The sequence below is a fragment of the Streptomyces sp. NPDC045026 genome (assembly GCF_056432625.1).
Genome location: NZ_JBWKIS010000014.1, coordinates 109,623 through 165,855 on the forward strand (window position 1 = coordinate 109,623; position 56,233 = coordinate 165,855).

Consider the following 56,233-nt stretch of genomic DNA (forward strand, 5'->3'; position numbering starts at 1 on the left):
GTTTTGCTCTCGAGGGGTTAAGGCCTCGTTCTACCTCTTCCGTCGCTTATTCGACGCGTGCCCTGTGGCACTCCTGAGGTGAAGGAAACGCCCATGTCCCTGTCCCAGTCTGTGATCACTCTGCAGATGGTCTTGATGGTTCTGGCCCTCGCGGTGACCAGTGCCGTGGCGGTCCATCGACGGCCGTCTTTGCAGGCACCCCTAACCGTGGCGTTCGGTGCCGTGACCGTGGTCGCGGCCGTGCTCGGAACGCTTGTGGCCGCCTCCCGCTGACGCGCTCCTTCTGCTCGTCGCTGTGGCCGGGTGGTGGGCCGGCGGATGACTCCTCCGGCCCACCTGGAGGCCTCGACCTGCCGGCGCTGAACGCAGGCCCCGGTCCACGCGACCGGGGCCTTTTCGCTGCCGCCTCCGGGGCACACAGCGGGCACACACTCCTCCCATTCCGGGCAGGGCCGCAGGTTGGTGTGCTGTGGGGCCCGAGCACCCCAGAGGACGTGATGACGACGACAGCCGTACGGCAGTCCCTCGCGGACAGGCTCCGCGACCAGGACGTCATGGACGAACGAATCAAGGTCCATCCGCGCCCTCGAGCCTCGCCGCGACGCGTCGGTGCCCTCCGCAGGATCGCTGCAGTCCGTCTTCGGTACGGCGGTTTGGACGAACTGCGCGACGAGGTGATGCTCGTGGTCTCCGAGCTCGCCACCAACGCCCTGCAGCACACCAGCACGGCGGAGGTCCGGGTACAGATCGCCCTCCAGGACGGCTTCCTGCGCATCACCGTCATTGACGGGATGCCGGGGTCCGCAGTCCTCCAGCGCGTCGCCAAAACCGCCGAGCGGGGACGCGGTCTATGCCTGGTCGCGGCCGTGGCATCGGAGTGCGGAGATAACTGGGGGACGAGCGCGGCCGGCGCCGAGACCTGGTGCCGCCTCGCCGTGTCCGGGAAAGGGCCATGATGATGGCCGCCGCCGTCGAACCCGGTTCGGCGCATACCGTGCCGCTCAACGGAATCGGCGCGCACGGTGTGTACGTCGTTGAGCAGCCCGACGCGCCGCTCCCGTACGGCCACCCGCATCTCCCAACGTTCCTGGCCTCGCAGATGGTCCGCCGACTCGAGCCCTTCCGGGGCGTGGGCCGTGGCCGGGGCGAGGTCGTCCCGGAGCTGGCTACCGGAGGCAAGCGGATCATCGTCCGCCTGCCCCTGGTCCCCGCCGAGAACCCCAAGAGAGAAGGAAGCTCCGCGTGTTCATCGACATCCCGAGCAAACTCGAAGCCGCTCTCATCGACCGTTCTCTCCCGCCCTGGGAACTGGACGGCTCGTTCCTGGCACAGTCCACCATCGCGCGGTACCGGACCGAGCTGACAACCACCCCGCGGTTCGAGGAAACCGCTGCGATCCTGCGCCACGCGCTGACCCGGGAGGACGGCGGATACGCCGTGCTGCGCCTGGGAAACCTCGCCAAGGCACTGGGGGCCGACGACCGGTTCCGGCGGCTGGCGACGGCCTTCGCGGCCGAAGTGGCGCTCCCCTTCTCACCCTTCCCTCGGTGGCCCCTATGGAAGGACATCGGGGTCAAGGTCGACAAGGACCCCGGGCGCTCCAGCGGCATCGGGTACAACGCGTTCCACATGGACCTGGTGAACGCGACCCGGCCCCCGGACTACACCACGCTTTTGTGTGTCCGCGCCGACCCGCTCGGCGGCGGCCCCAGCATCCTCTCCGACGCCCACGCCGCGGTGGCCCGGCTGTCGGAGAACAGCCGCGCCCTCCTGACCGAGACGGCCTACCACTATGGGACCTTCTTCGACCTGTTCGGCGTGGGCGAGGAGCACAAGCCGTTCCCGATCCTGGACGGCTCCGACCCGGGTGAGGGGTTCGTCCGGTTCACCGCCAAGATGCTGGAGCGGTCCCAGCTCGGCCAGGCGCACGCCGACGCCGCCAGGGAACTCGCCCAGGAGCTCGTCCGGGGCCAGGTCTCCTTCATGCTCCAGCCCGGGGACTACCTCATCGTGAACCAGCGCCGCTTCCTGCACGGTCGGGAGGCGCTCCACAGCTGTCAGGAGACCGTCCCGGTCTCCGACCGGCGGCTGCTCCTTCAGCTCTTCCTGCGCGCGGGGGCCGGCGACGGCTCGGCCGCGTAGTCGGCCGACGGCACCGGTGGCCTACCAAGTCCCGCCCCCGAGGGAAGCCCTTGAGCATCGCGCACGGTCACGGGGCGGGGCCCGGTCGGGCACCCCCGGAAACGGTCGCGCACACGGCTCCCCAGGCCGGTGCGCGGGGCTAGATGCGAGAGTTGCGCAGCGACTGCCACACAGCGCCGGCCAGCGCCCGCGTTGCCCGCGGGACCGACAGATGCTCGTGCTCGCGGTACAGGGTCCAGTTGTATTGCACGAGCGACAGCTTGTTGGAGGACAGCGATCCCGCCTGGTGGGCCCTGTACACCGCAAGCGGTTCAGCCAGGCCCCGGGCGTCAGCGCCGTCCCGCATGATGCTCAGCCAGAGGGCGTAGTCCTGGCGCTTGCGCATCTCCGGCATCAGCCTCGTGCCCAGGACCTTGCGGTCGTACATGGCGGTGAGAGCACCGATGTGGTCCTGGACCAGCATCGCGCGGTAGTCCACGTGCTCCCGTGCACGGATCACCCGCCCGTTCGGGACCCAGTCGGTGCTTTCGCCGTCGTAGTCGGCGTCCATCTTGAAGTACGAGGTGAACGTCAAAGGCGCAGTGGCCTCCGCAGCGTAGGCGAGCTGCTTCTCAGTCTTCTCCGGAAGCCACATGTCGTCGCTGTCGAGGAAGGCCACGTAGTCCCCGCGGGCCCGCTCGATCGCCCGGTTGCGGGCCCGGCCCGCACCGCCCTGCTCGGGCGCCGACTCCGGCAGGACGCGCTTGTCCTGCGCGGCGAACTCGCGGAGCAGGTCCATGGAGCCATCGGAGGACTGGTCATCGGTGACCAGCAGCTCCAGGTCGCTGTGGGTCTGCGTGAGCACCGATCGGACGGCTGCGCCGAGGGTGGCTGCCGAGTTGTACACGGGCATCACGACAGACACCAGGGGCACAGCGCTTCTCCTTGCCAGACCAGGAACGACGGTCCATTCAAGCACCGCAATCGAGTAGGAGCTGACATGCAGATAGTTGTCGCTGGTCAGGGCTACGTAGGGCTTCCCCTGGCCGTACGCGCCGCCGAGGTGGGCCACCATGTGGTCGGCTACGACGTAGACCCGCACCGCGTCCAGCAGCTCGCAGCCGGCCAGTCCTACGTGCCGGATGTGAACTCCTCTCGGCTGCGCACAGTGCTGGACTCCGGGGCCTACTCCGCGACCGCCGACGCTCCCGCGCTGGCCGGCTTCGACATCGCGGTGATCACCGTGCCGACCCCGCTGCGGGACGGCGTGCCCGACCTGACCTACATCGAGTCCTGCGCCCGGACCCTGGGCGAGCACCTTCGCCCCGGCGCGACCGTTGTACTGGAGTCCACGAGCTATCCCGGCACCACCGAGGAGCTGCTGCTGCCGATCCTGGAAGAGGTGTCGGGCCTCAAGGGCGGGGTGGACTTCCTGGCCGGATTCAGTCCCGAGCGGATCGGAAACAAGCGGTGGTCGTTCGACAGGACGCCGAAATTGGTGTCCGGAATCGACGCCAAATCACTCGATGTGATCAGGGGTTTCTACGACGGCATCTTTCAGACCACGGTGCCGGTGTCCGGGACGAAGGTCGCCGAGCTGGCCAAGCTGATCGAGAACACCTTCCGGTTCGTCAACATCTCCATGGTCAACGAGATGGCGATGCTGGCCGCTACCCTCGGCGTGAACATCTGGGAGGCGATCGACGCCGCCGCGACCAAGCCCTTCGGATTCACGCGGTTCACCCCGGGGCCGGGAGTCGGCGGGCACTGCCTGCCCGTCGACCCGATGTTCCTCTCGTGGAAGGCCCAGCAGGAGCTTGGCGTCCCTTTCCGGTTCGCGGAACTCGCCGCCGACGTGAACCGGCAGATGCCCGACTACGTCGTCCGGCGTCTCGTGGAAGCACTCGACAAGCGCGGCCTGCCCGTCAGCGGATCTCGGATCCTGTTGCTCGGCCTGACCTACAAGTACAACGCCACCGACCTTCGCAATTCACCTTCGGCACGTGTCGCCGAACTTCTCATCGGCCTCGGCGCCGAAGTCCGCGGCGCCGACCCCAACATCCCGGACGGCGACGACACCAAGCTGAACGTGCCCCGGGTCGATGCGAGTCCGGAGGAGGTCGCGGCTGCTGATGCCGTGGTGCTCCTCATAGACCACCCCCGATTCGACCTCCCGATGATCGAGAAGCACGCGCCCTACGTTCTCGACTGCCGAAATCGCATGTCCGGAGCGAACGTCGAGGTTCTGTAGCTCCTCGAACTCCCCCCGGCCCGCTTCCGATCCTCCACCCCAGGAGTTCTCTTGCGCGACGAATGGGAGCACGCCCACACGGACTACACCGTGCCCGCGCAGCGCCGCAGTCCTGCCTCGCTGGCCGAAAACGAGAGTGACTGGCGCCTCTACCTGGAACGCTCAACCCCCAACGGCTGGCTGATACAGAACAACGCGATGACCGTAGCGCTCGTCAGCGGACAGCCGATGTACCTGCTGCACACCACCAAGGACATCGACGCCATCCGCACCAGCGGGGAGCTGCACGTCTCCACCGGATGCCTGGTCGGAGCCCTGTACTGCTCGCCTCTCGCCTGTCAGCGCGAGGGACTGCGCCCACACAACCTCGGCGCCTACCTGATCCGGACGAAACCCTCCACCACGCCCATGATCTTCGAGGTCACCCCGGATGCGCCGATCCCGCCCAAGGGCATCGACTACCTGCATCTCGGTGCCATCCACCTGCGTACCTACGAGCGCTACCAGAGCTTCCTCACCCCGGCCGAGAACAACCGGCTCAACCGCGCCGTGCTCGCCGGCGTGCGCTCCGCGGCCGTGTTCCTCGACGTCGCCCTGCGCAACGCCGCCGGCCATGCCACTCCGGCACCTGAGTTCATCGACCAGTTGTCTGACGCCGTGACCCACGTGCCGTTCCTCGGCTACCTGTACTTCGAGGTTCTGTCCGAGTACCTGATGCTCCACTCCGCTACTTCGGAGACCAAGACCTATTCCCAGGCCGGAGAGCTGAACAACTGGCTCTACAAACGACTCGCCTTCGCCGCCGTCGACGGCATGGACCAGCTGTTCGACCTGGCCCGTTTCGCACCGCGCCATCACTGGCTCGTCCAGCTCATCGAAGGACTAGAACCGGCTCTCGGCCCGGGAGTCGCCGAGTACGTCCGGCGACGGCTGTCCCACCTGTTCGCCCGGACGGCACTGCACCCGTCCCAAGACGCGGCGTCAGTCACCTTCCAGGGCGCTGATCTCAGCACGCTCCGGCACGCCGCGCCGGGACTGATCGGCCAGATGATCTTCCGTGAGATCCGGTACATGCCGCGCTACCAGCAGCTCTACCACTGCTTCGAGAAAGCCAAGGCCCTTGAGGCATGGGACTACTGGAACAACGAGGGCATACCCACACCCTTCAATGGAATCCTCCCCAAGGGCGAGATAGGGATACATCCTGTCTACCCCAGGTCGGCAGTCAGAGCATGGACGGCAGAAGTGGACAGCAAGGGCTACTTACATCCGGCCAAGGAGGTCACGGCCGGCTTCGCGCCGCACCTGGCGTCATGGTGGGCGCCGCCTCGTCAGAGCGGGAGGAACATCACCACCGCTGACTCACGGGTCGAGGTGGCCCGGGGAGCCCGGTCTCCGCTCCCCATCCACCGGTCGTCCAACAAGGGGATCTCCGCATGACCACCAACGTCCTGAACATCGTGACCGGCATCAACCGCATCTCCGTGCCTTCGTCTGGGAGCATGATCCTCGTCAACGATCTCTACGGCGCGATGCCTGACACCCATACGACCTTCCTGGGCAGGGCGCCGGTCGATCAGGCTTGGAAGGCCGCGTTTGATCAGCTGATCACCCTCTCCACGACGAAGCGCCCTCAAGGTCCCGACTTCGACCGCTACGTTGACGAGTTGACGCGTGAGGTCGGTGGGTTCATCGAGAGGATCCAGCCGGACGCCATTCACGCCCAGTACCTCGGGTTTGCCCTCAGCTTGGCCTTCACCCGAACCGCCGGCAACATCCCGATCATCGCCATCGCCCACGGCCCCGACGTGATGATGGCCGAGCGCAGCGCATCAGAACGCGAGGCCATGAATGAAGTTGCTGCCTCCAGCGCCGCGATCGTCGCCCCGACCACCGCCCTCGCCGACCGCATCGACCGTCTCACTGGACGCCGATTCACCGATCGACTCACCGTCATCCCGTGGGGCATCCGTTTGAACGATGCGTGGGTACGCGATCAACCGCCTGCCGGAACCGGACCGCTGTCTCTGGTGCACGCCGGTCGCCTGGACGACAACAAATCCACGATCACCGCAGTCGAAGCCCTCGCGTTAACCGATCAGCCGCACCACTTGACCGTGATCGGCGAAGGAACCCTACGGAAGTATCTGGAACAGCGGGCTATCGCACTCGGGCTGCGGGACCGGATTCAGTTCGAGCCGTTCCTGCCCCGCGCCGAACTGTGGCGCCGCCTACCGAACTTCGACGCCTTCGTCTTCACGACCAGGGGCCTGGAAGCATTCGGGCTCGTCCTCATTGAGGCCCAAGCCCACGGACTCCCGGTTGCCTACTCCGAGCTTCCCGGTGTGAGGGAAATCCTCGGGAGCGCTGGCGTTCCCTACACTCCTGGCGACCCGCGCTCGCTGGCCGTGGCCCTAGACGAGCTGGGCCGGGACTTCCACCGGCGCAAGGCCCTGACCAAGGCGGCTCTCAATAACGCGCGCCGATACGACATCACTACCACCGGCCGCCAGCTACGCGAACTGACGCTCCGAGTTACCTGCTAACCCTGGTTTGCGAGACCGGCCGCGGGACTGGCGAGGTCGTGAGTTCAGGTGTCCCGCATTCCGGCTTCGCCTTCGACCGCGATGGCGGGCTCGGCCTGCGCGGAGCCTCGCCCTCGAGGTCCGCGACCGCGTGGGCGAGACCGCGCGGTGTCGCGCTACACCGGCAGTCCGGCGCCGCGGATCACTGAGTGGGCGGCTGCTCACGCAGATCTACACCCCGCGAATTTGACCCGGCGATCTTGGCCCGTACTCCGTTGGACCTGGACGAGTTGATCGAGCACTGGACCCCCGCCGACCCTGCAAGCACGCATCGATGGTCCCCCAACCCCGGCGAATCTCCGGGAGCGGGCTGTAAGGACGCTTCTGCTACGGCATCCTGATCAACTATGTCGACTCCAGAACCGCTCTCGGCCGACAACAAGACGGGCAAGAGGTCGTTGTGGAAGCGCTACCCCCTCCTAGCTGCCCTCATCCTCGACGACTTCGCGATGCGCCAGCTGTCCGCGGCCCAGGCGGATGACCTCTATGAGCTGATCAGCGAGCGGTAGGGCCGGTCGCTGATCATCACCAGCAACCGGGCGCTCAGCGACTGGTATCCCCTCTACCCCAACCCCGTCGTCGCCGAGTCGCTCCTGGACCGGCTCATCAACACCAGCCACCAGGTGATCATGAACGGGCCCAGCTACCGCCCGAACAAGCGGCCCAGGAACACGACCGACAAGGTGCACTAGGGTCCGCCGTCGCGGCTTCCCTTGCTGGCGTCTCAGCACCACGAGCTGGCTTGTCAGAGGCATCCGCTAGCTTGCTGACCATGGGAAACTCAGGCGGATCATTGAGGACCCGATCCACGGGGGAACTGCACCAGCTCATGCGGGCAGCCGGGTTCACGGGCATTGAAGACACAGAGGCGTTGGCGGAGGGCTGGCAGGTGACGGACTTCGCCGACGCCGGACGGCGCAGCCTCGCGAACCTCGTCCAGAGCACAGGGACACCGGCAGTCATGGTGTCCTTCCTGGACAGCGACGTGGGGTTCGTCGAGGCAGTCACGCCGGACGGCAGCAGCTGGGAGGGCCTGCTCAACCGCGAGACGGCGAAGAGCTACGAGATCCCTCTGGAGCACTTCCCCATCGAACCCGCCATCGCCGGCGCACTCGCCTGGTCGGCCGCCGCCGGACTGACTCCCGACGAGGAAGCCATCCGGCAGACGCTCACCGGGTCGGATCTGTTCGCGGAACAGCTCTCCTCAGCCCTCTTGGTCGCCCTGGGACTACCCGGCGCAACCTAGCCCTCCCAAGCCAGCACCTGGGGCAGGTCGGGGCAGTTGGTCTACTTCTGGGCGGCACGTCGGCCGTGAGTTCAGCGTGACTGAGGTGCCTTCACTGGGAACCCACGGCGTCTTGGGCAGCCAGGCATGAAAGTGCGGTGGGTCCGTTGCCGCTGAATCGGCAGGTCCTTCACCACTGGGTTCACTCGGCGCGCTGTCCGACACGGAGGACGCTCAGGTAACGGCGTGATGCTCGGTCGCCCATCCGCGTGCGGATGCGCTCGGCGATTGCGTCGAGCAGGGGCTCACGGACGTCGCGGTCAAGCCTCCGATACAGCGACAACGAGCGAAGGTGATCGGCAAAGCCGTCCCCGTTGAACCACTGAACGGTCGAGTACCAGCGGACGATCGTTGGGCCGAACAATCCGCCGGGATCGTCGACCAGTCCCCAGCCCTCGTCGGTGGTGCCCACCTCGTCCTCCAGGGGCGGATGACCCCAACCGGGGTTCCCGGGGCAGAACCGCTCGTGGAGATCGGCGGTCTCGGCATACACCTCCGGCTCTCCCGGCCGGCGGACAACGACGTTGCCGAGCAGTGCCATCCAGCCTGCGGGATAGAGCACGTCGTGCGCTCGCTGCCAGCCAATCGACGGATCGACCCAGTGCCACGACGACGCAGCCACGAGAACATCGAAGCGTCGACCGCGGTCGTCCCACTCCTCGAACATCGACGTCTTGACTTCGACGTTGTGGAAGGAGGCGATCCGTTGGCGAGCGAGTGCGGCCATGTCTGCGCCCGGCTCGATGGCGGTCACTGAGCATCCGAGCGCGGCCAGCGAGCGCGTCGCCTGACCGGTACCGCAGCCCACCTCCAGCACCGACGACCGTTCGCCCATGCCGGTGATGGAGCCAAGGTCCGCGAACAACTCGTCGGGGTATCCAGGCCGGACCCGGTCGTAGAGCTCCGGCACCTCGTTGAACACTCGGCCGAGGTCGTGTCGGTTCGGGCGCATCTTCGGATCATCAGTCACGAACGCACAAGCTATGAGGCTCGTCGACGGGGACGCCACTGGTTTAACGGCAGCTCCTCGACAGCAGCCGTGCCGGTCCTTTCTGTCTGCTTCGCCAGCATCGTTCGGTCGGGGATCCCCTTCCGGGCAGCCGTCAAGAGGGCCCGTTCTCCCTTTCGACCGCATCTCGGCGGACTCCCGTCTGGTCGTCAAGCAGGCTCTGGGCGATGGTCGCGTAGTTGCTCGCGGTGGTGTGGGACAGGTTGAAGACCAAGGTGAGATGCAGCGGGTCGGCCCCGACGGTCAGTGCCTCGTGAAGTACCCGGTCGCCGCGGATGCGTTCGAGGTAGACGCCCTGGTGCAGTAGGTGCCGCTTGAGGTATTCAGGGCTGACGGGCCCGGTTCCCAGGGCTGTCTTCGCGTTGATCAGGACGTGCCGGTTGGGGGTCTTTGGCCAGGTGGCCCGGCGCTGGTCGAGCCAGGCCAGCAGGGTCTGGTAAGGCAGTTCGCCGAGCCGTTGGCCGTGTCCGGCGATGGTGATCCTGCGGTTGGGCAGGCCGAGGTCGTCCAGGGTGAGGCTGCGGATAGCTGTGGCGCGTGCGGCGTGGACGGCAGCCAGGGCAACGATCAGCCGTTGCGCCGGGGTGACGGCGATCTGCACAGGGGCTCATGCCGCGAGTGTGATTCTACGTTCTCTCTGGTGTTGCTGTTCGAATTCGGTAGGTGAGAGGTAGTTGAGGGCGCTGTGGCGCCTGCGGGAGTTGTAGTAGGTGAGCCACTGGAAGATCTCCAGCCTCGCCTGACGCATTGTCGAGAAGAGCCTCTCGTGCATCGTTTCCCTCTTGAGTCCCTGCCAGAACGACTCGGCCAGGGCGTTGTCGTAACTCGAGCCGACCCGGCCCATGCTCCTGTGTATCCCGAAACCGTCGCAGACCTGCGCGAACGCGGCCGACGTGTACTGGGCGCCCCTGTCCGCATGGAAGATCACTCCGGCGACGTTTCCGCCGCGGGCAGCCACCGCCATCTTGAGGGCGTCGATGGCCAGTTCGGCTCGCATGTGCGAGGCCATCGAGTAGCCGAGCACCCGGCGTGAACAGATGTCGATCACGCAGGCGAGATACAGCCACGTCCCGCCGACCTGCACGTATGTGATGTCCCCGCACCACTTCTCGTTCAACTTCCCAGCAGAGAAGTCGCGTTGGACGAGATCCGGGGCCGGCGGCGCGAGCCGGTCCGGGATCGTGGTGCGCTTGCGGCGCCGCAGGTGACGTCCCTCGATGCGGTGCCGTCGCATCAGGCGCTCGACGCGCTTGCGGTTGACGGTGTGCCCGAAGCCCCGCAGCTCGGCGTGGACCCGGCGGACCCCGTACGTCCCCTTGTGCCCGGTGTGGACCTCCCGGATCTCCGCGAGCAGCGCGGCGTCGGTATCCTGCCGCTCGGCGCGGGCCTGCGCACCGGCGAGCCACCGGTAGTAGCCCGAGCGTGAGACCTGAAGCACCCGGCATATCCGCTGAACGCCGAACTCGACACGATGCGTGGAGATGAAGTCCCAGCGGCGGGTCTTCACTTCACCTCCCGGGCAAAATACGCGACCGCCCGACGCAGGATCTCCCGCTCGAGTTCCCACTCCTTCTCCGCCTTGCGCAGCCGGCCGTTCTCCGCGCGCAGCCGGGCCAACTCCTCGTCCCGGCTCTCCGCGCTCTGTTCGCCACGGCCGTGATCACGGCCCGCGTGCTCGTCGGCCTGGCGCACCCAGCTCCGCAGCGTCTCGCCGGTAACCCCGACGTCCGCCGCGACCGCCGCATACGTGCGTTTCCCGCCCGCCGCGCGGTACAGCGCGACGGCATCGTTCCTGAACTCCGCCGGATACGGAGACTTACGTCCCACCAGGACACCCTTCCTCGGATCCACAAGATCCATTGTCAGAGTGTCCACACCGCCGGGGTCACCTCATCTGGTGCCATCCCCGCACAGCGCAGCACGGACCACAGCAACGTCCGCAGCGGGGATGACGAGTTCCCAGTAGCGATCAGCGGCTTGCAGGGACAGCAGACGGAACACTTCCTTGTCGACTGCGGCACTTCCTGGGCCGGCGACCGGGCCCGCCCCGTGAACGTGGAGCGGAGCGATCAAGGCGACGTCTTCGCCGGATCTTCCGAGAACTCGAAACGGCCGCCACACCACTGGCGACGCTGCGGCAGGATCCAGAATCAGCGACCCCTGCCGGAAACGGTGGCCGTCACGGACGAACGCGGAGACCTCGCGAGCCTCTCCAGCGTTCAACGCTACGACGTCCGCCTCGGCGTGAGGTCGAACGTCTCCTGTGAGCTGTTCGATGAGGCGACTCGGATGCCGGAGCAGATCTGTGAAGGACTGCGTCCCTGCGGCCCGTCGTGCCTTTCGTTCCACCGTTGCCCCCTGCATCGCGGTCGCATTCAGGGTAGCGGCGAGGCGTGCGGGATTGCCTCCCCAACAACTTTCGGAACAGGCCCTAACCCTTCAGGTCGCCGTGTCCCACCCGGTCAAACATCAGTGGCAGGGAACTACCGGTCGTCAAACTTCAGTGGCACCGGACATGTTCGCCCCCTGGCGGCCGTGGTCGGCCATATGAACGACTCCAGTGCTCCGACACGCCTCGACATGCTGCGCTTCCTGGAGCGCGTGCAGCTCGGAGACCTGGACCGCACTCGCCGATGGATCGCTGCCGAGGAACGCCGCGAGGCAGAACGCCAACGTGGCGCGCAGGCCCAGGCGCCAGCTGTTTTCTTGAGTCCCTTCGTCATGGCAACGGGGAGCGAGCGGCTGATGATCCTGATTGGTGGAGTCGGCCACTTGGCAACCACTTGGCACTACCGCACCTCGAACGGGCCAGTCTGGCGCCGCCTGTCAGGGTGGTCCCCAGGGGCGGTCTGATGTCCGCCGGCTTCCCGCCGCGGGCGCCTTCCGCCTCCTGCGGTCCCCAGGGGCGGTCTGATGTCCGACGCGGTAACTCGATATCGCGTCGGAGTATCGTCGTGCCAGAATCCGGCGCATGTCAGTTCGATACCCGCGCCCTCTGCGCCCCGGCGACCGTGTAGGCACCACTTCTCCCTCGAGCGGAGTCGCGAAGGAGATGCGCGAGCGCCTCGATGTGGCGATTCACGATGTGGAGGCGCGAGGGTACGAGGTCGTCGTCGGCCAATGTATGGACGGTTCTGGCCATGTGAGCGCTCCTGCCGCTGACCGCGCGCGAGCTGATGGCGATGCTGACGGATCCCGACATCAGGGCCGTGGTCCCGCCGTGGGGCGGAGAGACAGCAATCGATCTACTGCCCCTGCTCGACTGGGACCACTTGCGTGAGGCCGAACCAACTTGGCTCGTTGGCTACTCGGACCTGTCGACCATCCTCACGCCGCTCACTCTCCTCACCGGCACGGCGACCGTGCATGGCAACTGCCTTATGGAGACTCCCTACCGAGTGCCCGAAGGCCTCTCCTCGTGGCTCGACATCACCGCCGCGCCACTGGGGCACCGGTTCACCCAGACTCCGCCCGAACGCCACCGAGCTGCGGGCCGGGACGACTTCCGGGCCCATCCGGAGGTACGCGAGTTCACCCTCGACACCCCCGGAAGGTGGACCAGGCTGGACGGCGACGGCGACGTAGAGGTCGAAGGCCGCCTCATCGGAGGCTGCATCGAGACGCTGTGCAATCTTGCGGGAACGCCCTACGGGGACACCACGGCATTCGCCCGCGCGCACGCGCCGGAAGGACTGCTCGTGTATATCGAAGCAGGAGAAGACAATGCCTTCACGATCTGCCGGAACCTGCACGGGATGAGGCTGGCGGGCTTCTTCGACAAGGCCAACTCGGTCATCGTCGGTCGGACCTCCGCGCCCGGCGGCGGCTCCCTCACACAGCATCAGGCCGTGCTGGACGCGCTCGGGGTGCTGGACGTGCCGATCATCGCCGATGTCGAGTGCGGTCACGTCCCGCCGTACCTGCCCATCGTCAACGGAGCGCGCGGCCGGATCGTACACACCTCGACCCGCAGCGAACTCACCCAAACCCTGGACTGACTCGCCCGGGAGATGACCCGGACGTCCCTCACCAGGCATGGCGTGAAGCAAGCAGACATGGCCACTGAAGTGCGAAAAGACGGGAGTTAGTTCGGTCAACACGACACGTCGGCGGCTTCCACATGGCAGGCAAACGATCTCGCGGCGTGGAGCGGGATCAGGCGTTGCGGGCCGTGGCCGAGGGCGTCGACGCCTGCCCGCACTTCCCTATTAAATCTTCGTGTTGCAGCCTGTTGTGTTGCGCGAATCGTGAACGTCCTCGAAGTCGAGAACGAACAGCTCCGCAGCGAGCAGAACCGCACCCGCGTCCCCGTAGTTCCGCTGCCGACTGGCCGCAGATCTTCAGACTGAATAGGCAGGCCGAAGAACAGCAATCAGAGTTACAGGCAGTAACCGATCCCCCGTCATCCTGCGCTGAACTTCGAGGCCCAACACGGAGCACATGCAACACATTCGGACTTGACAGGGAACCCCACTGCCGACCCGACACCGAGCGCGGAATTCTGGAGTAGGCGGAGTAGGCCAGCGGGCGGCCACGGCCTGGCCACCTGGCGGCGTGGAGTATCCCGCGGCTGTCGCGCTCGCCGAGGCCGTTCCGACGCTGCCCAAGGGGCCAGGCTGGTGGTACGAGGTGAAGTTCGACGGTTCTCCAGACCCTTCAAAGGTGTCTCATTCGAGTGAGCCTCGGAGCCTCCCCGGAGCCAGCTGAATGATGATCCGGTTGGTCGGACGGAAGGTTCTTCGGAACACCGGCGTCGATCCTCGCCGGCATCTCACGCGTACGTCTCGGGCAGGGCAACAACGCCAGGCGGGGTGTCGGAGTAGAAACGGCCTCACCGCTACCCCCGCCGACGCCCCAGAACGGATGAGTAGGACGGGACCCCGTCGTTTGCTCGTGACCCAGATTCAAGATGATCGGATGCCTGATCACTGACATGTCGGCCGGCGCGCGTGGGCCGACCGAGGGTGACGCCCGCCAGGACCAAAGCCAGTCCGCACAGTTGCTGAAACGTCAGCACTTCCCCGGCGAGCGCCGTACCGAACAGCACGCCCGTGACGGGGTTGAGGAGCCCGATCAGCCCCACGGTGCCTGCGGGCAGGTGTCGCAGTCCGGTGAACCAGGCGGTGAAGGCCAGCGCGGTGGCTACCAAGGCGACGTAGCAGAAGGCGAGGAGAGTGGGCGTGGAGAGCGTGGGTGGAGTGCCCTCCACAACTACGGCGACCGGCAGCAGGAAGAGACCTCCGGCGGTGAGCTGCCAGGCGGTCGTGGCGATCAGGTCGGCGTCGCCGCTCCACCGCTTAGCCAGGATATGACCGAAGGAGGACACGAGCACGGCCGCCACAGAGACAAGTATTCCCGGCACGCTGGTCGCGACTACCCCCGTGAGCAGCATGAGACATACGCCGGCGAGACCGATCACGGCACCGGCCAGGTGCGCGCTCCGGGGCCGCTCGGCCACCAGAGGCCATGCCATGAACATCATCGTCAGTGGAGACACCGCCATGACGGTCGAGGCGACGCTCGTGGGTAGCAACTGGGAGGAAGCGTAAACAAGGACGAAGAACACGCTCACGTTGACCAGGCCCAGTACGGCGGATCGCCACCACCATGCACCGCGGGGTCGGCGCCTGCAAAAGGCCAGCAGGGCGAGGCCGGCAGGCAGCGCCCGCAGTGCAGCCCCGTACAACGGGCGATCCACCGGCAGGAATTCACGGGTGACGAAGTAGTTGGCCCCCCAGGCCACCGGCGCGACTGCGGTCAGCGCCACCCAACGCGCGTTAGCTTCCATGGAAGACAATATAGCTTCCTGGGAAGCTAACATGGTGGTCATGGAAGACCGGCAACCGATGGACCGCGTAGCCCGTATCCAGGACGAGTGGCGTCGCGAACGCCCCGAGCTCGACGTCACGCCACAAGGAGTGATCGGCCGACTGCACCGCCTGGCAGACCGCCTCAGTGAAGAACTCCGCCTCGTCTACGGCCGCTACGGCCTGAGCGAGGGGGAATTCGACGTCCTGTGCGCCCTGAGGCGCGCGGGCGAGCCGTATGAACGGGCACCGGGCGAGCTCGCCGCGCACACCATGGTCACCACCGGCGCGATGACGAAGAGAATCAATCGCCTGGAGCGCGCCGGACTCGTCACCCGCCGCCGGTCCGACGACGACCAACGGGGCCGGATCGTCGCCCTCACCAGACCCGGGCTGGAACTCATCGACCGCGCGTTCACCGACCACATGCACAACGAGCGGCGTCTGCTGGATCTCCTGGCGCCCGCGGAGGCTTCGGGACTCGAAACACTGCTGATGTCGTGGCTCTCCCGCATGGAGCATCCGCGCCCTGCCGACGGCGACTGACCGACCGCCTCTCCCGACTGCGCCCAGCACTTGGGAACGTGACCGAGCGCTTCGACCGGACGCTTCGGGCGCATCAGTCGGCCGACAACGGCCCAAGAAGGATCACGCCGAGATGATGGATCACCTGTCTCCCGAATCACCGACCGTGGAGCGACTCACGCATTACACGAGGGCCGAGCAGAATGAAATCCTCGGCGACCGCACCGACCCGTTCGGTGTGGCGGACACCGGCTTGGTCTGGCTGCCCAAGTAAGACCACTTCGGCGTCAGAATGGGCGACCGACTTGTCACACATACCGGCCTGCTGCGACTGCCCATAGCGATCGGCCGTATCCGTACCGAGGTCGAGGGCGTCGGCGGCGTAGCCGTTGCCCCCGACGTACGCGGAAACGGGCTCGCACGGCTTGCCCTCGTACCTCTCTACCAACGACTCGGATAGCGAGTACTGGATCAGGATGTCCAAGTTCAGCAACATGAAGGACCCGTGACCACGCCGCTGCGAACCATGTGGACGCCCTTGCATCATGGTGTGCAGTGGCCGACCGGAGCAGTACGTCTGCTCTCGCTTCCCATGTGACGCATGCCCCCAGTGGGCGCCGTCGCATACTCCTCCCACCGGACATGACCCCAAGGCATTCGCAGGTCGGCACCGTGCTCTCGTTGTGATGGGCCTCTTCGCTGACGAATTTGCCCAACTTCACTCGATGGGCGAACTTTGACGCCTTACTCAGGCCATCCACTTCGGGGGCCATGCCTGTCTCATGAGACATACCGACGTCTGGAGAACGACGGCCACCGCACCGTCATGTGGCGAGACGCCGAAACCGTCCGGCTGCAGGCCCGGTCCGGCCGGGCGGTCACCTCGGCATCCACCCCGGGGTCGCGGTGAAGTACGTACAGACCGCGCACCCGGACAAGGCCCTGCCCCGCATCCGCTGACCGGGCGACACCGCCCGGCGCCGCTTACTCAAGGGGAAGGCGTCGCTCACGTCCTCGACGTGGTCCCTGCCGGAGCCGATACTCGCCACCCCCACCACCGATCCCACGCTCCACCCGCGGCACGCGGCCGAACCTGAAAGGCATTGAGCAAGTGCTCCCCGTGCCGGAGAGATCCGGGATCATGAAGCATGCTCCCGGATGACTGGCACCTCACCCAAGACGTTGACGACTTCCTCGCCCGAGCCGGGGACTTCCTGCGCTCGCGCCCCGCCCTGCACAACACGCCGCTGACGGACATCGAGAAACTGCGGATACGCGGGGCGGCCGAACCCGACGCCGCAGCCCCCGTCTTCGGCCGACTGCAGTCAGGAGGTGAAGTCCACGCGGTCTTCTATCTCACTCCGGGCGGCCGCCTGGGCCTCACCCCTCTCTCTGTCGAGCAGACCGACGCCCTCGCCGCTCACCTGGCCGGCCTCGGCCACTCGCCCTCCCACGTCATCGCGGACCGCGAAACTGCCGGCGCTTTCGCCGAGTCATGGCAACGGCACACGGGCGCGGCGCCGGTACCGCCTTTCTGGCGGACGCATCTCTACCGTCTCGGCACGCTCACCCCACCGCAGCCGCGCCCGGAGGGCCGGGGGCGCATCACGGCCGGGCAGGACCGTGAGCAAGTCGTTCACTGGTGCCGTGAGTTCTGTGTCGACGTCGGGGAGCAGCCCTCCATCGACTTGATTGACGCCGGCTCCTGGGACGACTCGCGTTTCGGCGACAGGCATTTCATGTTCTGGGAGACCCCGGACGGCACCCCCGTCGCGATGGCGGCCGCGACCTCGGTGGTCGGCGGCATGGTCCGGGTGGACCCCGTCTACACCCCGGCCCACCTCCGAGGCCGCGGCTACGCGGGCGCCGTGACGGTCGAGGCGAGCCGGGCAGCACTGGCCGCGGGTGCGACTGACGTCGTCCTGTTCACGGACCCGGACAACCCCACCAGCAATGCCCTCTACCAGCGCATCGGGTACGTCCACGTCGCCGACTTCGCCGGGTACAAGTTCTACGACGCACCACAAGCCAGGTGAGGGACATGACCGACACAAACGCACCTGCCACCAGGACCGGCTGACCCAAGTGGTTGCGCGCAAGGTGATCAGCGCCCTGGTCGGTGACGGTCAGTCCTGCTCGCCGTCGTCGTTCTCGCCATCGGTGTGCGATTACGCAGCTGCCGCAGGCCGGCCGGGTGAAGGCGTAGCGGCCGAAGAGGTGGTTCCCGCTCAAGTGTCCGTTCCCGGTGTATCTGCGGTTTCCCGCGGGTCTGCGATGTGAAGTGAGCGAGTCCCGGGCGACCTGCGCAGCAAGCTGCGCCAGCGGGGCCACTGCCCGCGACGTTCGGCCGCGACACAGCGGTGCCCTGTCTACCCAACCGAGTTGTTTGACCTCCGACCCCAGCGAACTCGTCGCCCTATGGTTGGCTGATGCCTGCACACCAAATTGACCGACCGGCCGATCTCGACGTGGTCCGCGAGTCCTATGACCGTGTGGCCGACAACTACGCCGAGATGGTGGCGACGACAGGAATGGGCGATATCCGTCGCCATCCCTGGCTCCAGGCATCGATCGACGCTTTCGCCGACACCGTGAGCGAACTCGGGCCTGTCCTCGACGTTGGCTGCGGGCCCGGAACGGTGACCGCCTACCTCGCCGAACGCGGACTCGACGTGTCCGGAGTCGATCTCTCGCCCGGCATGATCGAAAATGCCCGCCGTCTGTATCCGCACTGCCGCTTCAGCGTCGCCTCCGCCACCGACCTCAGCCTCGAAGAGGCGTCCCTCGGCGGCGTACTCGGGTGGTGGTCACTGTTCAACCTCCCGCGCGGCGTCCTTCCTCAGGTCCTCGCCCTGTTCGCGCGGGCCCTGAAGCCGGGCGGACACTTCATCACTGGAACGCACGTCGGCGACGAGGACGCGGTGCGTACGGAGGCCTACGGAGGTGTGTCCGTCCGCTGGACGACGCACAAATGGCGGCCTGAACAGTTCGTCGGCTTGATCGAGCAGGCCGGACTGTGCCCTGTCGCCGAACTTCGGCTCCCGGCAGATGAGTTCAGCGGGCCGGGTCTGGTCGTCATGGCCGAGCGCCCCGCCTGAGGATTAGGCGCCGGAGGCAGCACAGGGGCTCATGGCCTGGCGCCTACCGCTGGCAGAACAGCGTTGGGTGTTTCTACAGCGTGGGGAACCATGAAGCATGCAACCCGATGAATGGCACCTCACTGGAGACCTCGACGACTTTCTCGGCCGGGCCGGAGACTTCCTGCGCTCACGACCCGGCCTCCACGTCATACAGCTGACCGTGGCCGAAAGGCCCCGGCCCGGCCCAGGCAGCTCGCCGTCCGGCTGCCGGACGGCCGGATCGCGCTTACCCAGACCCTCACGACCGCGCTCGCCGCACAGATCGCCCCGCTGCTCACGGACGCGGGACCGCCCCGCCCCGCCGCGCCCGGACCGCATCCGGCGACACGTACGCCACGCTCCCGCACGGCCTGGTCGTGGAGGTCGCGGCGGGACCACGCGGCACGCGGTGGTCTTGTTCAGCCTTCTGAACACCTGGCTTCCCAGCGATATGCCGCAGGGCCTGTTCCGGGCTTTACTGGAACAGGCCCACGCCTAAGGGCTTGCAGATCATTAACACGTCGTCTTGATCTTGTTGATGGATGTGCCGGCTTGGTCGTGGACCCGAGCCTGCAGGGCCGCGAGGGCGACAGGTGGGGACGTCGCGGGCGGGATGACGATGCCGTGCGACTTGAGCAACCGCCTGTTCTTCAAGATCGTGCGATGCATGGCGGTGCGGCTGCTCGCGAACAGAACTGCGAGGGGTTCCGCGGCCAGGGCGACTCGCAGATGGAGCACGGTGGCCAGGACTTGTTCGGGGAAGGAGAGCCGAGGCGGGCGGCCGCGTCGGGTATCGCCGTCGGGGGCCAACATCTCGGTGAGGTCGTCCAGTTGTTGCCGAGACATGCCGGTCAGCGCGGGATCCGACAGCAGGGCCTGGTCCCACTCCGTCTCGGATGCGTCCGGGGTTCGGGCTGCCGGGACGGCGGGGCGGGGCTGGGGGTGAAGGGCATAGTTCCAGTCGCCGTGGAAGGCGTGTCGGGTCAGCGGCAGAGCGGCCATCTCCGCGTCACCAATGCGGACTCCGGTCGGGTAGGCGTTGGTGTCGAGTGCGGCTTCCACCCGCAGCCCGGTGCGCGTGGTGGTCGCCGCGATGGTCTGCAGGATGACTTCATGGCTGGTCAACGGGCGCCCGCGCCAGCTCATGGTGATGTGGGAGAAGAGCCGGTGCTCAATTTTGTTCCACTTCGATGTGCCGGGCGGCAGGTGACACACGGTGATGGTCAGCCCGGTTTCAGCGGCGAACTGGGCGAGTTCGAGTTTCCAGGCCCGGGTGCGGTGGCCGTTGGAGCCTCCCGCGTCGGCGGTGATCAGCAGTCGTGCCGCCTGCGGGTAGGCAGCCTTGCCCTGGCCGTGCCACCAACGGCGGATCGATTCCACGGCGAACGCGGCGGTGTCGTGATCGATGCCGACGTTGACCCAGCCGGTGTTCGCCGCCAGATCGTAGATCCCGTAGGGGACGGCTTTGCCCAGTTGCGGGTCGGCGAAGTCATGCACGTTCACCGGCACCGGCTCACCCATCGGCTGCCACTGGCGGCCGTTGTTCTTGAACTCGCCGATGAGTTCCTTCTTCTTGGTGTCCACGCTGATCACCGGCTGGCCACTGTCCCGGTGCTCACGGGCCTGTTCGTTGAGATAACGGAACTGGGCATCGCGGTCGGGGTGCTGCGTGCCCTCGATGGTCTTGGCGTTGGCCTGCAGGCTGAAGCCCTCTTCCCGCAGCAGGTCGGCAACAGTGTCGGCGCTGACCTGGTGTCCGGCGCGGGTTAGTTCCCTCGCGAGGGTGCGGGTGGACTTCACTGTCCACCGCAGCGGCGACATCGGGTCACCCCGTACATCCGGCTCAACCAACGCCAACAGCGCCGACCGCAGCCCCGGATTCAGATCCACGACCCGCTTGCGACCCCCGCCCGGACGCCGCACCCGCCCCAAAGGCGCCTCACCCGCCTCAAGTTCGAACACGCCTTTGCGAACCGTCGTCTCGCTGACCGCAGCCGCCTGGGCGACAGCTCGGACACCGCCGTGTCCCAGCCCCCGGGCCTCCGCAGCCATCAACAGCCGTCGCTGCCGCTCGTCCAGATGCGGCAGCAACACCGCGAACTTCACAGCGAGTTGGGTACGAGTCTCATCCGGGATGCGCATACCACGCCAACGAGATTCAGGACGGGAAGCAACACCTTGATTCCCTGCAAGCCCTAAGGGGTGTCCCGTAAATGATCTTCGAGTCGAGTTGGATGCGGGTGTTCGCGGTGAGAACTGTTCCCCTATCCGGCGAGGTTGAGGTTGTGTAGGCGGGCAATGCCGAGCATGGCGTGGTGCACGCCGTCGCCCTTCAACCTGCAGTCGCGGAGGATTTTCCAGGTCTTCATGCGGGCGAAGACGTGCTCGACTCGGGCCCGGACTTGCTTGTGCGAGCGGTTGTGCTGCTTCTTCCAGTCGGGCAGTTCCTCGCCGGCATTGCGGCGATGGGGCATCACGAGTCCAGTGCCGGGATAGCCGCCGTCCGCGATGGTCATCGCGCGGCCGACGGCGGCCTTGGCGCCAGACTCCTCCCACGCCTTGCAGTCGTTGCGGTTGCCCGGCAGGGGCCGCCCAACCGCGACGACCTGGCGGGTGTCGGCGTCGATGACAACCTGGTGGTTGGTGGAGTAGCGGTAATTCTTGGACTGTTCGGCGATGCTGTGATCGCGGGTGGGCACGAGCGTGCCGTCCACGATGAGCACGGCGTCCTTGGTGAAGCGCCGCCTGGGCTGCAGCGCCAGGAGTGGACCGAGCTGGTCGATGATGCGGTCCGCTGCAGACTTCGACACCCCGAACAGCGAAGCGAGCTGGCGCATCGTCAGGTTCGTGCGCCAGTAGACGATGACGAGCATGGCCCGGTCTTCCAGAGGAAGACTCCACGGCCGTCCCTTGCGGACCGCATCCGCATCTTGCCGCCGCAGCAGTGTCACCACCTTCCTGAAAGAGCGTGGGCTCAGCCCGGTGAACGGGGTTATCCAGGACGACTCCGACGCCGTGATCACACCTGCCACACCAACATCATCTCGTTCGTGGCCGGCAGCTACGAGACGCCCTTGGATACGGCTCGGACGAGGCGACAACAGCCATCGCGGGAACGGGCCAGCTGGGGTCGGCCGGGACGGGCCGTGCTCAGCTGCCCGAACCGCCGAGGAGAACCGTGCATTCCGATCGGAGCCAAGATCGCTCGGCTAGCATCTCGGACGCATCGCCGCGGGCGAGGAAGGTTGCCCATGGTTCGTGGCCCTGCCGGCCGAGTTGTTCGATGCGCTCTGCCTCGCGGGACTGGACGGCCTCCAGGGCATCTAGTACGTCTGCCGGCCGTGCCCCGTAGGCGGCGCAAAGGGCGTCGAGGCGGTCCCGAAGGGTGTGCTCACCGGCGATCGAGGCTCTTCGCTGCTGCTCGACGGGGCGCAGCGGCACGGCGTACCAGGCCAGTTGCGCGAGGTCGTCGAGGGCGTGGCCGGGCGCTGCGAAGTCCCAGTCGATGAAACCGGCCAGGCGGTCGCCGTTCCAGATGGAGTTCCATGGACCGAGGTCTCCATGCCTGATGATCATGCCGGGACTCCAGGCGTCCTCCTGGCCCTGCCATCGTGCGTCTGCCGGCGGCTGGAAGTCCCGGACAGCGTCGTGGTACTCGCGTAGCCAGCACCCCAGTTCGCTGATTCCGAGGGTCGACCGCAGAGCCGACGGCCAAGGCGAAAACGCGGGTTCGCCGTGCACCAGCGACAGCACCTCATCGGTGCCGTCAGTGCCAAGGACCCGCGGAGCCCGAGTGAAGCCTGCCGTTTCCAGGTGGGTCAACAAGGCGTGTACCGCGGACGTCCACTCGCCGATGGGCCGGCGGATCGTCTCTCCGATCCGCCGCACCGTGGTCACGCTGCCCTTGTCCGTAGCGCCATCCGCGATCATTGGGTCAGCGTAGCCCTGCCGCCCACATCAGCGTCATGGATACCGGCGCCCACAACAGTCAGCGCGACAGCACCAACCAGACCTTCTGGGTTGCACTCCCCACGGACGCTGCCAGTTACGGGACAGCCTTTGCCTCCGCTGGCAGAGTACGGCAGCTTTCGGTTGGTCTCCTCCGGATCTGGAGGCCGGTCCTGCTAGGGGAAGCGGCGGCTGCTTGGAGTCGAAGTACGCCACTACGGCGAACAGCAAGCTCACATCTTGTTTTGCCACATCACTGTGGCTGTCAGGGGTGAAAAGTCGGAGAGATAACAGTTGGCGTGAACCCATGCTTTCTTGACACCATGTCCACATGGTAGGCGAATCTGAAGAGCTTCGAATTCATCACGCCAACGTGGGCTTTCAGGACCCAGAACGACCTATTCCCCTCAATTCCGGGGAATCGCGCCCTCCTCAATTCTAGGGAAGCCGAGTCCACCGCGACGAGACCTTCCTCGTCCTCGACAAGCTCGAAAGAAGCTGGAGTTACGGTAGCTGTAAAATCCAGTAGAGGATTTTCCCCATCTGCGAAGAGCTGCACGGAGTTGTCGGATACGGGCAGAAACGTCTCAACCGTTACATGGGTCGACTGCGGACCCCCTACCTGCAGGGACGCAACCCACCCCGTATAGACCTCCACCATGCCAGGAGATTCCTCGGGTCCGGTTGTCACCCCGCCGTAGTACATGTAACCCGGGAATTTTACGTCGCTGATCATTGCCTGGGATACCGTCATTTCTCCTGCTCCTCAATGCGGACGAGGCGATGGCCTATGAAATCAGCAGTAGGCACCACGTGAGTCCGGGGGGCGGTGCCATTCGATGTGGCTAGGCGATGCGACGTCAGAGAACTCCGCCGTCGCAGATGTTCGGACGCACCTTACTGGGGCGTCGTCAGGTGTACCCGATTGAGGCGTCAACGATTCAGGGTAGACCAGCAAGTGACAAGTTGACACAGTAACGATCAGCGTCAACAGTTGTTCACTTTCCTGTTTCAGATTACCCCTGACTTCGCTTCCTCGCAGTCCAATGAAATTCCACCTGCGTCTAGACACGAGACCATTAATGGTGGGGGTTCTTGGCGGGATGACGGCTGACGGTGGGTTCGCTACGCCGGAGGTATGAGGTCGTGGTGGCGGCGGGCTGGACGGCGTGGGGGCCGAACCGGGCGCGGGCTGCTTCGTCAAGGACACCCGCGGGGAGAAGTCCGGTCGCGACGCGATCGACGGCAAGCCGCGTCCGCCGTACGTGGAACCGCTCAAGTGCTTCGAGTGCGGCGTCGACGTCCACGTCCGGCACGGCAACGCGGATGACCCGGACTCCAAGTCGTCGCACTACGTCAGGAAACCCGGCAAGGACCACTGCCCGCGCTGCTCGTACGACCTGGAGCGCTGCGGCAAAGAGCTCGTGGACTCCTCCACCAATACGGTCGTGCGCACGGACGGGCAGTGGCGGCTGATCTGCCCGCCCCTCGGACGCCCCGGCACGCGCGGCGCCGGCAAGGGCGCCCCGGGCCCGCCGGCCGACCGCCGCGCCTCCGGATCGGGTACGGCGAAGACCAGTGAGGAGGCGGGGTAGGCGATCGCATCCGCGCGGCGGATCGTGCGGCTCCTGGAGGCCTTCGAACAGGATCCGGACGCCGTCGCCGAGTTCGCCGCCACCCTTCCCGGTGGTCGGCGCAACATCGAATGGCCGGAGTTCTGCCGCGGCCGTGCCGACGTCCACCAGCTTGCCCAGACCCTCATCGACCGCAGCCAGGCAGTAACCGCGATCCCGCACGCCGTGTGGGGGACGGTGTCGGCGGCATCCGCGGTCGACGGCAGGTCCGGCGACCGCAGTTACGTGGTCAAGTACGTCGCCCGTCGCCCGCCGCCCCGTCCTCGTCGCCGGCCGCCGCCTGCCGCTGCAGGTGACCATCCGCAGCAAGAACGCAGACTGGATCGGCGTCACCAGCCGCTCGGGGCTTTCTCTCGGCCACGGCTATTGGAGGCTCTTCCCCGAACCCGAGAAGATCAGAGGCCGGATCGAGCTGCAGTTGTGCGTCAACGAGCCGTGGCAGGTGGCCCGCTGGGACACCGACGGCACCACCCAGACCTTCCCCGCGCCACCGGCGCGCCCCGTCCCGCCGCCCTCGCCTAGGAGTGCGCAGCCCGAACCGTCAACTCTCACAGGAGTAAGCGGAGATAGCCGAGGGGCCGATTCCTCGCCCAGCGATCCGCCGTCGCCGCCCACGAGCCCGGCAGGCGGCGAGCTCTCCGCTCCGCCGCGGTCCACGCCTCAGGCGGAGCCGGCCGACGCAACCGAGGCAGTCCGGCCGAGCGCACCATCGGATCGGGACGAAGCGAGCGTCACCTTGTTGGCCGCTCCGGATCCATGCGTGCCGCCTGTGGCCTTGGTGCCGCCGAAGCCGTCCTCACCTCCGCAGCCCTCGTCTCCACCGCTCCCACCACGTCGCCGCCGGCCGCGGCTGGCCGACTGGCTCGGTCGCCGCAAGAAACGCCGATGAGCCGCACGCACTCGGCTCGCGACGCGTTCCCCGAGACAGAAACCGTCCCGGACAAGAGCATGTGGCAGGGGATCGCCGAACCGCGTGGGCGGGCCCGCCTGGCCCGACATCCGGGAGGAACGCCGCTACGCCATGGGCGACCTGGACGATGACCGGCACCTCCCCGGCTGAGGCCGTCTGGTCGCTTATCGGCCAAAGCGGGTGGGGAACCGGGCAGGGCCCGGGGGATACGGCATGCCGCTCGTGCGACCGTCCCATGCTCTGTCGCGGGGGCCGCAGCGGCCCCGTCACGGAACGGCGAGGAGCAGGTATGGGCGTGAACAGGACCCGGCACCGGGCGTCTGGCTCGGCTACAGGGACAGCGTGCGCGGGCCCGCGCTGGACTGGCGCACCGGCCTCGGTGTGATCCGCATCGTGCACAGCGACGACCGCAGGGCTGCCACTGACGTCGCCTCCGCCATCGCCAGCAGTGGCAACAGGGACGGCGTCGTGACCGTCTGCGCCCTGTACGGGGACATGGGCAGTTCCGGACCGGCCGCTGGTGGCCGCCGAGGGCTACCGACGAAATGGGCCGCCCCAGGTGACGAGACGCAGTCGGTTTGGCGGGCCCCATCGGTGCGGAGTGCGTTCACGTCAGCGACAACGCTCAGGGGCGGGAACGTGGGCACCCCTGCGCGGGAATCCAGCGCGACGCAAGCCACGTACCGGCTGGTCAACGAATTCCGTCGGTTGCCCACATTGGCTGTGCCGGGCAGGTGCGTAGGTGCTGGGCAGTCGACGCGTAGAGGTCAGGAGCGGCAGACTCGAAGGCAACGCAGAGAAGGACGGCAGCACGATGAGCCACCTGCATGAGCCGGAGCGGGTACCGCGCAACGCGGAGGGCATCGCGGCCGCGCTCTCCGGCGAGGGCTGCATGGAGTTCTACCGCGAGTTCCTGGCGGCCGCGCCCGAACAGGCCGAGGGCGTGCTGCGCCGCTGGTGGTTCGTGGCCATGCTCGACACCGACCCGGCGGGGGAACATCTGACCCAGGACGCGCTCGCCGGCCGCCTTCCGTCGGTGAGCGTCGACGAGGTGATGACCCGCTGCCAGGCGTCGGGGCTGCCTGTTGAATGAGCCGCCCGGGAGCCAAAAGGCTGGCCGTGCCTGGTGCCCCAAAGAGGTCACCAAGCGGATGATGGACACGTCGCTGCCCAGTGACACCTTCGGAGCGATCGTCGCGGCCACGGTCGTCATCAACCAGACGCGCGCAGTGCCGGGCGTACCGCATCGTCGCGGTACCCGCAGCAGCACCGGGAAGAACGGCGAGCTCGGACTCGCCGAGTAGTCATCGTCGCCGACGCTGACGAACGCACATCATGCTCACCCGCATCCAGCTGAACTGACGCCTGGACCAGGCTCTCGAGGTCGAGGGCGGCGAGTACCTACATGGCCTGGGTAGATCGAATGAAGCGGTCTGCAAGCGGGCTACACTGCTGCGCGACGGCCGTCGTGGTGTCGGCCCGGTGAACTCCGCCTCTCCCGTGGACGCGGCGGAGTGATGAGCCCCAGGTGCCTGCGCATCAACACCAACATCTTTCCTCGACGGCCATGTGTACCCAACGGCAGAGGCGGGGCCACGGGACCGCTGTGCCGGAACGGAACGCTCGTGGTCCGCAATCACGCTCGCAAGACCGACGCCCGTCGCGCAGTCACAGCTGAGACATCGCACCGTCAGGCGCTGGCCAGTGCCCGGGGCAAGCGGAGAATCCCCACCGGCCTCAGGGGCCTGGACACGCTGCTGCGGGGCGGAGCGCGTCCGGGGCGGCTGACCGTGGTGGCCGCCCGCACAGCGATGGGGAAGTCAAAGCTCGCTCTGGCCATGGCCCGTAACTGCGCCATTCGTGAAGGGAGGCCGGCCCTGATCGCTTCGCTGGAGATGGGACGTCGCGAGCTGTGGGAGCGGCTGATGGCCGCGGAGAGCGGCGTGCCGGGCGAGCTCATCAGCTATCGGAAGTACTCCGACGAACAGTTCCAGCACCTGCGCGCCACGGCCCTGGAGCTGGACCGCCGCCAAGTGCCGCTCGATCTCGGCGGTGACGGGTCCGTGCCCACGGTCGACGACATCACAGCCGAGTGCGAGCGTGCCCACCACCGCTACGGACAACTCGACCTGGTGGTGGTGGACTACCTCGGCCTCATGGACTCGGCGCGACGACTCGACGCCCACCGAGTCGTCGACCGACCTGTTGAGATCGCGGAGATCGTCACGGCCCTGCAGGATGTGGCACGCCGTTTCCGGGCGGCGGTGGTCGTGGTGGAGCAGCTCACCCGGGCGGTCGCGGAGAGGGACGACCACCGGCCGCGGCCGGACGACATGTGTCATGCCGAGCAGCTTCTGGGCCGCGTGGAAGCGGTGATCTTGCTTCACCGAGACGAGTACTACGCCGACCGGGAACATGGCACGGCGTATGACCGCTCGCCCGATCCTCAGCTCTACCCGGAGCACTGGTTCCCCCGCCGTGGGCTGCCCGAACCGGTGGTGCAGCAAGGGGAGCTGCATGTGGCCTTGCACCGCAACGGGCCGACAGGCATCGTGCCGGTCGGCGTGGATCTGAGCCGGTCCCGCTTCTTCGACCTGCCGGCCAAACCCGAGTAGGCACTTCGTGAGGTCTGGCGTCCGCCACAGTGCATCGGGCCGGTGTTCCGGAGGCGGGCCACGACCGAGTCCTGCTCAGGCGCGCTGGTAGAGGAGGGATACGGGGGTGCCGGGTCCGGGGTGGACTTCTAGGTTGCCGGCGGAGTTGATGAGGGCTCGGCGTCCGGGGTAGGCGCGTTCGGCGCAGAGCCGGTCTCGGTCGTCGAAGTCGCCGGTGAAGTAGAGCACGCCGTCGATGAGTTCGCCGTTGTGGGAGCTGGTGGGCCAGCGGGCGAGCAGGGCCTCGACCGTCATGGGTTCATCGGGCGGCGGCAGGTCAGGGCCGGTGATCGTGATTCTCCGTTCAGGCGTGGCAGTCAGGATTGAGGGGGCGTCTCGGGACTGCCGCATCCAATCGCGCGCATAGGACGCACTGCGCGGATTCGTTGGCGTCCGTTGGGGCGGTCCTCGCGCCAATGAACCAGTGAGCAGGGTGTGACGGGACCCGTGGGGAGGGCTTCAAGGCCACGGCCTTCATGCCGCCGCTCGGGTCAGCCAGTCGATCTCGGCGGTGAGTTCTTCGCCCCTGCTGGTCGCACGCGCATCCTGCGTACGCTTCTTGTGGAACTTCGCTGGTTGAGCGGACTTGCTGGTACACGGCTCTTGCTGGCGCGCTCCGCAGTGCCGGCAGTCAGTGATCAGAGTCAGCTGCTCAAGTTCGGCGACGTAGTCGGAGTGCTTCGACTCTCGGTGTGTGGCGCAGGGGAAGGCGCTCTCCGGGGTTCGACATGGGGCGGCGTCACCGGTGCGGTATCCGCAGCGTTCGTCGTCGCGCGGGTCGTGATGCTGGCAGCGGTCGCTGCCCCGGCGCCGTTCGAAGGGGCATCGAAGACCGGCGGAGTTCTTCACCCAGCGGTAGTCGTCGAGTTCCTCGTCGAGTACGGCGATGCAACGGTCGGGGAAGGGATCATCCACGCCGTCGGGCAGCGGCCACTGGTGTTCGCGGCACCGTTGGCCCGGATCGGAAACAGGCTTTCCGCACATGCCCCACGCAGGACTGGAATTGGAGTAGCGATCCCGGCGGGGCGAGGACCAGTAGCACACCGGCTGCAGCACGGCCGCAAACTCATCCTGCAGCTTCCGTGCCCGGGGGCCGGGCACGGACTCGAACAGGGAGAGCGCCTCGTGCAGGGACTGGGCAGAGATGTCGACGCGGCGCGCCGCGCCGTTGCGCTTGCGCGCGATGACCTGTGGCCGCTTCGGCGGCGTGGGAATGGTGGAGCCCATGGACGCGATTTCTACCGCAGAGGGGTGGCATCCACGCGAAGTACGCGCCGATGCCACCGCCGCTGCATAGAACAGCGCCGGAACGCTGTGGCAGCGATCTTACGCGCGCAGGCACGACAGCCTGGTGCAGACGGAGCGTGTTGTCTGCAAGGCCTTCAACTCCGGGTGTGAGCAGGTGATATGCCGGATCACCCTCGTCGGTCCAAGCCGGGCGAAGGGCTCGGCCGTTGCGGTGAAGCGGGACCGGGCGCGGGATCAAGATCCGCAATGATGCGCCCATGCTGCACAGCGAGCTCGCCTCCCACCTGGTCCATCAGGCTGGTCTGGTCGACGACACGGAGCGGCGGGTCCGGGAGGCCGGGCCCGCCGAAAAGCTCACCCGCATCCGTATGGCAGCCATGGCCCGGCACCGCGCCTACTCGGCCTTGGTCGAGGCGTGCGGCGTGTTGCAGGCCTGGCCTTGCGAGGAGCGCGTCGGCACCAATGGCGTGAACGGGGCCATGTCCATCCTGGCCGTCTGCCAAGGCTCGCAGATCCGTGGCTTGCTGCCGCTGCTGACGCACGCCGTCGAGAGTAAGCGCCTCTCGGGCGTCTATCTGGCGGAGGCGACCGACCGGCTGTGTCACGCCGAGCAGCGTCCCCAGCTCTACGGAACGATCGACGACTATCCGGTCGCCGATGCGTCCCGCTTGGACGCGCTGCGTATCAAGGTCGGGCTTCCCCCGGTCAACCCCATGGTCAAGGCGGCGACCGTGCCGCCCCCGGATCCTGCGCCCTCGCTCCAGCAGTTGCCTGACGAACTGGCCGCGCTCAAGGGGGTGCTGACCGACCTGCCGCCGGTGGCGTCGATGCCCCGCGTCGTGCGCCCCACGGTCGGCAGCAACGACTCCTGGGGATGTGCGTACTGCTGCGGTCAGGCTCCTCCCGGCTCCACCGAACTCGATATCCGCGGCAAAGTCTGGCGTATCTGCCAGTTGTGCGAGGCTGTCGACGACACCCCGCAGAACCGTCTGCTGGACGTCCTGCTCACCGTGGGCGGCGTCAGTGAACCGGCCGCTCGGGCCACAGCCGACATGGCGGGCCGCCAGGGGTGGCGCGTTCCTCTGCGATACGAGGGCATCCGAGCTCGTCCCAACCACCGACCGCAGCCCCGCTGGGCCCACATGCCAGCCGAAGCCGTCGCCAAACTCGTCGCCCACGCCGAGCAACTCCGCCGCACCGAGCCGCCGTTGCCCACACCTCCTGCAACGGTTGAACCGGCGGCGCCAGCACCAACGCACGTGCCAAGCCCCTCCACCGGCGACGCACCCTCGCCGCCTGCGACCGCGGTCTGGGATGGGCACACGTGGCGATCACCGCTGCTGCCGAACAAGAAGGCCCGTGAGGTACTGAGCTGGCCCGCCAGCACGCCTCTGACACGGCTCCAAGTCGTCCAGGCCCTCCAGGTTGCAGAAGGAAACCTCGACGGCAACGGCCTGGTGGTCCCCACTGTCGCCGACCTGGCCAAGGTATTCGCCAACCCACCGGTGTGGCTCCAGTCCTTCCACGAGCAGCGCGGGCAGGAACGCGCCGCTAATCATGCGCGCCAGACCCACGCGGCCCCGCCCCCGGCAGGGAGCCCGCCTCCTTATCTCTCCGCCCCCAGGCCACGGTCCGATGTTCCGCCGCCGCGTGACGCACACGGCCCGCGGCTCGCACCGCATCCGGAGATGCTCATCTCGCCCAAGGCCCAGAAGGTCCTCAACCAACCGCCGGCCACCCCGTTGAGGCCCGGGCAGGTCGCCAAGCTCCTGCAGACGGCTGTCACCACGGTGCAGAAGAACGGACTCACCGCGGTGACGGTGGGAGACCTCGTCACGGTGTTCCACGCCCCGCCCGCCTGGCTAATTGCCCTCCACCGCAAATACGCCCTGGAACGAGCCGCTAACCCACTCCACCCGTGAACGACCAGGCGAGGGGCGAGACGCCGGAACAGGGTAGAGGCCGCCGACTGGGCCGTGTTGGCGCGCGGTGCGGATGGAACCCGTCGGACCCAGTCGGCCGACTCCCAATCGATGAAGGACGCTCCCCGCCGCCCGCGCAGCTATTCCAGCGCCTTCCAGTCGGTGGGGGTACCCGACGTGATCCTGCGGACGATGACCTCGGTGAGCATGACCGTTCCTGACGGAGCGGATCACGCCGATCTCCTTCACTCGGACCGCTGAATCACGGCGAACGCCCACAGACGTTGCAGCAGGCCTGGCAGACTCGCGTGTATCCCGGCGTGACGGCGCGTATGGCCTGCACCATGCACGACCAGCCGGCCCGTGGCCCGGTTCCCTCCCGTGAAGAGACCGGGTTTCTTGGGGAGATCCGGCCCGTGTGCATCGGCCGGAGTCTCCTGGTCGAGGCGAGCCCTTCTCGCGCGTTCTGCGCTGGCCTTGAGGGCGGCCATGAGATCGACGGCGGCAGTGGCCGGAGCGGGTTGGGTCGTGGGTCCGGGGGTGCGGCCCTGAGATTTGGCGTCGATGTGATCCCAGCGCCGGGCGGCCGCCCGGCCCTGCCGGCTCGTTGACCGCCTACGATCACTGACCTCGTGGAATCGATCACCCAGTGGGACGCCGGACGTACATGCTCAACCATGTGTCTGTAGGCCGCTGCTGCAATTGGGTGCACATTTTCACCGATGTGCACCAGTACGGATAGGCGGGCGAAGGATCTTCCCTATTGTCGTTGCAGACGGTTGCTGCGGCGAAGGGTGCGTCATGTCGAGATTTCTCGTGCGAGATCTCATGATCACCGTGCTCCCACATCACTTTCTCACGCAGGACGACTGCGGCCAGACCAGTGTGTGCGGCGAGACCGGCGTCTGCGGCGCCACAGGTGCGTGTGGTGACACCGGCGTGTGCGGAGCAACCGGTACATGCGGGGAGACAGGCACCTGTGGCGAAACCGGGACCTGCGGACCGACCGGTTGCGGTGAGACGACGTGCGGCGAAACCGGCGTCTGCGGTGCCACGGGGACATGCGGGGCGACAGGAACGTGCGGTGAGACCGGGGCGTGCGGCGAGACCGGCGTCTGCGGTGCGACGGGTACGTGCGGTCCGACGGGTTGCGGGATGACCGACTCGTGTGGGATGACCGACTCATGTGGCATGACCGACTCATGTGGCATGACCGACTCATGTGGCATGACCGACTCATGTGGCATGACTGACTCCTGTGGCATGACCGACTCCTGCGGGGCCACGGGCTGCGGCATGACTGACTCCTGTGGGATGACTGATTCGTGCGGGATGACCGACTCATGCGGGATGACCGACTCATGTGGCATGACCGACTCGTGCGGCATGACGGACTCCTGCGGGATGACAGACTCCTGCGGGACCACCGGCGACGCGTGGAAGCAGGCGTACGAGATCTACGAGGAAGCGCTGCGTCCGGTCGTGATGGCACGGGCGCAGGTCGCCGCCATCAGGGCGCAGATCCGCCAGCATGAGGAGCCGATGCTGGCCTCGGTCGGCCAACTGCCGGCGCATAACTTCCAGGAGGTGGCGAGCCCGGCCCTCGGCAACGCGGTCGATGCCCGATACCTGGAAGCGCTGCTCTTGGACGCAGCCCGCGAGGTACGTCGCGAGCGCCCCGGATCGGTCGACGCTGGAGAGGAAGGCTAGGGACTTGGTTGCCTCGTCCGATCCAAGTCTTCTCGCTCACCCTATTCGGCTGCACCCGGAATACGCGCTCGTCGCCCTCGAAGCGCTCGGCTCCGATCAACGATCGGTGATCGAACGAGGTGGCGGTGCTGGCACCGCGGCGGTCCTGCTGCCCAGGCACGGTGACGGCCCGACGTACGGGTTGTCCGCAAGGGCACAACGTCTATTGGAGCGTGCCCTAGCCGCGGGGGAGGATCAAGGCAGTGCGGCGCTCGCCAGTGAGACGAAGGATCTTGCCACGTGGGTTCTAGACGGTGTCCTCGAAGTGCGAGTGGGCCATCTGTGGCGGTCCGGCCCACAGGCCGTGGAAAACCTCGCCCTGCCGACGCCTCCGTCGGCTGATAACGCCGCAGGTGCGCTCGGATCCCTGAGCCGGGCTGCACTGGACCACACGGCCTCCTTGCGGCTGCGCACCGTCGGTGACATGGCTCGGCGGCTGTACTGCTACCACCGCTGGCCCGCGAGCCCGTCGTGGTCACGCCGACTGGCCACGACGGCGGCCGTGCGCGCCTGGCTGGACGACCCTGAGACGGCGACCGCGTTGGCCCGCGACTGGGTGAGTGCTCCGCCGCCAACCGACAACGACCGGTGGCGCATCTTTCGCCACCGGAGCACCACAGCGAGGCTCGTGCCCGGCCCCCGATACAAGCTGTATGTGAGTCCTCGACCCGACAACCTGAGGGACGCGTTGGGGGTGGCTCTCGGGGCCTTCACGGAACACGAGGTGCCCGTATTCAAGGTTGCCGACGACCTGTACGGCGTGCTTCGCCCGGACAAACTGGTGGCGTACTTCAGCTCTCGATCCCAACTCGAATCTGTCGTTGACGAGTTGAGAAGGACCGCCGCCAGGCTGCCGGCCCAAGGGGTACCGTTCACCGCAGCTTGCACGCAGGACGGCCTGCTCTCTTGGGCCGTCGACCCTCCCCAGCGCGCCGACGCTCACGGCGGGGCCAGCAGTTGGCGCGGCTGGCTCGTCGGACGCATGGCGCAGGCGATGATCCAGGCCCAGGCAGAAGCGAGTTGGGGGCCAGGCTCAGCGGTTGACTATGTCCTACGGCGGTTGTGGCTGGATGGGGTCGATGCCGCGAGGTGGGCCCCCTTGGACACCGCGGGAGCCGACCGAGCGAGGATCCAGTGACAGCGTCCGTTACGACCCCAACGCTGCGATTTCCCAGCGACATGCAGATCCATCCAGTGGCCAGGCTCAGAGCAGACGTACGGCGCAGCCTCGAATGCGGCCCGGACGACTACGTGGTCACCCGCCCCACGGGCCGGGCTCGTTCCCTGCTCGTCGACCGGGACACAGCCGCGTTCATCACGGAGTTTCGACGTCCGTCCACCCTCGCCGGGGCGGTGTTGCGGCACGCGACTGCGACGGCGATCGATCCCGAACGACTCCTCGACCAGATCACCCCGCTGATCCGCCGACTGGTGAATCTCGGCCTCCTGGTGCCCGGAGACGCCGATACTGCACTGACGTTTCGGCTCGAGCGGGGTGATCGGCTGGGAGGCTGGACTGTCACTGGGCGCATCCAGACCCTGGAGGACAGCGAGGTCTATCGCGGCCTGGACGGTACGGGCCGCGAGGCCGCCATCAAAGTCGCGCGTCGGTCCGGCGACCTTGCGATCGCCGCGGCCCTCTCCCATGAGTCGTCGGTACTGGCCAAGCTCCACGGACTGCCCGTCGCCACCGTGCTGGAGGATGGGACTGATGCAGAGTGGCCCTACCTGGCCGTCGAGTGGGTGTCGGGCGACGACAGTCTCGTCGCCGCGAACAGGGCCCGGGGGGACAGCGCCCAGCTGGTGAAACTATGCATCGCTGTAGCGGACGCATTCGCACAACTGCACGAGCGAGGTGTGGTCCACGGGGACGTACACCCGAAGAACGTCATTGTGAGTACAGGCGGCGGTGTCACCCTGGTCGACTTCGGGCTGGCGCGGATCCTCGCAGAAGGCGCGGGACCTTCGCGCCAGGGCGTGGGGTACTTCTTCGAGCCGGAATACGCACGCGCAGCGCTCGGGACGGCGCCACTGCCGCCTGCCACCCCGGTGGGTGAGACGTACGCGGTCGCGGCCTTGTGCTATCTCCTACTGACCGGCTCCCACTATCTCGCATTTCCCCTCCAGCGGCGGGCCTTCCTGGAGGCCATTGTTCACGGCACGCCGACTCCTCTGCATGTATGCGGAGTTCATGACCGGCCGAGGCTTGAGCGGGCGCTGCGTGGGGCCCTGGCCAAGGAGCCTGACGCCCGCACCTCCTGCCGCATGCTCGCCGATGAGCTGGCGCAAGCCGAGCCCCCGCACGAGACATGTCCGACTCTGCTGGCGCGCGACGTCTGGACGCGCTACCGATCCAGCCGGAGTGCCGCCGAAGGTGTGCCACGACCACCCGCGAGGTCCGTCCATCATGGTTCCTCTGGTGTGGCCTATGCCCTCCTGCGGCTGGCTCAACTATCCGATGATCCCTCGACCTTGGCCGCCGCCGACCTCTGGCTGGCCTCGGAGCCCGGCACAGGGGCAGAGCCGTTCCGAAACCCGTCGATCGGCATGGACGATGACGCGATGGGCCGGGTATCCCTGCACTACGGGCCCTTCGGGCCGTCCATCGTCCGTGCTCTCATCGCCCATGCCCGCTGGGATCCCGCAGCGGTCAACGATGCCGTGCGCGATGTCGTTGCCGAGGCCGAAGCCGATAGTGACCGAGTCGACTTGGTCTCGGGCCTAGCCGGGGTACTCGTCGGACTGGCGCACCTCGCCGAGGCTTTGCCCGTGGATCGGCTCATCGAACGGGTCCCGCTTGTCGAAGCCGGTCACCGCATCGCCGAGCGACTCGCCGAACGCGATCCCCGGTCCCCACACAGTGAGTGGCCGATCGGCATGTCCCTCGGTGTGGCACACGGACTGGCCGGGTCTCTCTATGCCCGGTTGCGGTGGTCGGAAGCCACGCACTGCCTTCCTGGCGAGGGCATCGAGGACCAGCTCGCCCAGTTGGCCGGGTACGCCGAGACCGACGGCGAGCGGATGCGCTGGCCGGACCGTGTCGGGCACCCCGCGGACAAGGCACCGTTCGGCGCGGGCTGGTGCAACGGGGCAGCGGGGCACGCTCTACTTTTTTCCCTGGCGGCACGCGTCTACCCCTCGCGTGGCTTCGGTGACATCGCCGTGGCCGCATCTCATGAAGCGTGGCTGTCGCCCGACCTGCAACCCTCCCTGTGCTGCGGGCTAGCCGGTCGCACGTTCGCCGTGCTCGAAATGGCACGGCTGACTGGCGACGAGACATGGCGTGGTCGGGCGGAACGCATGGCCGAGGGCATCACGCTCCCGCACGACACGCCTGCGACGCCGACAGACAGCTTGTACAAGGGGGCGCTCGGTATCCACTTGCTACGCAAGGAACTTGAGTATGCGCAGGTGCCGGTGTTTCCGCTGTTCTCTCCGGAGGGTTGGGCGAAGCGGGACCGTATGAGTGAAGGTCTTTTCCGGGAAGGGACATCATGACATCGCAAGTCGAGTCCGCTCTCCCTACACTGCCTCTCGGCGTTCTCGAGCTGTCGAAAATTTCCAGCGGTTCGCCCGGGGAATCACTTAGGGGGATAGTCTCGCTCGCCCAGGGCGCCGAGCAGGCTGGCTACCGAAGATTCTGGGTGGCGGAACATCACGTTCGCGGTGCCGCTCACTCCTGTCCGGAAATCATGACCGCCATTGTCGCGGCCCGGACGTCGACCATCCGCGTCGGGTCTGGAGGTGTGCTGCTGAGGTACTACAGCCCACTGAAGGTCGCCGAGACGTTTCTGGCTCTAGAAGCGATGTTCCCGGGCCGCATCGATCTTGGCGTGGCCAAGGGGCCAGGCGTCACGGAATCCGCGGTGGCAGAGGCTCTCGTGTACGGCAACGCGTGGGAACTTGAGCCGCACGTCTTCGATCGTAAGGTCCACGATCTGGCTGAGATTCTGGCACCGCCGATCCAGGGTGGGCGGAGTCGAACTGGCCCGGTCGTCGCCCGGCCCGATGGCGTTCCCGCGCCACCGATCTGGTTGTTGGGCTCGGGACCGTCGGCTGTGTCACTCGCCGACCGGCTGGAACTGCCCTGCGCCGTAGCCGCCTTCACGAAAACGCCTGAAGACGCGCATCGGCTGTTCGAGAACCACGGACGATCTCCTGCAGGTGGTTCGAGCGCCACAGCACTCGCCGTGAGCGTGACGGTCGCCGAGTCGGATGCCGCAGCGTCGACCCGTGACAACCGCCTCGTCGCGGCTGGTTACCTGCCCGCCAACTTCACTGGAAATCCAGCGACGGTGGCTCGCCGAATCCACGAGTGCTTCACGTGGAGCAGCATCGAGGAAATCATCCTGACCACCTTCACAACCGACGTCGAGGAGAGGCGATTCACGTTCGCCTCGATCGCGGACGCTTTTCGAGCCCAGGGCTTTGTGGATCGGCTCCCGCTCGTAACCGTGGGTTAGGGGTCTTCTGGACCAAGTCGGATGAGGAGCGGTGCATGGTGGCCAACCTACGGCGTCGGCATGATTCAGGAGACACCCCCGCCGTGAGTAAGGCGTCGCACGAGCAAGCACTGCATCCGCACAGCGGCTGGCCGATTCCAGCCTCACGAGCCACGCGTCCTACTCGGCCCAGGACAAAGCGCTCGCCTCACCGATTCCCCCTCGGTGATGACCCGGGCCCCGATCGCGATGGACACCGCCGCCTGCCTGCGTCTCGACGGCGACCCCTCAACGGCGGCCGAGATGGCGGCGGCCATCTTCGAACGTCTCCCAGGCCCCTACCGCGACGGCCTGATCCGGTCCAGGGCCGAAGTCCTCCACCAGGCCCTAGGCGGCCGCCCCCGAGACCTCCTCGGCCAGGCTCTCGCCTGACGATCCAGCGAATCAGAGGGGCCGTGCACCGCCTCGACGGCTTCGGGGTAGGCCTCCTGCTTACGGCTGTGCGCCAGCCAGGGGAGGGAGACGCAACCCATATGGCGCTCTGAAGCCGGTCCGGAACAGCTGGGCATTTCACGGTGACGGCTCACCCTCATGCTGTGAGTACGCTTCGCGGCTGCTCAAGCCGGGGGTGAGGATCGTCGAACTGCAGTGGCGGCGGCCTGGATGACGTGGGGGCCGAACCGGGCGCGAGCTGTATCGGAGGCGGCCTCCAGTCGGCGGGCCTTGTCATCGCCGTCGTCAAACAGGAGTTGATGGTGCGCACCGTCTGCGGGCCCAAGCTGGTCGGCACGCAAGGAGAGTTGGCGAACGCGGGCCCGCTCGAGTCCGAGCCTGGTGTAGAGGTCGTAGGCGAGGGTGGATAGGGCTGGGGTGTGGTGGGTGGGTTCGGGCAGCGTGCGGCTGCGGATGGTGCGGGTGCGGTCGGCGTAGCGCACGGTGAGCGTCAGTCCCCGGCAGACCTCGCCTGTTGTGCGCAGGCGGGCGCCGAGTTCGTCGGCCAGGGCGAGCAGCTCCCGGCGGTGGGCGACCGGATCTAGTTCGTCGGCCTCGAAGGTGTGGCTGGTGCTGGTGGAGCGGACCAGGGCGCTGCGTTGTACGGGCCGGTCGTCCAGGCCGTGGGCGCGGGCGTGCAGCTCTCGGGCGGCGTGCGCGCCGAGCAGCCGAATGAGCGGGCCGGTAGGAGTGTCGGCGAGTTGGCCGATGGTGGTGATCCCGTACCGGTTGAGGGTTTTGGCGGTCGCGGGTCCGATGCCGGGGAGCGCGGCGAGAGGTCGCGGCCGCAGGAACGCGGACGCTGATGCGTCGTCGTCGGCGATGACGGTGATGTGACCGAACGGGGTGGCGGCTGTGGCCATGGCGGCGATGAGCGGGGAGAGGCCGCCGCCCACGGTGGCGCGCACGCCGAACAGCGCGATCGCCCGCAGCTGCAGGAGCTGGGCCAGTTCGTGGGGTGAGCGGTCGAACAGCCTCAGCGCGCCGGTGATGTCCAGGTCGACGCTGTGATCTTGAGGGTAGGGCTGATGTACCGGCGTGATGTCTTCGACAAGCACGAGGAGTTGCTCGAACAGCAGGTCCGGGTCCTGGAACTGGACGAGATGGAAATGGACGCGCAGGACCTGGCGGCGGCCGCGGCGTGCTGATGCCCGCTCCCCCTCGCGCAGGGCCTTAGGCGCCGGCACCGTGCTCATCCTGCCGACCCGGGGGACCGGTGGCCCAGACGGCGCAGGTCTGCCGATCGGCTCCCGGCGGGCTGGAGATCGGCCCAAGGGTGCAGTTCCGAGCCTGCAGTTCCGTCGGAGAGAGTCCGTGCGGCCGCGGGAGCGGGGGAGGCGTCCGGCTGGGCCGGCGTCGCTGCCGGCGTGGTACGGCCGAGGAGGTCGAGCGCGGCCTGCGGGCCGCGATCACGGCGCGCGGCCGCGACTGTTTCGAGGTCCCACGCCATCTCGCCGACCACGGTGCGGCGAGGGCCGCGGGCCTCCACGGAGCCGCGGACCAGGAGCAGCCCCGAGTGGAAGATCGTGTGCGCGCAGTCGGCGTGGGTGTCTTCGAAGAAGGCAAGGTCGACGAGCCCGGCCCCGTCCTCCAGCGTCACGAAGATGATCCGTTTCCCGGACGGGATGGGCGGGGTCTGAGTAGAGGCGCGCACGCCGGCGACGAGGACCTTCTGGCCCGGGATCATGCGCTGGAGGTGGGCGGCGTCGGTGGCGCCGAGCTCGCGCAGCAGCCGGTGGTGGTGCTCCATCAGGTGCTGGGAGACGTCGATCGACAGGACCTCGAGCTCGGCGCTCATGCGCTCCCGGCTCGACATTTCCTTCAGGCCGCTCGGCTCCGCGCTCACCAGGTCGCCGCCGAGCGCGAGCTGCCCATCAGCAGCGGTTCGGTTGCGGGCATGCCGGTGAAGCTCGCTGGCCTGGAGCAGCAGGTCCCGCCGCGTCAGCGTGCCCTTGACCTGGTCCAGGGCGCCGATCTGGATGAGCCGCTCAGCGATCGGAAGCGAGGGTCTGGCCCGCTGCCAGAAGTCCTGCAGGGACGTGTAGGGCTGGTGGGCGGCGATCCGGGCGGCCTCGGCCTCGCCCATCCCCTTCACCGTGGACAGCGCGAGCCGCACCCCCCACCCCCGGTCCGTTGCCTCGACCCGGTGTGCTTCCTGGGAGCGGCTCACATCGACGGCGAGGACGGGCACGCCGTGGCGGCGGGCATCGGCGACGATCACCCGCATCGGCCACATTCCCGGGTCGTGCTCCAGCAGCCCCGCGTACAGAGCAGCCGGATGGTGAGCCTTGAGCCAGGCGGACTGCACCGCCGGCACCGCGAACGCGACGGCATGCGCCCGGCAGAACCCGTAGGCCCCGAACTCCTTGACTACGTCCCACACTTCGCCGACGACTGCGTCGCCATAGCCTCGCTCGACGGCAGCCTTCTTGAACCACGTCTCCACGCCGGGCAGGCGCTCGGGGTCGGCGAGTGCGCGGCGAGCGACGTCGCCGGCGGCACGGTCGCAACCAGTCAGCCGGGCGATGATCGCGATGATCTGCTCGTGCCAGATGACGACGCCCATCGTGTCGTTGAGGATCGGTTCGAGGTCGGGGTGGGGGTAGTGCGGTGCGGCGCCGTGCCGGGCGGCGATGAACCGCGCGGGCATGCCGCCCTTGACCGGTCCGGGCCGGAAGAGGCTGATGTCGGCGATGACGTCCTGCATGTGCCGCGGCTGCAGACGCCCGATCAGGTCCATCTGGCCCGGCGACTCGATCTGGAAGCAGCCCAGGGTGTCGCTGCGGCGGATCATCTCGAACGTCGCTGCGTCGTCGAGGGGGACGTGGTCGGGGTTGTCGAGGTCGAGGAGTCTGCCGGTGGTGCGTCGGATCTCGTGGACGGCGTGCGCCATCGCGGACTGCATCCGCACCCCGAGCACATCGAGCTTGAGGAGCCCCAGGTCCTCGACATCCTCCTTGTCAGCTTGCAGCATCGAGTAGTCGCCGCCCGGGGTGGGCTGCACCGGCAGCCGGTCCAGCAGGGACGCATTCGAGATGATCACTCCGCACGGGTGCATGGCGTAGCCGCGCACGAGCGCGTCCAGCCCCTCGGCCAGCTCCCACAACGGTCCGAACTCATCAGCGCGGGCCGCGAGCTGGCGCAGCTCGGGCAGCTCGGCGAGCGCGGAGCGGATGTCACAGGCCCGGATGTGCGGAAACGACTTGGCGATCATGTCGACGGTCTGCGGTGCGATCCCCAGGGCGAGCCCGGTATCACGCAGGGCGTGCCGGGCGCGGTAGGTCTCGGGCATGCCGGTGACCGCGACCCGATCGTGCCCAAACCGCTCGAAGATCTTGTCGTAGACCTCGAGGCGGCGGGCGGACTCCACGTCGAGGTCGATGTCCGGCAGCGACGTCCGCCGCTCGGAGAGGAACCGCTCGAAGAGCAGGCGGTGGGTCAGCGGATTCGCCGTCGCCACGAAAAGGCTGTGATTGGCCATGGAGCCGGCGCCGGAGCCGCGCGCGGCAACCCGGATACCCATCGCCCGCACGTCCGCGACGACCTGGGCGACTGCAAGGAAGTAGCCCTCGAAACCGAGCCGGCCGATGACGTTGAGTTCATACTCCAGCTGCCTCACGGCAGCCGCATCGGAATCGAGGCCGCGGGCGGCCATGCCTGCCTCGCAGCGCTGGCGCAGCAGCCGCATCGCGCCGCCCCGAACCCGGTCGGCGCCCACCACGTGCGGCTCGGGAAAGTGCGGCCGCCCCATCCCCAAATCCTGCGCGGTCAAAGTGCAGGAGGCGGCCGTGCCCTCGGTCTCGGCGAGCAGCGCTGCCGCCCGCTCGGGCCCGCGGCCCGCGGCCTCGGCGATCCTCGCGGCGACCGCCGCCATCTCGCCGCCCCCCTTGAGCCACCGCTCGCCGCTGTCGACGTGACGCCGGTCGATCGGCCGCAGAAGCCGGGCAGCATCCAGCACGTCCGCAACGCGGTGCTGTGCCGGATCGGCGTACCGGACCGAGTTGGAGACCACCACCGGAACACCGAGCTCGTCCCCGAGCTGCACGGTCCGCGCCGCCAGCCGCAGCGACCCCGCCCCGGTCCCCGATCGGCCCAGGTAAACGGCCTCCAGCCGCAGGCCCTCCCGGGCGATCGCCTGCCACGGCGCGAGCAGCTGCTCCGCCAGATCCGGCCGGCCGGACATCAGCGCGGCCGCCGGTTCGGACGAAGGACCGAGCAGCACCACCAGGCCTTCACCGAGGTGCTCCTGCAGCACGGGCCAGGCCGCCACCGGCACCCCGTCTACGGGTGCGGCGTGCGCGGCCGACACGATCCGGCACAGCCTGGCCCACCCGCCCACGTCCTGCGCCAGCAGCGTCACACGCCACCGCGCCTCGAGTACATGAGCGCCGCCACGCACCGGCGTACGGCGCCGGCCGACCGGGGGATCGGGATCGGCGGCGGGAGCAACGGCGAGGTCCACGCCGAAGACCGGGCGCACGCCAGCGGCGGCCGCGGCCTTGGCGAAGCGCACCGTCCCTGCGACTGTGTCGCGGTCGGTCAGCGCGAGCGTGGTGAGGCCGCGCTCGGCGGCCCGGCGGACCAGGTCGTGGGGGAGCGAGCCGCCGTAGCGGGCCGAGTATCCGGAGACGACGTGCAGGTGAGAGAACCCGGAGGTCTTCACGCTTGCCACCTCCGATCACACGAGCCCCATTCAAGCCGCATGGCTTGTTCTGTCTCCAATATATCGAACAAAAATCGAACAGGGCGAGTCCTGGGTCCCGCGTTTCCTGAGACGTTGATCGATGTGACATAGCGCTCTTGTCCTGTCTCAGCGAAGTCTGGGCAGTCTCAAAGTTCTCTGGGTAACAGGGCGCGCGTCTCACGGAAGTCTGGGCAAGGGAGGCGGTGTCTCAATCTTCTCTGGGCACCTGTCACCGGTCCTCCTACGGTCGTCATGACGAGCGGATGGGTTCCCGAGAGGCTCCGATGGACGCGACAGGTGTAGCGGTACAGGAGATCGAGCTGGAGTACGTCAGCTCGGTCGGTGTGCGTGAGAGCGGTGCTCTCCAGAGCCTGTGGTCGGTTGCGTTCGAGGGGGTGCAGCCCGCACGTCGGTTTCCTGCTTTCCGTGGGCAGGGCAACTGGTGCGGCTGGTACTGGTCAGCGACCTGCGATGGGCATGTGGTTTCGAAGGACACCGACCGCGTTCTGGAGCTGACTGGCTCCGCCTGTTCCCCGTGAGGCACAGTTCGCAGCGGCCGCCGAGCCTTCGTTGCAGAGGCGGCTTCCAGCGGACCGCACTGCGCCGAGAGACCACGCTTCACCACCACCTTCGATCCGAGCGGCAGTCCACATCGCCCCCGCCGAGGTGCTTGTGGTGCCATGGCGTTGCGACCACACCAGTGCCGTTCTCGGAATCGGGGCCGGATCGGAGCCCACGTAAGCTCTCGATCGCAGAGAGGGTGGGGGTGCCAGATGTGGTGGAAGCGACGTCAAGACGAGAGCCCAACGATTCGATTGTCGACAGAGCAGTGGCCAGCATCATCGAATGAGCCTGGCCTGCTGACGCCGAAGCAGCGAGTCCGGGCTGTGGTCGACGCCATCACCGACGGCACCACAGCCCGGCCCGAGCAGCTTCAGGGACTGCCGGCCGAGGTCGTCCTGGCTGTCGAGCGTGATCAACAGGCTCCGATGGCAGATGCCTACCGAGAGTTCCTTTCTTTGATCGGCGGTGGCGCCGGGCGCTTCATGCAGGGGGAGGACGTCTATCACCCTCGCGTCCTTGGCCTGGGGACGGCTGCCCGCGAACTCCTCGAAGAGAACGAATCGACCTTCCACTTCGAGCCCACCGACCGCGTCTTCTCCATGCATCAGGGCTACCAGTTCGAGTTCATGCGAGGCACCGGACCTGATCCCGAGGTCTGGTCATACTCCGAGGGCGAGCACGCAGACGTTCCCCTCCGCAGTTACGCGTCCTTCATCGACTGGCTCCGCGCGACTGCCGAAGCAGAGGTACCTGCCTGGAAGCATCACGTCGAGACGGTGCGCGAGGAGATCAACGCCGACGGCAGTGTCACGTTGCGCTGGTAGGCAGTCCCAGGGGCACCTGCTGTCACTTTGCCTGGAGTGACGGGAAGGCGATGGATTCGTCGAAGGAGCCCCGGGCCTGGAGGCCGGGACAGCCCCTCCGGCGAGCCGGCTGCAGGGCAACCAACCGGTGGCGAGCCAGGCAAGATCTGCATCACGGTGCGTCAGAAAAGGTGGGTGCTCCCTGCCCGCGGAGAAGGCAGGATCTCAACATGGCGACCGAGATCGAAGGGATGGTCGAGTGCCGTCCCGGTGCCCGACTTTGGGGCCCTGATGACGAGGACTCTGATTGGCATGCCGCCATGGAGCTGTGGCTGCTGAACATCGGCAACGCGTACGACGCGCTGGCCTGCCTCTTCGGTATTCGCAACACCTACGGCTTTCAGCCGCTAGCCGCGGACCGGGGGCTGCCCGTGGATGCCTCCGAGGCCGTAGCCCGCGAGCACGCTTCCTGGGGGCTCAGCGACGTGCATGGCACTACGTGGATCACCTGGGGAGAGCTGCTTGCTGCCGACTGGCAGGGGACTGACATCTCCGGGAAGCGGACCCGGGAGCAGGCGGCCGGTGATGCTTCGCACTGGGGGCCCGCGTGGAGCGTGATGCGCACGCTGAGCGACCTGCATGGCGCGGCCAACGTGAGGCTCATCGTCTGGTTCTCCTGACGCTGGTCCCGCCGGGGCTGCGCACGGTGACTTGCCCACAGTTCTTCGAGACGTCGCTCCACCTGACGTCCCGCGCAACTGTGCGCACTGCAGGTCACAGACCTGGGTGTGCCCACAATTATCTGGGACAGGACACTCGTGGACGACCGCTCCCCGGAGGCCTCCAGCGGCTGGTGTCCTGTCTCAGCGAAGTCTGGGCAGTCTCAGGAAAGGCTGAGCAATCAAGGGCTGGCTGCAGAGATGATTCGGATCATGACGGGGTGGGTGTGGCCGGGCAGCGGAGATGATCCGACGCTTGAGAACGTTCAGCGTGCGTGGCCGGTCACTGTGGCGGCGTTGGCAACCGGTACGGCCATAACCGGCAGGATCATTGGGCGGCAGCCCTTCGGTGTCTTTGTTCTGATCGACGGCTTCCCCGACGCTGTGGGTTTGGCGGAGGTCCTAGGTACCCCGGTGGGAACTGTCCCGCCTCCATTGGGCCGCGTGATCAGCGGGCGAGTGGTCGGGCACGCAGATCACAATTGCCAGGTCAGAATCACGCTCGACAGTTGGGGCGGCGCCGAGACATGACGGCACCCCTGACGCCCGATGCTTGAGCTCGCCACGGCGCGCCAGCACTTCGCTCGCCCGGGCTGCGCATGGTGACTTGCCCACACTTCTGCGGGACAACGCACCGTCTGGCGTCTCACAGAAGTGTGGGCACTGCAGGTCACAGGCTCGCCGTGCCCACAGTTCTCTGAGACAGGACAGCTCTAGTTGGCTCTTGTCCTGTCTCAGCGAAGTGTGGGCAGTCTCGGAGTTCTCTGGGCAACTGGGGCCACGTCTCGCGAAAGTCTGAGCAAAGGACGCGGTGTCTCAGTCTTCTCTGGGCATCCCGACCTGGGAGATCACTGCCCTTTTTGATGGAGATCGTTGCCCGGAGTCAGCGGCGGGATGGTCCGCTCCGGGGCGTGTGCGGCAGGGAAGCCAGGGATGGGCAACGAATGAGGCGGGCTGCCCAGACGCAGACCTTTGGTGATCCGTTGATGCATCCGAGTCGGGTGGTGACCAGCCGTGGATCGTCAGCGGCGCATCCAGATCTTGCCACTGGTGTCCTCGTCGTACCCTTCGCAGCAGACGCCCACGGCAACGACCTGGGACGTGCCGGGGATGACAGCAAGGCCGGTGATTGAGTGGTCGGAGGCGACATGTTCGCTCGACCAGTTCTGGCCGTCGTAGTGGAAGACCAGATCGTCTCCGCTCGCGGAGAATGCGGAGACAAAGACCCCGCCATGCCCGTCGGCGGCGGCATTGACGAACTTCCCGGCGACGCCGGAGCCGACCACACTCACCCACCTGTGCCCGTCCCAGCGCACCGCGACAGGCCCGACGACGTCCCCCATACGACCCGTGCGGCCGACCGCCCAGAGCTGCGTCGGCGACTGTGCGGCGAGACCGCGCAGCTCTCCGGTTAGCCCCGCGACCGCGGGCGGCAGCGGCACCGTGCGCCACCTCCGCCCGTCCCAGTGCAGAGTTACCGGTCGGCCCCGGCCCTCGCCCACGGCCCAGACATCCCGAGGCGACAGGGCATGCATGGCATGCACGCACACCACCGACGGCAGGGCGACGGCCGACCAGCCCGCAGCCGTATGGTGCCGGAGGAACGAACGACAGGTGCCGTCACCGCCCCGCCGCCGAGCCGCCACCCACACGTCGCCGGGCCCCGCGACGGTTGCCGCATCCACCAAGGAGTTGGGCTCACGCCAGGCGGGTGTCCACTGGCTGCCGTTCCACCGCGCCGCTCGGGACTCCTGGCCGCCGGTCAGCCCCGCGGCACCGAAGACCCACACGCCACCCGGCCCCGAGGCTGCGACGACGCGCAGGCTATTTAGGCCGAGCTGCCCGGGTACCTCGACGCCCGTCCACGTCCCGCCGCGCCACCGCATGACAACCGGCTCGTTGTTCTCGTCTCCCACCGCCCATGCGTCTTGCGCGCCGGTAGCCACCACGCCGTACAGGTTCCCGGGGTTGCCGGTGTGGCCCACCGGCCGCCATGGCCCGGAGCCGGGGATCCGGCTCTGACGGGCCGGCGGACGCGTGCCCGTGTCCGCCGCACAACCACCGACCGTCATCGCCAGGACTGCGCTGAGCACAGCAATCACAAAGCGGCGCACTGGCCGCACCCCCCTCGTCGCCCCACCTGAAGCGGGATCGTACGAGAGCTGACAGCTTTCCTCAGCCAGAGCGTCCCCAGCCTTTTGCGCACTGCCCCCAGCGCGTTCGTGTGGTGATGGGGAGCGACGCACACTGCGGTGCCCACAGTTTTCTGAGAAAGCGCGTGGCACCGCGTCTCAGGCAACTCTGGGCACTGCAGGTCAGAGACTCGCCCTGCCCACACTTATCTGAGACAGGACAGCTCTCGAGTACGCCAATCGGCCCCTGAGCGCGATAGCTGGCTCCCAAGGCAGGGGGCCGGGAGGGGAACCGCCCGCGAATGGTTCCGGAGCCCGTCACTAGGCTTCAGCGCCATGACCAGCGATATCGGATTCACCTGCACATGCTGTGGGGCCCACCACCCCGAGCTGCCGATGAACTACACGGCCGAGGCCCCGGCCGTGTGGGATCCGGCCTTCGCCGACGCCGATGACTGCCTGCTCTCCTCGGACCAGTGCGTGGTCCGCGGGCAGCACTACTTCGTCAAGGGCCTGATCGAGATACCGGTCATCGACAGCGACGAGGTGTTCTCCTGGGGCGTCTGGGTCTCACTGAGCCGTGAGAACTTCTCCCGGACCGCAGATCTGTGGGACACCCCGGCCGCGAGGCCGAGAAGCCCTCCTTCGGCTGGCTCACCACCGACCTGCCGGTCTATCCGACCGCGACCCTCAACCTGAAGACGCACGTCCACACCCGCCCGGTCGGTGAGCGCCCCTTCGTCGAGCTCGAGCCCACCGACCATCCCCTCGCCGTCGAACAGCGCACGGGGATCACCCTTTACCGCGTGCGGGAGATCGCGGCGTCCGTGCTCCACGCCAGCGACGGCGAGCAGCAGTGACGGCTGACGACTCTGCAGCGCCAATCCCGGTCGGGCCCGTCGGCCTGAGCCGCAGAGCCCAGAAATTCGTCGAGGTAGACGGCATTCGTCTCCGCCGACAGAACATCCGGCGACACCGCGACGCGTGGATCGGGCATGGGATCCCCGCTGCGGAGATCGACCGGGCCGCAGCCTTCCAGGACCGCTGGGGCGGCCTCGCCCTCCCGCCGGCCCCGTTCTATGAGGGCGGCCCGCGCATCCTGGACGCCGACTGCCTCGAAGGGTCTGCCGCAGAGGGCTGGTCTTTCCCGGCGGGGGACTGCCGGGTGTCCATGGCCTACGGATTCATGATCGGCCCCGATGGGGCGTTCGGGATCGACGCCTACCGCTGGACGCCCCTGCATGCGAGCACAGACGGATGGGTGGAGTCCTTGGCGCTCGCCGCCCATGCCCGTCGCTGGGCCAAGACCATCACACAGATCACGGGCAAAGCCGCAGAGGCATTGGACCTCGGCGGCTACGAGCCGGTGCCTGAAGTGCAGGGTGTGACCGACGCCTGGTGGCGGGGCAAGGACTCGCTCATCGCCCTGTACCGAGGCGAGGCCGTGGGCCTTGACGCCCCGCAACGCCTTGAAGCTCACGTCTATGCCGGCCTCGACGAGTAGGGTCTCCACGGCGGCTGACCTGCGGGCACGGATCTGAGCGCCTACTTGGCCAGACGGGCCAACTACGACGCTCAGTCACACGTGCAGCTGTGACTGAGCGCTGTAGATGGCCCCTCTGGCCAACTACAGCGCTCAAAGGGCCTTGACCACTTGAGGCGACAGCCATTGGAGGAGCGAGCCGTTACCGCAAGCACTCAAAGCCGTTGGCAGGCCATGACCACTGCTAAGCGCACACTCGCTGTCCTGGCCGTTGCGGCAGCCTCCATCGTGGTAGCTGCCCCCGCTCACGCCGCCCCTGCCGACGCCAGCCCGCCTGCGAATCCCCTTGCGGGGTTGGCGCCTGTTCTTGGCGTCGTTACGGGGCTGCTGCCTATTGGTGCCGTTACGGGGATCCTGCCTGTGGGGAAGTAGGACCTGTCTGTTGGCGACCGCCAAGTCATCTCGGGACGGTCAGGCACGCGACGAGAGGCCAGCGTCCCGGCTCGTTTGTCAGTGCCTCGTGCCAGGCTGGTCGTGCCCGGCGGCGCCCTCACGAAGCCGATGCCGTCGCCGGGCACCACACATCCTTGCGCCCCGAGCCCTCGCCCAGGCAGGGACCGCCGATTTGCAGAGCGTACGAGCCGACTGACACCGCGCAGGTGTGCCCGCTACCGTGGACCTCACCTGATACTGAGATCTGGAAAGGGGGCCACGGTGAGCGGTCACGACTGGAGCATCGACACCATCGTCCACGCCCTGCCCTCCCCTGACATGCGCCAACAGGCTCTGCGCGAAGTCCACCTGGCACCCGTTGGCCAGCTCGACACCGTCGTCGCCAAATGGCAGAAGATCGCCGCACGGTGGGTTGAAGTCGAGGCGCCGAAGATCGAAGAAGCTAAGGCTTACTTCGAGAAGCATGGTGAAGCCCCCGCCCAGTTCAGCGACGAGACGAAGGACTCGCGGGCCGCGCATGTGGCGTGGCGTGAGCGCATGCACGAAGCAGCGCGCGAGCGCGGTGCCGCGTGAGCTGGCAGTTCGCCGTTACCGAGCACACCCAGCGGACTATCGACAGCCTCCCTTTCGAGGCGCAGCTCGCCCTCATTGTGCTGATCGACGCCCTGGAAATCGACCCGTACGCCGTGTCCGAGCCGTACGGCATCGACGACAAGGTGACGCGCGAGGCCCCGTTCGGTGACTATGGGCTGCTGGTCATGTTGGTCAATCCGCTCATGGAGCGGATCACGCCGTTGTCCTTCACCTGGACCGGCTGAATCCCGGCGAACGCTCACAGGTGCACGATCTGGCCTGGCAGACTCACGTGTAACCCGGCGTGACGGCGTGTACGGCCTGCACCGTGCGCGAAAGCCGGACTGTGGCTCGGTCTTCTCCCAACGGAGACTGGGCCACACAGCCGTCCAGGGCCCGATATCAGTGCCTGCTGCAAGCGGGGGACCGTGGGTTCCTCGACCGTCGCCGGCGAGAAACCCACTTGGCCAGGTCATTTCTGTAGGACGAAACAGCGCAGCCCGCCGGGCGCCAGGTCGTACCAAGCACCGCTGTCCCACCCCGCCAAGAGACCGCCGACGTCCTGGCCGGCCAGGGCGATGTGCGCTCGATCGGCCGGGAGGCGGTCTGCGAGCGGGGTCGTCACCACCCACGCACCGCCGGGCCGGAGTAAACGGCGTACCCGCCCGGCCACGGCCGGCCTGTCGTTCATGAACGCGTACACCAGCCGCATCGTCACCACGTCGAAGCTGCCCGAAGGCAGCTCAGCGACAGCGTCCGCATCCTCGAAGTCGACCCGGCGCGCCTCAAGATTCGGCTCCAGGCCCTCGTAGCGATCGCGGACGGCGGCAACAGAGGAGACCGCCCAGTCCACGGCGATGGTTGCGTAGCCGACTCGGGCCAGTTCCGCTGCATACCCGCCCAGCCCGCACCCCACATCCAGCGCCCGCGACCCGGCTGCAGGTGGCAGGTGTCTGGCGAGGAGGCTTATCTCGCCCGCGCCTGGGCGCAGGAACCCGTAGCCGGCAGCGAACCAGTCCGCCCAGTGCTGCATGCCGGCATTCACTGGTGCTCCCCTTCCTGGCAGCGCAGCAGGACCAGATTTGATGAGGGTGTGCGTCAGGCCGCTTCGGTGTCGGGGTATCGCACAGCTTTCTTCAGAGCAGCCTCAACCTCGTAGCGCGATCCGCTCTCGGCACGGCCGATCGCCGCATGTACCTCCACGGCGGCGTCCCGCGGAAGTCCTCCGAAGCGACCAGCTCGGCACGTCGCCATCCAGGCCGCACGCCGGTCATTCCACCGTGATGTGGAAGGCCCTGGCGTAGATGTTTTTGGGGACCCGGTGATCGTCTTCATGTACGAGGCGGTGTTCAGCATCTCGTCGCTCGCGATGATGAAGTTGTCGGTGCTGGCCTGCCGCCACTCCCAGAAGTCTCCGCAGTCCACGAAGCGCCACAAGCATCCGGCCCCGCTGTACGGGCGGACGTAGTTGCTGCCAGAGATGTCCAGCCAGTATTCGGCGTAGTGGCCGCCCGACGCCTGGATCTTGCACGTGAACGCGTCGGGGCGTTCCTGCGCCACGTTGTGGAATGTGAACCGCTGCGCGTAGTGCGGTGATCCTTTCTGGCCGAGGAGGTACGACGCGGTGCTCCGCGACGTGCTTTTGGCGTGTGCTGTAGTCGAAGGAGACCTTCTGGGAGTCGAGCAGACAGGTCAGGTATCCGGTGTCGCCGCTCTTGGGTGCCACGTGCGCCTCCTGCTTTCCGGTGATCAGGTCCGGGGAAGCTACCCGACGTCACCGCTGGTGGCTTCCGGACGGCAGCGGCGCGGCGCAGGGTGTCGCCCTAACGGGTTGGGTCCGTTCGTCCTCCGCGTGGACAGTCTTTGATCCGGAATTGCCCCCAGCGTGCGTTCCATTGGCCGTCGCCGGGCCCCCGGCGGTAGTGGCCGGAGCTCAGCGTTGACGGCTGTTCCATTGATCCCCGACGCCGGAGACCGCCCAGCCCACCGTGCTGACCGCGCTCGGCCTGGACACCGAGCCGGCCGCGCACCTCGCGGATCCACGGCTACCAGGTCCATCTGCGGCCTGTGGAGGACACGTCGGACCTCGCGCGCGTGCACGCTCTGTACGGGCCGGACGTGCCTGCCTGGCAGGTCCTCATCCCCGATGTGCTCGGCCGGTTTCCCGGCGACCCCGGGTACGTCGACTGGGGGCAGCCCACCCCGTAGCAGCCACCGGCGCTTGGCCGTAGCGTGAGGACATGAAGGATCTTGAACAGGACAAGGCCCAGCAGATCTACGAGTCGGGTCAGGTAAAGACGCTCGCGGAGCTGGCGGAGATCGCCTCTGAACGGCACCCCGGAGGGCCGGGCGCCCTGGGCTCCTCCTACGGCGAAGACGAGGAACAGCCAGACCGGTACGTGGTCACCGTCGACGTCGAGGACCGCGACGGTGTCCTGTGGGAGGTAGAGCTGGACGCGGTCACCGGCGGATTCATCTCGGAGACCTCCAGCAAAGACTGAGCCACGCCTCCAGGGCGCTGCGCGAAAGTGTCGGCCCCAGCGCGCGGTTGGCGTGGGGCGCGGGGCCGACAGGGGACGTCGGGGGCAGGACGTCCTGGCGTCGAGGCTAGGCCGAAGCGTTGTGCAAGGCGCGGCGGGGAAGCCCTTCGAGCGAGCCCTCTGCGGAGATCATCCGATGCCCGCTGCCGGGCCGCTCGCCCGGGGCCAGCTCACCCGCAGGTCAGCGACGGTCGACTGTCGGACCTCAGGATTACTCTCGAAGGCATGACCGACGCCCCCGACGATGCCCCGTTCGACCCGTACGCCTTCTCGCCCGACCTGATCAACGCCCAGCGGGCAGCGGTCGAGGCGTACCAGGCACTGCACGACTACCAGGCCACGCTCCCGTGGTCGCGGGAACCTCACGAGGGATGGGAAGAGGAGCAGCCCGCACACGGCGGCGCGCTCCGCGGCTACCACTCGTCCCGCCCCGTCACCGGCGGGTGGACCGTCGAGCAGTCGGCCGAGTACGACCGGCTGTGGGCGGAGCTCCGCAGGACGGCGACGGCCGTGTACGCGCACAAGCACTGGCAGCGGTGCGGCACCGACGCGCTGGCAGCGAGGCAAGCCCTCAAGCGGGAACCGGGCGCGCTCCCCACCACGGCACCGGCCGAAGGCCTGACGCAGGCCGCCATGGCAGAGGCCGTCTGAAGATCTTCGGCGGAAGCACTGTTCCGGGCGGGGCGAGCCGCGCATAGGTGGTGAGGGAGCCCATCAGGGGCGCCCCGTGCACGAGAGGCCGCCCCATGGCGCAGCGCACCATCCGCCACTACGAGTCGACGGTCCGCCTGCCCGGCATCGCCCCGTTCCGCCACCGCTTCACGAGTGACGCCCCGGCAGGCTCGCACGTCCAGGAGCTCGCCGCCGGCCACCGCGTCATCCTGACGCTCACTGACGCCCCGCTGAACCATGGGCGCTTCCACGCCGAGCACCGCAACTACCTGTAGCCGAACGCTCCGCGGCCCCGCCTACGACCGGCGGGGCCGCGGTCGGGGCATGTCGCCCTGCCGTTCCTCGTCGACGCCCCGCGACGGCTCCGAATCGCTCCCGTGCGCCCTGCGCAAACCGGGCTGCGGCCACCGGTACAGGCAGACCAAGACCCTCGTGTCCCCGAGGAGATCGACCTCGACCTGGTAGCGCACCGAGCTGTCCGCCCGGTCCTGCCGCGCCAGGACCGGCGCGTACCGCCACTGCCCGGCCGACCACACCCGCAGCGCCGGACGATCGCTCTTCGGCCACGTCCACACCACGGGCTCGTCAGTTCCTGCACCGCGAACGCCCACCGCCCCGTCGACGCGTCGGTCGACGACAGGCGCCGCGTCGCCACGTCGTCGTAGGACTCGCCCTCGATTGGCTGCGCCTCCTGCTCCGACAGCCACACCCGATACTCGCCGGCCGCGATCTCGCCCTGGTCGCCGACGTTCTGCCAGGCGGGCAGCCCCACCCAGTAACGCCACCCCAGCTCGGTTTGCTGGCGCGCGTGCAGGCGTCCCACGTCGTGCTGCCCGTCGGGCAGCACGACACGGATCCGGGGCAGCGCTTCACTCACTCAGCGATCGTAGGACGCGCCTGCCGCTGCCAGGCCACACGCCGAGGGGGAGGCGACACAAGACGCGCGGGTGCGGAGTATGCGCGGCCATCTGCCCCTCCGGCTGGAAGGCCACGCCATGACGAACTTCCCCGTGACCATGCTGAGCGACCGCACGGCCCGCCGGCTCGGGTGCGCCGCCGTCGGCGTCCTGGTGGTCGGCCTGGTCCTCCTGTTCGTGCTCCTGGCCCTCCACGCCGACGGTGACGACGACGGCTCCGGCCAGAGCTGCCCCGGGTACGCCGCGGGCACCGTGAACCCCGCAACGTGCCTGCCGTACGGGCACGGGCACGGAGCGGCCGCCGGGACCGGCAACTCCGGGAGCGGCGCCCGCAAGCCCGCCCCGCAGCAGCCCAAGATGCCCGCGCCGAAGGCACCGGCGCCCGCGGTGAAGGTCCCCGCGCCGCCGGTCCGGATGGGCAAGTGAGCGGCCAGCACGCGACGTAAGGCGCCCGGATCGGACACGGTCCGCGGTCCCACCACCGCAGGGAAGGAATCCCAGCTATGACCAGTGCGAGACCCTCAGGCCGTCTCGTCGCGCTCCTCGTCGGCGTCGCGCTCGTTGTGATCGGCGCGGTCCTCGCCGCCGTCGCCGTGTTCGGTGGCAGTGGCAGCTCCGGTCCGACGAGTCCCCCGGCGACGTCCCGCCCGCCGACGAGTCAGCCGCCGACATCCCGTCCGCCGACGACCGAGCCGCCGACGTCGCCTCCGCCTTGCTTCCGAGAGGGCATGTGGTCCGAAGGCGACACGAACTATCCCGGCATGCCGACCGAGGTGCCGACCGAGTCCAGCGCGCCGCCCAGTGATGAGCCGACGGAGCAGCCGACGACTTCGCCCTGTGACGGCACCGGGGGCGGCGACGTTGCAGGAACCGACGGCTGACCGGCCCGGCCTCTCGATCGGGTGAACATGCCCGTCCCGTCCGAACCTTGGGTGGGGCGGGCATCGTCTGTGCGGGCATGAACCGGCCTCACCACACGCAGCCCGGCGCGGTCAGCGTCACCATCGAAGGCGCCGACGAGGAGACCGTCCTCGCGTTCGCCCATGTCCTGTCGGCGTCCCACAACGTGACTGGCCCCGGCGAGCCATGGCGGATCCCCGGCCGGCCGGGAGTCCACGTTCAGGTGTACGGGCACCTCGAGCCGGGCGAACCCGACCCGCCCGCGTACTGCACGGAGATTCCCCCACAATGCGGCCCCGTTATCTGACCCGCGTAACGACGACCATCGCCGATGCAACCCGATGCCGGGCGCCGTCCTCGAGGAAGCCGATGGGTTCACACCCTTCCCGTGGCCCGGGTGATCGCGGAGTATCGGGCCCAGCGGACCGTCGGCTGGTCCTGCTCGGCGCCAGATTCAGGACTTCAACCGCCGCTTACGGACCCGGGCCGTCTTGCGGATCATTTTGGCGAACGGCCCGTTCAAGCCGATGGTGCGCTCTGTGCCGTCCTGGAACGTCAGCTCTACAGACACCATTTCGTGGCCCGCCTCCCGCCACTGCTTGATGTCCGACAGTGGGAGAACGAAGCTGTTCCCAGGGGACGTCCAGGCGAGGAGCCGGTCCCGCATCAGCAGCACGTCATAGTTTCCAGCCGGGTAGCGATCGGCTGAAGCATGTCCGGGCAGAGTCCCGGAAACGAGCAGGTTCCCCTTGGCCAGCGGCATTTCGCCGGACGAGGCAGCGAGCTGCATTAGTCCCTCGGTGGCATTGGGGCGGCCGAGCGCGGAAAGGACCTCGTCGACGAAAGTCGCCGCGGCCGCGAACTGGTGCATCTGGCCGCTCGACATGCGCACCTTCACATGGCGGATCTGTCCCCCCTCCTGGCGGAGGGTCGGCTCGAACTCGGCGATCCCATCCAGGGCAAACCGCGCCACTCGGCTCTCTTCTAGAAAGATGAAGAACACAGCCTGATCGGTCAGGACGTAATCGCCCTCCACCGGCAGGAACATTGCGTGTTCCCGGTAGTCGTCAGGCGATTCGTAGGATTCGAAGCCGCCTGCCGAGCTGGCCAGTGGAACATCGTCTGGATACAGGTGCGCGACCCGCTGGAATCGCGCCTGGAGTCTCTCTTGCATGAGCCGCTGAGCTGAAGCCATGTCCATGGTGCCCCCTGGGGTTGAAACGTGTTGGCGTGATCGTAAGAGCTGCGGCTGGGCCGCGACGACATGGTGTTCTTCCTGAACCGACTCCTTTTCCTTCACTCCGAGGGGGAGATCAGCTCGTCACAGCGGCTCAGCGCAGCCCGGACCGTTCGACGGATCATGAACCGGATGCGGGCTCTCGGGCTGACGCAGGCAGGCCAGCCTCTGCACGGGATCGCAGACGACTTCACACTGCGAGAAGAAGACATGCCAGACGAACCCGAGGACGACGAGGCGGGCAAAGACCTCCCGCCCGAGGTCATGCGGCACGTCTGCGACCATCTTCCGACGTTCGACACCACGGATCACCAGCACTTCCGCACCGTGGTCGAGATCATCATCGACACCGGCCGACGACCGACGGAGGTCTGCAAGCTGCCGCTGGACTGTCTCGAACGCGATGCGGACGGCAAGCCCGTGCTCGTCTATGACAACCGGAAGCTGCTAAGGCAAGGCAGACGCCTGCCCATCCCTGAGGCAACAGCCGCTGTGATCATTGCTGCCCAGGAACGGACCCGGGCCCGGTTCCCCAACGTCCCGTCGAGTGAACTCGTGCTGTTTCCCAGCATCCAGGCCAACCCGCACGGCAACAAGGCGATCTCTGCCATGAACGTGGCCGACCGGCACCGCCAATGGGTCACGAAGACGCTGCCAGACGTCCTGGTCCCACTGGTGGTCGACGTCGAGGGCGAACGGGTCACAAAGATGCTGCCGTTCGACAAGGCCAAGATTTTCCCCTACGCCTACCGGCACACATACGCCCAGCGGCACGCCGACGCGGGGGTTCCCATCGACACCCTCAACGAACTGATGGACCACCGCCTGTTCGACACCACCCAGCGCTACTACCGC

General features: G+C 67.5%; 53 protein-coding genes and 4 pseudogenes (1 of these 57 running past the window's edge). 36 read left to right on the forward strand and 21 right to left on the reverse strand.

The genetic code is table 11. The annotated features are described in order from the left end of the window. The first annotated feature begins 93 nt into the window (after positions 1-93). The 3 genes from AC07EJ_RS27390 (at position 94) to AC07EJ_RS27400 (ending at position 2,142) form a co-directional block, all read left to right on the forward strand. Positions 94-273, forward strand: coding sequence for a hypothetical protein (locus tag AC07EJ_RS27390; protein WP_478885174.1), 180 nt, complete (start codon positions 94-96; stop codon positions 271-273). 224 nt (positions 274-497) lie between these two features. Next, the gene (locus AC07EJ_RS27395; protein ID WP_478885175.1) at positions 498-956 is read left to right on the forward strand and encodes an ATP-binding protein; all 459 of its coding nucleotides are present in this window, start codon (positions 498-500) and stop codon (positions 954-956) included. Between the two features lie 286 nt (positions 957-1,242). Continuing rightward, positions 1,243-2,142, forward strand: coding sequence for a TauD/TfdA family dioxygenase (locus AC07EJ_RS27400; RefSeq protein ID WP_478885176.1), 900 nt, complete (start codon positions 1,243-1,245; stop codon positions 2,140-2,142). A gap of 139 nt (positions 2,143-2,281) precedes the next feature. On the opposite strand, the gene AC07EJ_RS27405 is transcribed toward AC07EJ_RS27400, so the two are convergent. Next, entirely contained in the window at positions 2,282-3,055 is a 774-nt protein-coding gene (locus AC07EJ_RS27405) for a glycosyltransferase family 2 protein (protein WP_478885177.1), read from the reverse strand. A gap of 66 nt (positions 3,056-3,121) precedes the next feature. Between AC07EJ_RS27405 and AC07EJ_RS27410 the strand changes: the two genes are divergently transcribed. The 5 genes and pseudogenes from AC07EJ_RS27410 (at position 3,122) to AC07EJ_RS27430 (ending at position 8,203) form a co-directional block, all read left to right on the forward strand. Then, positions 3,122-4,372, forward strand: a complete 1,251-nt coding sequence (locus tag AC07EJ_RS27410) for a nucleotide sugar dehydrogenase (RefSeq protein ID WP_478885178.1) — start codon at positions 3,122-3,124, stop codon at positions 4,370-4,372. A gap of 51 nt (positions 4,373-4,423) precedes the next feature. Beyond that, a complete protein-coding gene (locus AC07EJ_RS27415) occupies positions 4,424-5,812 on the forward strand; it encodes a hypothetical protein (protein WP_478885179.1) in 1,389 nt (462 codons plus the stop codon). After that, positions 5,809-6,918 (forward strand): glycosyltransferase family 4 protein, encoded by a 1,110-nt coding sequence (locus tag AC07EJ_RS27420; protein ID WP_478885180.1) that lies wholly within the window; start codon positions 5,809-5,811, stop codon positions 6,916-6,918. The genes AC07EJ_RS27415 and AC07EJ_RS27420 overlap by 4 nt, the downstream gene beginning before the upstream one ends. A 467-nt stretch (positions 6,919-7,385) precedes the next feature. After that, positions 7,386-7,649, forward strand: a pseudogene (locus AC07EJ_RS27425) (ATP-binding protein); the annotation flags it as partial. 80 nt (positions 7,650-7,729) lie between these two features. Beyond that, positions 7,730-8,203, forward strand: a complete 474-nt coding sequence (locus tag AC07EJ_RS27430) for a hypothetical protein (protein ID WP_478885181.1) — start codon at positions 7,730-7,732, stop codon at positions 8,201-8,203. 181 nt (positions 8,204-8,384) lie between these two features. Here the strand turns inward: AC07EJ_RS27430 and AC07EJ_RS27435 are convergent, their stop codons facing one another. The 4 genes from AC07EJ_RS27435 to AC07EJ_RS27450 form a co-directional block, all read right to left on the reverse strand. Then, positions 8,385-9,212 (reverse strand): class I SAM-dependent methyltransferase, encoded by an 828-nt coding sequence (locus tag AC07EJ_RS27435; RefSeq protein ID WP_478885182.1) that lies wholly within the window; start codon positions 9,210-9,212, stop codon positions 8,385-8,387. A 133-nt stretch (positions 9,213-9,345) separates the two neighbouring features. Continuing rightward, entirely contained in the window at positions 9,346-9,852 is a 507-nt protein-coding gene (locus AC07EJ_RS27440; RefSeq protein WP_478885183.1) for a hypothetical protein, read from the reverse strand. A 6-nt stretch (positions 9,853-9,858) separates the two neighbouring features. After that, a protein-coding gene (locus AC07EJ_RS27445) for an IS3 family transposase (protein ID WP_478885260.1) occupies positions 9,859-11,078 on the reverse strand; the annotation gives its coding sequence in 2 pieces (ribosomal slippage) (positions 9,859-10,823 and positions 10,823-11,078; 1,221 coding nt in all). A 666-nt stretch (positions 11,079-11,744) separates the two neighbouring features. Next, positions 11,745-12,023, reverse strand: a complete 279-nt coding sequence (locus AC07EJ_RS27450; RefSeq protein WP_478885184.1) for a hypothetical protein — start codon at positions 12,021-12,023, stop codon at positions 11,745-11,747. 280 nt (positions 12,024-12,303) lie between these two features. Here AC07EJ_RS27450 and AC07EJ_RS27455 point away from each other — a divergent pair. Together AC07EJ_RS27455 and AC07EJ_RS27460 are read left to right on the forward strand one after the other, a co-directional pair. Beyond that, positions 12,304-13,249, forward strand: a pseudogene (locus AC07EJ_RS27455) (S66 family peptidase). Positions 13,250-13,365: 116 nt separating this feature from the next. Beyond that, a pseudogene (locus AC07EJ_RS27460) lies at positions 13,366-13,761 on the forward strand (hypothetical protein); the annotation flags it as partial. 327 nt (positions 13,762-14,088) lie between these two features. Here the strand turns inward: AC07EJ_RS27460 and AC07EJ_RS27465 are convergent. Beyond that, positions 14,089-15,039: a DMT family transporter gene (locus tag AC07EJ_RS27465; RefSeq protein WP_478885185.1), complete on the reverse strand. Its 951-nt coding sequence runs from the start codon at positions 15,037-15,039 to the stop codon at positions 14,089-14,091. Between the two features lie 40 nt (positions 15,040-15,079). On the opposite strand from AC07EJ_RS27465, the gene AC07EJ_RS27470 reads away from it, so the two are divergent. Next, a complete protein-coding gene (locus tag AC07EJ_RS27470; protein ID WP_478885186.1) occupies positions 15,080-15,604 on the forward strand; it encodes a MarR family winged helix-turn-helix transcriptional regulator in 525 nt (174 codons plus the stop codon). Between the two features lie 136 nt (positions 15,605-15,740). Here AC07EJ_RS27470 and AC07EJ_RS27475 read toward each other — a convergent pair whose 3' ends face one another. Beyond that, positions 15,741-16,067: a hypothetical protein gene (locus tag AC07EJ_RS27475; protein WP_478885187.1), complete on the reverse strand. Its 327-nt coding sequence runs from the start codon at positions 16,065-16,067 to the stop codon at positions 15,741-15,743. Positions 16,068-16,731: 664 nt separating this feature from the next. On the opposite strand from AC07EJ_RS27475, the gene AC07EJ_RS27480 reads away from it, so the two are divergent. Then, positions 16,732-17,619: a GNAT family N-acetyltransferase gene (locus AC07EJ_RS27480; RefSeq protein ID WP_478885188.1), complete on the forward strand. Its 888-nt coding sequence runs from the start codon at positions 16,732-16,734 to the stop codon at positions 17,617-17,619. A gap of 393 nt (positions 17,620-18,012) precedes the next feature. After that, a complete protein-coding gene (locus AC07EJ_RS27485; RefSeq protein ID WP_478885189.1) occupies positions 18,013-18,681 on the forward strand; it encodes a class I SAM-dependent methyltransferase in 669 nt (222 codons plus the stop codon). Positions 18,682-19,215: 534 nt separating this feature from the next. Here the strand turns inward: AC07EJ_RS27485 and AC07EJ_RS27490 are convergent. The 4 genes from AC07EJ_RS27490 to AC07EJ_RS27505 all read right to left on the reverse strand — a co-directional run bounded on the left by AC07EJ_RS27490 (position 19,216) and on the right by AC07EJ_RS27505 (position 23,404). Next, positions 19,216-20,844, reverse strand: coding sequence for an ISAzo13 family transposase (locus AC07EJ_RS27490; protein ID WP_478885190.1), 1,629 nt, complete (start codon positions 20,842-20,844; stop codon positions 19,216-19,218). Between the two features lie 122 nt (positions 20,845-20,966). After that, positions 20,967-21,734, reverse strand: coding sequence for a transposase (locus AC07EJ_RS27495; protein ID WP_478885191.1), 768 nt, complete (start codon positions 21,732-21,734; stop codon positions 20,967-20,969). Between the two features lie 118 nt (positions 21,735-21,852). Further along, on the reverse strand, positions 21,853-22,599 hold the full coding sequence (locus AC07EJ_RS27500; protein WP_478885192.1) for a phosphotransferase: 747 nt from the start codon (positions 22,597-22,599) through the stop codon (positions 21,853-21,855). A 316-nt stretch (positions 22,600-22,915) separates the two neighbouring features. After that, complete coding sequence (locus AC07EJ_RS27505; protein WP_478885193.1) at positions 22,916-23,404, reverse strand: hypothetical protein; 489 nt, start codon at positions 23,402-23,404, stop codon at positions 22,916-22,918. Positions 23,405-23,819: 415 nt separating this feature from the next. Between AC07EJ_RS27505 and AC07EJ_RS27510 the strand changes: the two genes are divergently transcribed. Then, the gene (locus tag AC07EJ_RS27510) at positions 23,820-24,245 is read left to right on the forward strand and encodes a hypothetical protein (protein WP_478885194.1); all 426 of its coding nucleotides are present in this window, start codon (positions 23,820-23,822) and stop codon (positions 24,243-24,245) included. Positions 24,246-25,523: 1,278 nt separating this feature from the next. On the opposite strand, the gene AC07EJ_RS27515 is transcribed toward AC07EJ_RS27510, so the two are convergent. Further along, on the reverse strand, positions 25,524-25,691 hold the full coding sequence (locus AC07EJ_RS27515) for a hypothetical protein (RefSeq protein WP_478885195.1): 168 nt from the start codon (positions 25,689-25,691) through the stop codon (positions 25,524-25,526). Positions 25,692-26,008: 317 nt separating this feature from the next. On the opposite strand from AC07EJ_RS27515, the gene AC07EJ_RS27520 reads away from it, so the two are divergent. The 3 genes from AC07EJ_RS27520 to AC07EJ_RS27530 all read left to right on the forward strand — a co-directional run bounded on the left by AC07EJ_RS27520 (position 26,009) and on the right by AC07EJ_RS27530 (position 27,809). Further along, complete coding sequence (locus AC07EJ_RS27520; RefSeq protein WP_478885196.1) at positions 26,009-26,287, forward strand: hypothetical protein; 279 nt, start codon at positions 26,009-26,011, stop codon at positions 26,285-26,287. Positions 26,288-26,345: 58 nt separating this feature from the next. Further along, positions 26,346-26,498 (forward strand): hypothetical protein, encoded by a 153-nt coding sequence (locus tag AC07EJ_RS27525; protein WP_478885197.1) that lies wholly within the window; start codon positions 26,346-26,348, stop codon positions 26,496-26,498. Positions 26,499-26,819: 321 nt separating this feature from the next. Beyond that, complete coding sequence (locus AC07EJ_RS27530) at positions 26,820-27,809, forward strand: DnaB-like helicase C-terminal domain-containing protein (protein WP_478885198.1); 990 nt, start codon at positions 26,820-26,822, stop codon at positions 27,807-27,809. Between the two features lie 75 nt (positions 27,810-27,884). On the opposite strand, the gene AC07EJ_RS27535 is transcribed toward AC07EJ_RS27530, so the two are convergent. Then, the gene (locus AC07EJ_RS27535; RefSeq protein ID WP_478885199.1) at positions 27,885-28,103 is read right to left on the reverse strand and encodes a hypothetical protein; all 219 of its coding nucleotides are present in this window, start codon (positions 28,101-28,103) and stop codon (positions 27,885-27,887) included. 219 nt (positions 28,104-28,322) lie between these two features. Further along, positions 28,323-29,132, reverse strand: a complete 810-nt coding sequence (locus tag AC07EJ_RS27540; RefSeq protein WP_478885200.1) for a hypothetical protein — start codon at positions 29,130-29,132, stop codon at positions 28,323-28,325. Between the two features lie 221 nt (positions 29,133-29,353). Between AC07EJ_RS27540 and AC07EJ_RS27545 the strand changes: the two genes are divergently transcribed. The 5 genes from AC07EJ_RS27545 (at position 29,354) to AC07EJ_RS27565 (ending at position 37,641) form a co-directional block, all read left to right on the forward strand. After that, a complete protein-coding gene (locus tag AC07EJ_RS27545) occupies positions 29,354-31,018 on the forward strand; it encodes a hypothetical protein (protein WP_478885201.1) in 1,665 nt (554 codons plus the stop codon). A 1,368-nt stretch (positions 31,019-32,386) separates the two neighbouring features. Further along, positions 32,387-32,728, forward strand: coding sequence for a hypothetical protein (locus AC07EJ_RS27550; RefSeq protein ID WP_478885202.1), 342 nt, complete (start codon positions 32,387-32,389; stop codon positions 32,726-32,728). 1,218 nt (positions 32,729-33,946) lie between these two features. Further along, on the forward strand, positions 33,947-36,265 hold the full coding sequence (locus AC07EJ_RS27555) for a lanthionine synthetase LanC family protein (protein WP_478885203.1): 2,319 nt from the start codon (positions 33,947-33,949) through the stop codon (positions 36,263-36,265). Then, positions 36,262-37,230 carry an MsnO8 family LLM class oxidoreductase gene (locus tag AC07EJ_RS27560; RefSeq protein ID WP_478885204.1) on the forward strand — a complete coding sequence of 323 codons (969 nt, stop codon included), beginning with the start codon at positions 36,262-36,264 and terminating at the stop codon, positions 37,228-37,230. The genes AC07EJ_RS27555 and AC07EJ_RS27560 overlap by 4 nt, the downstream gene beginning before the upstream one ends. Before the next feature lie 207 nt (positions 37,231-37,437). Next, the gene (locus AC07EJ_RS27565; RefSeq protein WP_478885205.1) at positions 37,438-37,641 is read left to right on the forward strand and encodes a hypothetical protein; all 204 of its coding nucleotides are present in this window, start codon (positions 37,438-37,440) and stop codon (positions 37,639-37,641) included. Between the two features lie 185 nt (positions 37,642-37,826). Here the strand turns inward: AC07EJ_RS27565 and AC07EJ_RS27570 are convergent, their stop codons facing one another. Beyond that, entirely contained in the window at positions 37,827-38,897 is a 1,071-nt protein-coding gene (locus tag AC07EJ_RS27570; RefSeq protein ID WP_478885206.1) for a DNA polymerase Y family protein, read from the reverse strand. Then, a complete protein-coding gene (locus AC07EJ_RS27575; protein ID WP_478885207.1) occupies positions 38,894-42,364 on the reverse strand; it encodes a DNA polymerase III subunit alpha in 3,471 nt (1,156 codons plus the stop codon). Before AC07EJ_RS27575 ends, AC07EJ_RS27570 begins: the two co-directional genes overlap by 4 nt. A gap of 908 nt (positions 42,365-43,272) precedes the next feature. Here AC07EJ_RS27575 and AC07EJ_RS27580 point away from each other — a divergent pair. After that, positions 43,273-43,773: an SMI1/KNR4 family protein gene (locus tag AC07EJ_RS27580; RefSeq protein WP_478885208.1), complete on the forward strand. Its 501-nt coding sequence runs from the start codon at positions 43,273-43,275 to the stop codon at positions 43,771-43,773. Positions 43,774-43,982: 209 nt separating this feature from the next. Beyond that, on the forward strand, positions 43,983-44,432 hold the full coding sequence (locus AC07EJ_RS27585; RefSeq protein ID WP_478885209.1) for a hypothetical protein: 450 nt from the start codon (positions 43,983-43,985) through the stop codon (positions 44,430-44,432). A gap of 1,061 nt (positions 44,433-45,493) precedes the next feature. Here the strand turns inward: AC07EJ_RS27585 and AC07EJ_RS27590 are convergent. Continuing rightward, positions 45,494-46,387, reverse strand: a complete 894-nt coding sequence (locus AC07EJ_RS27590; RefSeq protein ID WP_478885210.1) for a hypothetical protein — start codon at positions 46,385-46,387, stop codon at positions 45,494-45,496. A gap of 612 nt (positions 46,388-46,999) precedes the next feature. On the opposite strand from AC07EJ_RS27590, the pseudogene AC07EJ_RS27595 reads away from it, so the two are divergent. From AC07EJ_RS27595 to AC07EJ_RS27610, 4 genes and pseudogenes are all read left to right on the forward strand, one after another. Then, positions 47,000-47,463 (forward strand): annotated as a pseudogene (locus AC07EJ_RS27595) (DUF2199 domain-containing protein). Then, entirely contained in the window at positions 47,460-48,107 is a 648-nt protein-coding gene (locus tag AC07EJ_RS27600) for a hypothetical protein (RefSeq protein WP_478885211.1), read from the forward strand. The pseudogene AC07EJ_RS27595 and the gene AC07EJ_RS27600 overlap by 4 nt, the downstream one beginning before the upstream one ends. 693 nt (positions 48,108-48,800) lie before the next feature. Further along, positions 48,801-49,112, forward strand: a complete 312-nt coding sequence (locus AC07EJ_RS27605; RefSeq protein ID WP_478885212.1) for a hypothetical protein — start codon at positions 48,801-48,803, stop codon at positions 49,110-49,112. Continuing rightward, the gene (locus AC07EJ_RS27610) at positions 49,109-49,357 is read left to right on the forward strand and encodes a hypothetical protein (protein ID WP_478885213.1); all 249 of its coding nucleotides are present in this window, start codon (positions 49,109-49,111) and stop codon (positions 49,355-49,357) included. The genes AC07EJ_RS27605 and AC07EJ_RS27610 overlap by 4 nt, the downstream gene beginning before the upstream one ends. Before the next feature lie 227 nt (positions 49,358-49,584). On the opposite strand, the gene AC07EJ_RS27615 is transcribed toward AC07EJ_RS27610, so the two are convergent. Continuing rightward, positions 49,585-50,157: a class I SAM-dependent methyltransferase gene (locus AC07EJ_RS27615; RefSeq protein ID WP_478885214.1), complete on the reverse strand. Its 573-nt coding sequence runs from the start codon at positions 50,155-50,157 to the stop codon at positions 49,585-49,587. 53 nt (positions 50,158-50,210) lie between these two features. Further along, positions 50,211-50,672: a hypothetical protein gene (locus AC07EJ_RS27620; protein ID WP_478885215.1), complete on the reverse strand. Its 462-nt coding sequence runs from the start codon at positions 50,670-50,672 to the stop codon at positions 50,211-50,213. A 477-nt stretch (positions 50,673-51,149) separates the two neighbouring features. Between AC07EJ_RS27620 and AC07EJ_RS27625 the strand changes: the two genes are divergently transcribed. The 4 genes from AC07EJ_RS27625 (at position 51,150) to AC07EJ_RS27640 (ending at position 52,599) form a co-directional block, all read left to right on the forward strand. Then, entirely contained in the window at positions 51,150-51,320 is a 171-nt protein-coding gene (locus AC07EJ_RS27625; RefSeq protein ID WP_478885261.1) for a hypothetical protein, read from the forward strand. A 32-nt stretch (positions 51,321-51,352) separates the two neighbouring features. Further along, positions 51,353-51,613, forward strand: coding sequence for a PepSY domain-containing protein (locus tag AC07EJ_RS27630; protein ID WP_478885216.1), 261 nt, complete (start codon positions 51,353-51,355; stop codon positions 51,611-51,613). A 264-nt stretch (positions 51,614-51,877) separates the two neighbouring features. Continuing rightward, on the forward strand, positions 51,878-52,303 hold the full coding sequence (locus AC07EJ_RS27635; protein ID WP_478885217.1) for a hypothetical protein: 426 nt from the start codon (positions 51,878-51,880) through the stop codon (positions 52,301-52,303). Positions 52,304-52,398: 95 nt separating this feature from the next. Further along, entirely contained in the window at positions 52,399-52,599 is a 201-nt protein-coding gene (locus AC07EJ_RS27640) for a hypothetical protein (RefSeq protein ID WP_478885218.1), read from the forward strand. A 21-nt stretch (positions 52,600-52,620) separates the two neighbouring features. On the opposite strand, the gene AC07EJ_RS27645 is transcribed toward AC07EJ_RS27640, so the two are convergent. Continuing rightward, positions 52,621-52,902 carry a hypothetical protein gene (locus AC07EJ_RS27645; RefSeq protein ID WP_478885219.1) on the reverse strand — a complete coding sequence of 94 codons (282 nt, stop codon included), beginning with the start codon at positions 52,900-52,902 and terminating at the stop codon, positions 52,621-52,623. A gap of 417 nt (positions 52,903-53,319) precedes the next feature. Here AC07EJ_RS27645 and AC07EJ_RS27650 point away from each other — a divergent pair, with 417 nt between their 5' ends. From AC07EJ_RS27650 to AC07EJ_RS27660, 3 genes are all read left to right on the forward strand, one after another. Next, positions 53,320-53,667, forward strand: coding sequence for a hypothetical protein (locus AC07EJ_RS27650; RefSeq protein WP_478885220.1), 348 nt, complete (start codon positions 53,320-53,322; stop codon positions 53,665-53,667). A gap of 77 nt (positions 53,668-53,744) precedes the next feature. Beyond that, positions 53,745-54,122, forward strand: a complete 378-nt coding sequence (locus tag AC07EJ_RS27655) for a hypothetical protein (protein WP_478885221.1) — start codon at positions 53,745-53,747, stop codon at positions 54,120-54,122. A 77-nt stretch (positions 54,123-54,199) separates the two neighbouring features. Further along, the gene (locus AC07EJ_RS27660) at positions 54,200-54,448 is read left to right on the forward strand and encodes a DUF6207 family protein (RefSeq protein WP_478885222.1); all 249 of its coding nucleotides are present in this window, start codon (positions 54,200-54,202) and stop codon (positions 54,446-54,448) included. A gap of 147 nt (positions 54,449-54,595) precedes the next feature. Here the strand turns inward: AC07EJ_RS27660 and AC07EJ_RS27665 are convergent, their stop codons facing one another. Further along, positions 54,596-55,342: a hypothetical protein gene (locus AC07EJ_RS27665; RefSeq protein ID WP_478885223.1), complete on the reverse strand. Its 747-nt coding sequence runs from the start codon at positions 55,340-55,342 to the stop codon at positions 54,596-54,598. Positions 55,343-55,588: 246 nt separating this feature from the next. Between AC07EJ_RS27665 and AC07EJ_RS27670 the strand changes: the two genes are divergently transcribed. Then, positions 55,589-56,233 carry the 5' portion of a tyrosine-type recombinase/integrase gene (locus tag AC07EJ_RS27670; RefSeq protein WP_478885224.1) on the forward strand. The gene runs 546 nt beyond the window's last position, so 645 of the gene's 1,191 nt are visible here — the first part of the coding sequence; its start codon is at positions 55,589-55,591; its stop codon lies off the right edge, out of view.

What these genes read in the sequence shown, in the direction of transcription:
- AC07EJ_RS27390 (WP_478885174.1), top strand. Translation starts at nt 94, where the DNA reads ATGTCCCTGTCCCAGTCTGTGATCACTCTGCAGATGGTCTTGATGGTT.
- AC07EJ_RS27650 (WP_478885220.1), top strand. Translation starts at nt 53,320, where the DNA reads ATGACGAACTTCCCCGTGACCATGCTGAGCGACCGCACGGCCCGCCGG.
- AC07EJ_RS27490 (WP_478885190.1), bottom strand. Translation starts at nt 20,844, where the DNA reads ATGCGCATCCCGGATGAGACTCGTACCCAACTCGCTGTGAAGTTCGCG.
- AC07EJ_RS27550 (WP_478885202.1), top strand. Translation starts at nt 32,387, where the DNA reads ATGACCGACTCGTGCGGCATGACGGACTCCTGCGGGATGACAGACTCC.
- AC07EJ_RS27565 (WP_478885205.1), top strand. Translation starts at nt 37,438, where the DNA reads ATGACCCGGGCCCCGATCGCGATGGACACCGCCGCCTGCCTGCGTCTC.
- AC07EJ_RS27560 (WP_478885204.1), top strand. Translation starts at nt 36,262, where the DNA reads ATGACATCGCAAGTCGAGTCCGCTCTCCCTACACTGCCTCTCGGCGTT.
- AC07EJ_RS27555 (WP_478885203.1), top strand. Translation starts at nt 33,947, where the DNA reads ATGCAGATCCATCCAGTGGCCAGGCTCAGAGCAGACGTACGGCGCAGC.
- AC07EJ_RS27640 (WP_478885218.1), top strand. Translation starts at nt 52,399, where the DNA reads ATGGCGCAGCGCACCATCCGCCACTACGAGTCGACGGTCCGCCTGCCC.
- AC07EJ_RS27630 (WP_478885216.1), top strand. Translation starts at nt 51,353, where the DNA reads ATGAAGGATCTTGAACAGGACAAGGCCCAGCAGATCTACGAGTCGGGT.
- AC07EJ_RS27470 (WP_478885186.1), top strand. Translation starts at nt 15,080, where the DNA reads ATGGAAGACCGGCAACCGATGGACCGCGTAGCCCGTATCCAGGACGAG.
- AC07EJ_RS27545 (WP_478885201.1), top strand. Translation starts at nt 29,354, where the DNA reads ATGCTGCACAGCGAGCTCGCCTCCCACCTGGTCCATCAGGCTGGTCTG.
- AC07EJ_RS27665 (WP_478885223.1), bottom strand. Translation starts at nt 55,342, where the DNA reads ATGGACATGGCTTCAGCTCAGCGGCTCATGCAAGAGAGACTCCAGGCG.
- AC07EJ_RS27395 (WP_478885175.1), top strand. Translation starts at nt 498, where the DNA reads ATGACGACGACAGCCGTACGGCAGTCCCTCGCGGACAGGCTCCGCGAC.
- AC07EJ_RS27585 (WP_478885209.1), top strand. Translation starts at nt 43,983, where the DNA reads ATGGCGACCGAGATCGAAGGGATGGTCGAGTGCCGTCCCGGTGCCCGA.
- AC07EJ_RS27465 (WP_478885185.1), bottom strand. Translation starts at nt 15,039, where the DNA reads ATGGAAGCTAACGCGCGTTGGGTGGCGCTGACCGCAGTCGCGCCGGTG.
- AC07EJ_RS27480 (WP_478885188.1), top strand. Translation starts at nt 16,732, where the DNA reads ATGCTCCCGGATGACTGGCACCTCACCCAAGACGTTGACGACTTCCTC.
- AC07EJ_RS27505 (WP_478885193.1), bottom strand. Translation starts at nt 23,404, where the DNA reads ATGACGGTATCCCAGGCAATGATCAGCGACGTAAAATTCCCGGGTTAC.
- AC07EJ_RS27635 (WP_478885217.1), top strand. Translation starts at nt 51,878, where the DNA reads ATGACCGACGCCCCCGACGATGCCCCGTTCGACCCGTACGCCTTCTCG.
- AC07EJ_RS27655 (WP_478885221.1), top strand. Translation starts at nt 53,745, where the DNA reads ATGACCAGTGCGAGACCCTCAGGCCGTCTCGTCGCGCTCCTCGTCGGC.
- AC07EJ_RS27410 (WP_478885178.1), top strand. Translation starts at nt 3,122, where the DNA reads ATGCAGATAGTTGTCGCTGGTCAGGGCTACGTAGGGCTTCCCCTGGCC.
- AC07EJ_RS27485 (WP_478885189.1), top strand. Translation starts at nt 18,013, where the DNA reads ATGCCTGCACACCAAATTGACCGACCGGCCGATCTCGACGTGGTCCGC.
- AC07EJ_RS27420 (WP_478885180.1), top strand. Translation starts at nt 5,809, where the DNA reads ATGACCACCAACGTCCTGAACATCGTGACCGGCATCAACCGCATCTCC.
- AC07EJ_RS27570 (WP_478885206.1), bottom strand. Translation starts at nt 38,897, where the DNA reads ATGAGCACGGTGCCGGCGCCTAAGGCCCTGCGCGAGGGGGAGCGGGCA.
- AC07EJ_RS27525 (WP_478885197.1), top strand. Translation starts at nt 26,346, where the DNA reads ATGATGGACACGTCGCTGCCCAGTGACACCTTCGGAGCGATCGTCGCG.
- AC07EJ_RS27660 (WP_478885222.1), top strand. Translation starts at nt 54,200, where the DNA reads ATGAACCGGCCTCACCACACGCAGCCCGGCGCGGTCAGCGTCACCATC.
- AC07EJ_RS27430 (WP_478885181.1), top strand. Translation starts at nt 7,730, where the DNA reads ATGGGAAACTCAGGCGGATCATTGAGGACCCGATCCACGGGGGAACTG.
- AC07EJ_RS27515 (WP_478885195.1), bottom strand. Translation starts at nt 25,691, where the DNA reads ATGTCCCCGTACAGGGCGCAGACGGTCACGACGCCGTCCCTGTTGCCA.
- AC07EJ_RS27535 (WP_478885199.1), bottom strand. Translation starts at nt 28,103, where the DNA reads ATGACGGTCGAGGCCCTGCTCGCCCGCTGGCCCACCAGCTCCCACAAC.
- AC07EJ_RS27520 (WP_478885196.1), top strand. Translation starts at nt 26,009, where the DNA reads ATGAGCCACCTGCATGAGCCGGAGCGGGTACCGCGCAACGCGGAGGGC.